The organism is Nocardiopsis potens DSM 45234 (assembly GCF_000341105.1).
Classification (GTDB): Bacteria; Actinomycetota; Actinomycetes; order Streptosporangiales; family Streptosporangiaceae; genus Nocardiopsis_A; species Nocardiopsis_A potens.
The window spans coordinates 115,344-163,202 of the sequence record NZ_ANBB01000047.1; the positions used below are offsets into that span (position 1 = coordinate 115,344).

Sequence of the window (47,859 nt, forward strand, 5' to 3'; positions counted from 1 at the left end):
GTGCCGGGCCCGCCGGAGACCTTGGCCGGGCCGCTGAAGTGCGCCCGGTAGGCCAGGTCGCGCTGCTTGGGGTGGAGGAAGACCCGCCAGGCGTTGAACTCCCCGGCCAGGACGTCCTCGACCTCCTGGTCGTCGCCGACCACGATGACCCGCTCCCGGGTGTGCCGGATCGCGGTGTCGTAGTCGTCGGCGGCGACCGCGCCGATCCGCGGCCGCCGCGGCGCCACCACCTCCTGCAGCACCCGCTGCACCGAGTGGCCCTCGGCCAGCGCGGTGAGCACCTCGTACTGGTCCTGGGGGAGCGCCGGCCGCCAGGCGCGCAGCTCGGCGGCGTCCTTGAGGGACCGGCAGAACCCGCGGATCTCCGGGTCCACGCCGAGCCGCTCCAGGTCCCGGTCGGTCACCCCGTCGAACGGCCCGCCGCCGAGCTCCGGCCCCGGGTCCCGGACGGCCGGGGCGCCCGCGGCGCCGGCGGGCGCCCCGCCGGTCCGGGGGGCGGCGGCCGCTCCGTTCACCGCGGCGGCGGGCGCCCCGGCGGGGGCGGTCCCCGCCCCGGAGTCCGCGGCGGCCGGGTGCGGCGGGGCGGGGGGCTCCGCCGACACCACCGGGGCGAGGGCGGTCGCGTTCCGCCGCTCCAGGGTGCCCATCACGCTGTTCACGTCGTGCCGCTGGTCGGACGCCCAGCTCTCCGCGTTCTCCTTGGGCAGCAGGTGCACCAGGAGGAACGTCTCGCCGGACTCGGGGGCGAGCATGACGCCGGTCCAGGTGTCGCTGAGCCGGAACGTCCTGATCCGCGGGTCCTGGCCGTGCGGCAGCGGGCGGATCCGCAGGTCGGGGTGGGCGACCAGGGCCTCCCAGGACAACTCGCGGAACTTCCGGGTGACCGCGCGGAGCCGCTCGCGCGTCGGCCCGTCGAGTTTGTCGTACTGAGGAAGACACGTCGCGTCGATGGCCAGCTGGGGCATGGGCCTCCTCAACTCCAGGCGCGCGGGCCGGCCGGCCGCGGCGGGGGAACACCGCGTATCCGGCCGCCTACGGTTCTTTTCTACCGGAAGGAGCGGACAATCCACCTGTTCGCGGCCGGAACCGGCACCCGGAGGCCCGTTCAGAACACGATGTGGGTGATGAGCGCGACGAGCGGGATGGAAACGGCCGTGCGGAGCAGGAAGAGCGCGATGCAGTCGCGCAGCCGGACCGGGACGTCCAGTTCCAGCAGCAGCGGGATGGTGGCGGAGAAGAACAGGAGCTGGGTCAGCGAGAGCACCGCGATGAAGAACTTCGCCTCCACCGCCGCGCCCGCGCCGAGCAGGGCGGGCAGGAACATTTCGCTAATCCCGACCAGGGAGGCGGGCGCCACCACCTCGGGGTCGGGGACGCCCAGCAGCGCGATCACCGGCTCCAGCGGGCGGCCCAGCCAGTCGAAGAGCGGGGTGTGCTGCGCGATGAGGATCGCCGCGGTGCCCACCGCCATGATGCTGGGCAGGATGACCAGCGCCAGCCGCACGCCCTCGGCGAAGCTGCGCGCGCATTCCCGGCCCACGCCCTCGGCGTTCCGGGCCCGCTCCAGCGCGCTGCGCAGCGCGGCGCGGAGCAGCGGCCGCTCCGGCTCCGGCTCCGGCGCGCCCTCGCCCAGGTAGTCGTCGGGGAGCCGGGACAGCGGCGGGATCCGCACCAGGAGCGCGGAGAGCAGCACCGAGAGCAGCAGCACCGAGCCGACGATGACCGGGAAGTACGGCATCAGGTCCAGGGTGGCCGCGACCACCGCGAAGAAGCCCAGGCTGACGCTGCTGAAGCAGGTGGCGATGGTGGCCGCCTCGCGGGTGGTGTACCGGCCCTCCAGGTACATCCGGTTGGTCACGTACAGGCCGATGGAGTACGACCCGACGAACGACGCCAGCGCGTCCAGCGCGCCCCGCCCGGGGACCTTGAACACCGGGCGCATCACCGGCCGGGCCAGGGTGCCGATGAACTCCAGCCCGCCGTAGGAGACCAGCAGCGACACGAAGACCGCGCCGATCGGGACGATGACCGCCACCGAGAGCACCACGCTCTCGAAGATCAGCGGGCCGACGCCTTCGTCCAGTACGGCGGCCGGGCCGACCCCGGCGACCACCATCACCGCGAGCACCGCGCCGGCCGTGCGCAGCACGGTGAAGACCGGGCCGGTGGCGAAGTGGCCGAGGAGCGCCGGCCGGCCGCCGTCCCGCCGGCGGACCGCCGCGGCGGCGAGGGTGAGCAGCGCGGCCGCGACGGTCGCGGCCGCCGCGTAGAGCCGCACCGCGGTCGGCGCCCCCTCCTTGATCAGGTTCACCAGCAGGTCGAAGGGGATGGTCCACTCGCCGCCCACCCGGATCGGGAGCAGGAAGAAGACCAGGCCGGTGAGGGTGGCGGCGGCGAACCGGGCCCCGCCGCGGCGGGTCTGCGCGCGCGCCGGCGGGGTCGGCCGGGAAGAGGGGGTCATGGAACCTCCACGGCGTGGCCGGAGGCGGACAGCCCTCCGGCCGTACGTGATGAGCTGGGGTGATGTAGGGCCCCATCTTCGAGGCCGGTTTTGCGGCGAATTGCCCGCAGTGTGGCCCAGGACACCATGTGGACACCTGAAAATTCGCTGACCTGCAAAAACAGCGAACCGTGCGTCTGAGATACCGGACAGAAGATCGGGGAGCCGCCGCCCCGGTGTCTCTGAGAGCATCGGGGGCACGATACGAGCCGGACCCCCGGCCGGTTTCCGGCGACCGGACCATGGACGGATGGAGCGCATGACGGAACGGGCCGACCCCCAGCCCGATCGGAGCCCCGCCCCGCGCACCGAGCGGAAGCGCCGTGCGCACCTCGCGGTACTGGGGGCCTGGGGGCTGCTCTCCATCGCGGCGACCGTGCTGCAGAACGCGCCGGACCTGCTGGAATGGCTGCCCAACGAGGCGATCTGGGGCCTGGTGGTCATCGGCGCCCTGGCCCAGCTGCCGTTCATCGCCCGGGACGCGTTCCGCGGCGGCCGCGCCGGAAAGGGCGCCGCCGCCGAGCCGTTCTGGCGGGAGGGCCACGGCGACAACCTGCTCCACCCCGAACCGCACTTCGTCGGCTACCGGGAGCAGCGGGAGGAGATGCGGCGGCTGCTCCGGGCGTTCCCCCGCCCCGGCTGGCGCGGCGCCCTGGACCGGGCCCGCTGGTGGCGCCGGCCCGGACCGCAGCGGCCCCCGCTGGTCGTGGTGGTGACCGGGGCGCCCGGCACCGGCAAGAGCCAGCTGGCCAACCTGGTCGCGCGGGAGACCGCCGACCGCTTCCCCGACGGGGTCCGCTGGGCCGACCTGACCAGCGGCACCAGCGCCGACGGCGAGGACGCCGGGGCCGCCGGGACCGACGGGGAGGAGGGGGCCGGCGCCCGCGGGACCTGGCAGCGCATGCTCGACGTGCTGCCCCGCAGGTTCCCCCGGCTGCGCGGCGACCGGACCGCCCCGGCCCCGGCCGCCGCCCGGCCGCGCTCGGTGCACGCCCTGCTGGAGGAGCTGCTCGGCGCCTCCGGGGACACCCCGCGCGGCCCCCGCCGGCAGCTGGAGGAGGCCTGGCGGGGCCGCACCGCGGGCCGCAGGCTGCTGCTGGTGCTGGAGAACGCCGAGGACCCCCGCCAGGTCCAGCCGCTCCTGCCGAACAGCCCGGACAGCGCGGTCCTGGTCACCGCCAAGCGCCCGTTCCACGACGCCGGGTTCGAGTCCACCGAGGTGCGCCTGGAGGGGCTCACCGAGGACGAGGGCGTCGAACTGCTGGACCGGCAGGCGCCCATCCCCGCCGGCGCCGCCGACCCCGAGCGGGAGCGCCGGGCCCGGCGGGCCGTCGCCGAGCACTGCCACGGCCTGCCGCTCGCCCTGAAGATGTGCGGCAAGCGGCTGGCCTCGCACACCGGGGAGGACACCGAGCGGCTGCTGGCCAAGCTGCGCAGCGCGCACGGCACCCCGCTGCTCGGCCCCACCGGCTTCCCCGCCTCCTTCCTGGGCGTCTTCCGGCTGTGCGGCACCGAGGCGCGCCGGCTGCTGCACCGGATGGCCGGCACCGGCATGCAGGAGGCCGCCGACTACGCCGCGGCCGCCCTGCTCGGCACCGGCAGGGAGCGCGCCGCCGAGGTCCTCGCCGAACTGGTCCAGCTGTCCCTGCTGGAACCGCTCGGCCGGGCCGACGACGGCGTCCGCCGCCACCGGATGCACCAGCTGGTCCGGGACACCATGGTGGTGCTCGGCCCGGCGGAACTGGGCGTCCCCGCCGCCGAGGCGGAGGCCGAGTGGGGGCCGGAGGCGATCGCGGCCGCCGCCCGACGGCTGGTCGAGGCCTACACCTGGACCGCCGGCGCCGCCGCCGCGGAGCTGCACGGCGACGACCCCGGGTTCCCGCCCCCGCCGCTGGCCGGCCCGCCGCCGGACCCCGCGGCCGCCGCGTTCGGCCTGGAGGCCCCCGGCAACCCGCCCGCCTGGCTGCACCGGGAGAGCGAGGTGCTGCTGGGCTGCATCTGGCTGGCCGCCGACGGCGGCCACACCGGGGCCGGGTGGCGGCTCTCCCGCGCCGTCGCCGAGATGTGCAAGGCGCTGCGCACCCACTGGGAGGAGTGGGAGCAGGCGGTCGAGGCGCAGCTCGCCCTGGCCTACGGCGGCGCCGACGCGCAGGCGCTGGCCATGGCGCTGCTGGAGGCCTCCGAGCTGTCCGGCGCCCGGGGCCGCTACCAGCAGGGGGCGGTCTACGCGCGGCGCGCCCTGCTCGTCTTCGAGCGGCTCGGCGCCGACGAGCGGTGGGCCGCGCGGGCCCACCGGGCGCTCGGCGTCTGCCTGCAGCGCTGGGGCGACCTGGGCGAGGCCCAGGAGGAGCTGGAGCGCGCCGAGGCGGTGCTGGCCGAGCACGGCGAGCGCCGGTGGCACGCCCGCGCCCTGTACGACCTGGCCCAGCTCCACGCGGACCTGGGCCGCCGGGAGAAGGCGGCCGGGCTGCTCCGCCGGGCCCGGGACGCCTTCGCCGCCGAGGGCGACACCGCCCAGCGGGACCAGGTCCGCATCATGCTGGCCGAGATCCTCGCCGACCGAGGCCGGCACCTGGACGCCTGGATCGCGCTCCAGTCGCTGCTGGAGGGGTTCCGCGGGCAGGGCAGGCACTGGTTCGCCGCGCAGTGCCTGCGGGTGCTCGGCGGGCTCGACGGCGAGCTGCTCCGCCGGCAGTGGAGCGAGTCCGAGGGCGGGGGCCGCCCCGGCCGGCGGCTCCGCCGCGCCTGGTCGGCCGCGGAGCGCACGGCCCAGCTGCGCGAGGCGATCGTGCTGATGGAGCGGATGGGCGACCTGTGGGGGGTGAACCGGACCCGGCTCACCCTGGCCCGGGTGCTGGTGCACGCCCGCGACTTCGACGGGGCCGAGCGGACCTTCCGCCGGGCCGCCGCCGGCTTCGCCGACCTGGGCCGCGGCACCGGCCACGACGGCGAGCAGGGCGACCTGCGCTGGCAGGCCCGCACCCACCACGCCGCGGCCGAGGAGATCCTCGCGGTCGTCTCCCCGGCCCGGGAGGGCGCCGACCCCACCGTCCCGCTCCGCTACGCCCGCCCGCTCCAGCAGGCCCTGGCCCACGTGCACCGGGCGCTCGACCTGTACGAGGAGCGGGGCAACACTTCCGGCCTGGCCACCGCCCGCATCCTGCTGGCCCGCATCCTCTGGGTCGACGGCGCCGACCGTGCCGAGGTCCTCGGCCACCTGGAGACCGCCGCCCGCCGCGCCTCCGACGCCGCCCTCCCCGACCTGGAGGAGGAGGCCCGCGCCCTGCACGCCCGCCTCGCCTCGGCCCACCCGGACGTGGCCCGCCTCTGGGAGATCCACTAGGCCTTCACCGGGAGGCCCGCCCGGGGCGATGATGGCGGGAGCACGGCGGGAGGGGGACCCCATGGCCGACCCGGGGCCCGGCGGACCGGCGGTGGTCTTCATGTGCGGACCGGCCGGCTCGGGCAAGACGACGGTCGCCCGGCGGCTGGAGGCCGGCGGCCACGTGCGGCTCTCGATCGACGAGGAGGCCTGGAACCGGGGGTGGCGGCGGCAGCCGCTCCCCGACGGCGTCGCCGCCGCCATCGAGGACGACCTCCGCCGCCGCCTCATCGGGCTGGTCTCGGCCGGGGCCGACGTCGTGCTGGACTACTCGTTCTGGTCCCGGCGGATGCGCGACCGCTACCGCCGGCTGCTGGCGCCCCTGGGAGTGGTCCCCGTCCTCGTCCACCTGGCGACGCCGCGCGAGACGGCGCTCGACCGGATCCGCCGCCGGGACGGGGGAGACGCGAACGCGGTGCGGCTCGGCGACGAGGTCGCGGCGGGCTACCACGACTCCTTCGAGCCGCCCGAACCCGGCGAGGGCCCGGTGGCGGTGGTGCGCCCCGGCGACGACCCCGGCGCCCTCCCGGCCGCCCTCGCGGCGGCGAGGAGGGCGGGGCCGCGGCGGTAGGGGCGGCGGCCCGCGGGCGCGACCGCCTTCCCGGCCGGGGGCGGTAGGGTCGGGGTCCCCCCGAACCGTCGTAGTGGAGGACCCGTGCGCATCGCCGGACAGGCCGGACTGGCCCTCGGAGGGGCGGTGCTGGCCGCCGCCGCGCCCACCGCCTGGGTGTACTCGCGGGCGGCCGGCCGCCGCTTCGCACCGGAGGACGTCCCGGAGCGCCCGGTGGCGGTCGTGCTCGGCGCCGCGATGTGGCCGCAGGGGCCGTCGCCGCTGCTGGCCCGCCGCCTCGACCTGGCCGCGGAACTGCACCGCGCCGGGCGGGTGCAGGCGGTCCTGGTCTCCGGCGACAACCGGGCGTGCTCGCGCAACGAGACCGACGGCATGGCCGCCTACCTGGTCGGGGCCGGGGTGCCGGAGAAGGCGGTCGCCGCCGACCCGCACGGCTACCGCACCTGGGACAGCTGCGTGCGCGCCCGCGGCGTCTACGGGGTGGACGCCGCGGTCATGGTCACCCAGGCGTTCCACCTGCCCCGCGCGGTGGCGCTGGCCCGCGCCGCGGGGATCGACGCGGTGGGCGTGGGCGACGCCAGCTCCCGGGCCAGGTCCCGCTCGACCGCCACCGGCTACCTGCGCGAGGTCGGCGCCAGCGCCAAGGCCCTGCGCGACGCGGTGCTCCGCCCCGGGCCCGCCGTGGCCGAGGAGGCCCGGCAGGAGGCCCGGGACGTCCTGGACGTCGCGCTCGGCCCCGCGGTACGGGGATAATCGCGACCATGGACGAGAACACCGGCCGGGGGCCGCTGCGCGGGTTGGACGACGTCGACTGGACCGGCCTGGTCCCGGACGAGGGGGCGAGGATCCCCGAGCTGCTGCGGACCGTCGCCGCGGGCGGCACCGGGTCGATGGACGCGGTCAGCGCCCTGTTCGACATTCTGCGCCACCCCGGCCCCGGCTACCTGGCCGCGCCGCAGGCCGCGCCGTTCCTGGCGCGGATCGCCGCCGACGAGGCGACCGGCGCCCCCGCCGAGGCGCTCAGCCTCCTGTTCGAGCTGGTGGTGCCGGTCCCGGCCGCGGTCGTCCCGGAGCCCTGGGACGGCGGCCAGTGGGCCGACGAGGTGGCCTGGGCCACGGCCTCCGACGTCGACGCGGTGCGCGACCAGTACCTCAAGTGGCGCGAGGACGCCCCCGACGAGCAGGCGTTCCGCCGGATGAGCGCCCGCTACGACGCGGTCGCCCGGGACACCGGCGCCGCGCTGCTCAAGGCCGAGCTGGACGTCCGCGAGGCGGTCCGCCCGCACGTCCCCGACCTGGTCGGCCTGCTGGAGGGGCGGGAGAACCGGAGCGGCCTCAACTCCACCGCGGAGTGGGCCGCCTCCATCCTGGCCTTCCTCCCCGAGGCCCGGGACGAGGCGGTGCCGGCGATCCTGCGCGGCCGCGGGCTGCTGGAGCCGGAGCCGGAACCGGAGACCTACTCCGCCGCCCTGCAGGCGCGCGAATCCTGGCGCAAGCCCCTCTCCGCGGAGCTGTTCGCGCTGGGCATGCTGGCCGGCCCGGCCGACGCCGACACCACCGTCGCGCTCGCCGGGCAGCTCTCCTCGGGCAACCTCTACACCGAGTTCGCGGCCGCCTCCGCGCTGGCCATGCAGCACGGCGAGCGGGTGCCGCACCAGGCCGTGGAGCGGATGCGCCGGCACGGCCGTACCCGGGTCGGCCACACCGGCCTGTTCGACGACTCCTGGCCGCACCCGGGCGAGGCCGCCCCCGTGGTCCTGGGCTACCTGGCGCTGGGCCGCTGCGGGGAGGCCGCCGCCGAGCTCCGCGCCGAGATCCTGCCCGAGGCGCTGCGCGCGGCCGGGGCGCTCGCCCCGGCGGTCGTCGGCTCCGCCCTGGAGGAGGTGCTGGGCCCCCGCTCCGCGCCGCAGGACGCCGCCGAGGCCATCGAGGCCGCCGACACCGGCGACGACGAGCGCGACCCCGGCCTGCTGCTGCGGGTGCTGTGGGCGGTCGCCGAGCTGCCCGCCTCCGCCTGGGAGGAGGCGGCCGTCGGCGAGACCGCGGCCGCCTGGGGTCTGCCCGCCGACCGGGACGGCTTCCGGGAGTACGTCGGCGTCGGCGCGGACACCGCGGACGAGGAGGAGCCGGAGGAGCAGGCCCCGGCCGCCCCCGCCGCCCCCCAGCGGGAGGAGGGCCCCGGCGGCCTCTTCGCCCGCCTCTTCGGCGGCCCCCGCTGACCCGTCCGCCCCACACGCCCCGGGCCCGACACCCACCTTGTTGAGCCCAGGGCCGCCGCTCTCCCCAGGTCCCCGGCCCCGCGCCCACCTTGTTGAGCCCAGGGCTGTTGCTTTTCCCGGCCTTGGACGCACGTCCTGTGCGGGATCGCGGGGGCGGTGGGCCGGGCAAAAGCAACAGCCCTGGGCTCAACATCGTCGTGGTCCGCGATGACGACGCGGAGCTCGACGGGGTGGGCGCGGGGCCGGGGTCGGGAAAGACGGTGTCCCTGAGCTCGACGAGGCGGGCGCGCCCGGGACGGGGCGGCTTGGGGCCGGGGCCGGAGGCGTCCCGCCCGGGGTCAGCGGGGTGCGGAGAGCGCCTCGTCGACGGTGGTCTCGCGGGGGCCGGGGAAGGTCGGGTCGGGGCGGAACGCCGCGTCCGCGGCGGCCTTGAGGCCGGCGGGGAGCTCGCGGGCGTAGCCGTAGGCGCTGTCGCCGGGGAAGTCGCCCCAGCTCGGGTCGGCGACGCCGCGGGTGTCGATGCCCGCGGCCCGGCACAGCGCCACCGCGCGCGGCAGGTGGAACTCCTGGGTGACCACGGTCGCCGCCTCCACGCCGAAGACCCGCTCGGCGCGGGCGCACGACTCCCAGGTGCTGAACCCGGCGTAGTCGGAGGCGATCTTCTTCCGCGGGACGCCCACCGCCGCCAGGTAGTCGGCCATCGCGTCGGTCTCGTTGTACTCCTCGCGGCCGTTGTCCCCGCTCACCAGGACCGCCTCGACCTTGCCCGCGTGGTACAGCTCCGCGGCCAGGTCCAGCCGGCGGGCCAGGAACGGCATCGGCCGCCCGGCGTCGTTCAGCCCCGCCCCCAGCACCAGCGCGACCGGCCGCTCCGGCGTCTCGGCCACCCCCGCGCGCAGCTCCGCCGTGGACAGCCGCAGCCAGGCCGTCGCCGCCCCCGCCGCGAGCGCGCCCAGCACCGCGGCCGCCAAAGCCGCCCGCACCGCGCGCCGCCGCACCGGTCCTCGATTCCCGTCCATACAGGGGTGGACGTGCCGTGCGGCCGCCGGGTTCCGCCGCCGCGGCCGCGGGTAGGGTCCGGTGCCATGGACGAACTTCCGGAACGGCTCCGCGCCATCGCCGACCTCCGCGTGCCCGAGATGCGGGTGGGCGCCGGGCGGCACGAGTACGACGGCACCACCGGCGACCTCTCCCCGGACGGGGTGCGCTCCGGGCTCGCCCGGGTCGGCGCCGGAGGCGCCTTCGACGACCCGCACGAGGAGGCGCACGCGCGCATCCAGGAGGAGGCGCTCCGCTACACCCTGGGCGAGCTGGAGGAGCACCGCTTCAACCCGCTGCTCCACCTCGACGAGCTCGACCTGTCCTGCTACGACCGGGACTACGCCCCGCTCCCGGAGCGGGCCGCCGCCCGGCTGCGCCACCTGGAGGCCTGGCCAGCCGCGGTGGAGGCGGCGCTCGCCGCGCTGGACCGGGTGAGCGCCCCCATCGCCGAGGCGCTGCTGCCCGCCGCGCGCGGCCTCGCCGCCGGGGTGCCCGCCGACGCCCCCGAGGACGTCCGCGCCGACGCGCTCCGCGCGCACGACCGCCTCGTCGGCCACCTGGAGAAGGCCGCCCGGGACGGCGACCCCAGCGCCCGGCTCGGCACCGGGGCGCTGCGCCGGCTGATGGGCGCCCCCGAGGGCGTCGACGTCGACCTCGACCGGCTGGCCGGGCGCGCCGACGCCGAGCGGGACCGGCTGATGGACCGGCTCGCCGAGGCCACCGGGCGCATCGCGCCGGGACGCCCGCCGCTGGAGGTCGCCCGGGAGCTGGTCCGCGACCACCCCGGCCCGGAGGGCGTGCTGGAGGCCGCCCGCACCTGGACCCGGCTGGCCACCGCGTTCACCGCCGAGCGCGGCCTGGCCCCGTTCCACGACGGGGAGCTGGAGGTGTCGGAGTCGCCGGAGTCCCAGCGCTGGGCGACCGCGATGCTCTCCTGGCCCGGCCCGGCCGAGTCGGAGAGCACCACGAACTACTACATCACCCCGCCCGACCCGGCGTGGACCGAGGCCGAGCGGGAGGAGTGGCTGGAGGTGTTCAGCGCCACCACCCTGCCCGCGATCACCGTGCACGAGGTGGCCCCGGGCCACTACTCGCACGGCCGGGCGCTGCGCCGGGCCCGGGGCCCGGTGGCCCGCACCTTCTTCTCCAGCGCGTTCATCGAGGGCTGGGCGCACTACGCGGAGGAGGTGTGCGTGGAGGAGGGCTTCGGCGCCTACGCCGAGGAGGCGCTCGGCGGCTCCGTCACCGCCGCGCACTTCGAGGCCGGCGTCTGGCTGGAGGCGCTGATCCGGGTCACCCGGCTGGCCGCCGCCATCGGCGTGCACACCGGGGAGATGACGGTCGCCGACGCGGCCGCCCGGTTCTCCGCCGACACCGCGCTGACCGGCACCGCGGCGCTCTCCGAGGCGCAGCGGGCCACCTTCGACCCCACCTACGGCCGGTACACCTGGGGCAAGCTGGAGATCCAGGCGCTGCGCGAGCGCGCCCGCCGGGAGTGGGGGGCCGGTTTCACCCTCACCCGGTTCCACGCCGCCCTGCTCTCCCTGGGTGCGCCGCCGCTCGGCCTGATCGGCGCCGCGCTGGACCGCGGCTGAGTCCTCCCTCGGGGACCCCGCGCCGACCCCGGCGCCGCCGTCCCAACGCAGCTCGAGACGGCGGCGGCGCCGAGGTCAGCGCCCCTTGGGCCGCTCGCCGACGCGCAGCCCGCGCACCGCGTCGTAGGTGGTCTCCAGGGCGGTGCGGCTGTCGGCGTAGCGCAGCTGGGCCAGCCCGACGAACAGGCAGTCGACCACGGTGAGCTGGGCCAGCCGGCTGGCGGTGGCGCCGGAGCGGTACGTGGTCTCCCTGGCGGCCGTGGTGAGCACGTGGTCGGCGCTCTCGCTGATCGGGCTGCGCGGGAAGTTGGTGATGGCGACCGCGGTCGCGCCGCGGGCGCGCGCCTCGGCCAGCGCCCGCACCGTCTCGATGGTGGCGCCGCTGTGCGAGACGCCCACCGCGACGTCGCCCTCCCGGAGCAGCGCCGCGCTGGTCAGCATGACGTGGTTGTCCGCCCAGGCGAACGAGGCCAGCCCGATCCGGTGCAGCTTCTGCTGCAGGTCGGCGCCGACGAACGCGCTGGCGCCCACCCCGTAGATGTCGATGCGGCGCGCGGCGGCCAGCGCCTCCACCACCGTCTCCAGCACGTCCACGTCCAGCTGGGCGGCGGTGTCCTCCACCGCGCGGGCGTCGGTGTAGGCGATCTTCTGCACCACGGTGACCAGGGTGTCGTCGGGGTCGATGTCGCCGACGGCGGCGCGGGTGCTCAGCCCGGCGCCGCGCGCCTGGCCCGCCTCGGTGGCCAGGGCCAGCCGCAGCTCGCGGTAGCCGGAGAAGTCGATGGTCCGGCAGAACCGGATCACCGTCGCCTCGGAGGTCGAGCAGTCCTTGGCCAGCTGGGTGATGGAGGAGGCGGCGGCGCGCTCGGGATCGTCGACGATGCGCTGGGCCACCCGCTGCTCGGCCGGCGGGAGCGAGGGCAGCAGGGCCCGGATGCGCAGCACCGTGCCGGGGGACGGGGAGGCCTCCGCGGCCCCGCCGTCGGTCGATTTCGCCGATTTCACCATCGGGGAAAGTCTCATACGGGGCGGAGGCGGAGTCAACGCGGGGGTTCCGGCGGGACCGCAAGTCGGCGCGGGGACGCCGCCGACCGGGGGCGGATTGCGCGCTCCGCACGCGGAACGGCAGGCTGGGGGCGGCAACGGGAGCCGCGGGGGGCAGCGTGGCAGAGATCTCCTTCGACGTTCTGGGGCCGCTGACCGTCCAGGAAGGCGGCACGCCCCTGGTGGTCCGGGGGGACAAGCGCCGCTCGCTGCTGGCCGCGCTGCTGCTCCGCTGCGGCCGCACGGTGCCCGGGCGCGACCTGGTCCGCGTCATGTGGGGCCCGGGGATCGAGGAGGAGCGGCGCCGCGGCGCGCTCCAGGTGCACGTGGTGCGGCTGCGCGCGGCGCTCGGCTTCGAGCACGGCGGGCGGCTGGTCACCGGCAACGACGGCGGCTACCGGGTCGAGCTCGCCGACGACCAGCTCGACCTGCTGCGGCTGCGCCGGACCACCGAGGAGGCGGGCCGGGCCGAGCGGGACGGCGACCCGCAGAGCGCGTTCCGGCTGCTCCACCGGTCGCTGCGGATGTGGAAGGGGCCGGTCGCCGCGGACGCCCGCTCGCCGGAGCTGTACGAGAGCGACGTGCGGCACGTGGAGGACGAGCTGCTCGGCACCGCCGAGCGGTGGGGCGCGCTCGGGCTGCGGCTCGGCCGCCACGACGCCGTCCTCGACCTGCTCGGTCTGATCGCGGCGCGCTTCCCGGAGCGGGAGCGGCTGATCCGGACCCAGATGGTCGCGCTGTACCGGGGCGGCCGCCAGGGCGACGCGCTGCAGCTGTTCGCCCGCACCCGCCGGCGGCTCGCCGACCGGCTCGGCGTCGACCCCGGGCCGGAGCTGCGCCGCACCTTCGAAGGCATCCTCCGCGGCGACCTGGGGGAGGGGCCCGCGGTGCCGCGGCAGCGCGCCGCACCGGCGATCGGCGGCGCGGGCCGCACCTGCCCGCCCGTCCCGGCGCAGCTCCCGGCGGACGTCCCCGGGTTCGTGGGGCGCCGGGCCGAGCTGGCCGAACTGGACGCGCGGATCGGCCCGGACGCGGACGGCCGGGCCGGCCGGGTGCTGCTCAGCGGGCCGCCCGGGGCGGGCTGCTCGGCGCTGGCGCTGCACTGGGCGCACCGGGCGGCGGAGCGGTTCCCGGACGGCAGCCTCTACGCCGACCTCGGCGGAGGACCGGATCCGCAGCAGGTCGCCGGCCGGTTCCTGCGCGCCCTCGGCGTGCCCGGCCCGCCGCCGGAGTCGCTGGAGGAGTGCTCCGCGCTGCTCCGCACCGCGCTGGCCGGGCAGCGGGTGCTGATGCTGCTGGACGGCGCCCGGGACGCCGCCGCGGTGCGCCCGCTGCTCCCCGGCGCCACCGGGTGCGGGGTGCTGGTCACCAGCGGGTACTGGCTGGGCGACCTGATCGCCCGGGACGGGGCGGCGGCGGTCGCGGTCGGCGCGCTGGCGCAGGAGGAGGCGGTGCGGCTGCTCCGCGGCCGGTTGGGGGGCGCGCGGCTGGACGCGGAGCCGGAGGGCGCGGCCCGGCTGGCGGCGGCGGTGGACGGGATGCCGCTGGCGCTGAGCATGGCCGCGGCGTGGATGTCCACCCACCCGGGCGCCGGCCTGGACGACCTGGCGGCCCGGGTGGAGGCCCGCGATGAGGAGGCCCCCGCCGAGCGGATGGCCGCCGTGCTGGGCGGCGATCCGCGTTTCCTCATCGGCGGACCGGGGGCGGACGGTTCCGGGGGAGGGGCCCGGCAGGGGTGATCGCCCCCCTCCGGACCACCCCCGCCGGGCACGGGCGTCCCGTTCGGCACGGGCGCCCGCGACCCCCGCGGGCCGGCCCGGTCCCCGGCCCTCCGGGCCGGACCCCCTGCCGTGCATCGACCCGCTTCTCCTCGGCGGTGACCGCGGCCGCGGGGAAGTACCGGCCGGAACCGTCCGAGTGCCTCCACTGTGCACGAGCCTGCTTTCAGCGTGCTGGCGGTCTGCTTTCAACCCCCGGACCTGCCCGCTTCCACCCCGATTCCGGCCGGCCCGCCACCCCGGCGAGAGACGCCCCGACCGGAACCGGCCGCCCCCCGCCCACCGCGGCCCGGCCCGCTCCGGCCGCGGGGGAGGTCCCGGTCGCGGCGGGGCACCGGTTCCGCCCCGCCGCCGGGAAGCCGACGCGGCCCCGGTCGACCCGGCCGCCGGGGCGGGCACTGGTGGCGGGGGCGGGGCGCGGCTTACTGTTCCCCCATGACTCGCGAGGTGGTGATCGGAGTGGACGCCGGCGGCACCGCGACGCGCTGCGTCGTGGTGGGCCTGGACGGCGAGCTCCTCGGGCGCGGTACCGGCGGCGGCGCCAACCAGTTCTCCAGCCCGGACCCCGCGGCGGCGCTGGAGGGGGCGGTCCGCGCGGCCGTGCGGGACGCCCGGGGCCGCACCGGCGGGCTGGCCGTGAGCTCGGCGGTGTTCGGCATGGCCGGGGCGTCGGCCGCCGGGCACGCGCGCGCGGTGGAGACCGCCCGCGGCGCCTGGCGGGCCGCGGGCCTGGACGGGGAGCCGCGGGTCAGCGACGACATCGCGGTCGCCTTCGCCTCGGGCAGCGCCGCGGCCGAAGGGGCGGTGCTCATCGCCGGGACCGGCGCCGTCGCCGCCTCGGTCCGGGACGGGGAGGTGGTCCGCCGCTGCGACGGCTACGGCTGGCTGCTCGGGGACGCCGGGTCGGCGGTGTGGATCGGGCTGGAGGGGCTGCGCGCCGCCCTGGCCGCGGTCGACGGCCGGGGCGGCCCGACCGCGCTCACCGAGCGGCTGGCCGCCGCGCTGGGCATCGCCCCCGGGGACCCGCAGGAGGTCATCCGGGTGGTTTACGCCCGCCGCCCGGCCGAGCTGGGCGCGCTCGCCCCGGAGGTCACCGCGGCGGCGGCCGCCGGCGACGCGGAGGCGGCCGGGGTCTGCGCCCGGGCCGCGGAGCGGCTGCTGGAGTCGCTGGCGGCCGCGGTGCCGGACCCGGCGCCCGGCCTGCCGGTGGTGTTCGCCGGCGGGGTGCTCGCCGCCGGCCCGGTGGCCGACCGGGTGCGCGCCGAGGTGCGGGCGCGGTTCGGGGCCGAGCCGCTGAGCGCCGCCGACGGCGCGCTGGGCGCGGCGGGGCTGGCGCTCCGCGGCGCCGGAGCACCCGCCTCCGCGCACGTCCGGCTCATCGCCGCACCGGCCTGACCTGCGATCCGCCCCGGACGGCCGCTGAGAAGCCGGTCATATCGGCCTTTTCGGGCTGGGAGGGGGCGCGCGGCGCCCCTGGAGTCGCTAGGGTCGGGCGCATGTCCGAAAAGAATGAAGAGAGCGTCGACCCGGCGGGGTCGACGACCATGTTCCGCCGCTTCGTGGCGGAGAACCAGCAGAGCGAGCCCGAGCCTCGCCGCCCGATCACGCCCTACGTCCTGGCCGGCGTCGGCGCCCTCGTCGCCATCGCCATCATCGTGGGCGTGGTCCTCACGTGGAGCTGACGGCTTCCGCGCCCCCACTTCCGCCCGCCTCGGGAGGTGGGGGCACAAACCGTTCGCCCGCACCCCGCGCTCCTGCTAAACTCATCGACGTCGCCGAGAGCGACCGGCACCATTAGCTCAATTGGCAGAGCAGCTGACTCTTAATCAGCGGGTTCGGGGTTCGAGTCCCTGATGGTGCACCCGAGAGCAAGGCCCTGGACGACCGTCCGGGGCCTTCGTCGTTTCCGCCTTCTTCCTTGCTTCCGCCGTTCCGCCCGGCCGCGCCCGCAGTGCCCGCGGCGCCTGCCGTGCTCTCCACTCCACTCCGAAGCGGTGACCCCGCCGCTCTCCGCGCGCCCCGCCGCCTCGGTCCCACCACTCCCGGCCTCCGCCGAGCCCGCTGCGCCGCCGAGGAGGCGCGGGCCGGAAGGGGGAGGCGGTTTCGCGGGCATTCTAGTATTGCTACATTGATACAAGGGCAATACAAGAAAGAGGTGTTCCATGCCCCCATGGCTCATCGTCGCCGCCGTCCTGGCCGCCGTGGCGGTGGTCGGGCTGGTCTGCGGCGGAAGGGCGTCCGAGCGGGCGGTGCGGCGCTTCGCCCGCAGCGCGCGGCTGTCCGGCGGCGCCGACGCCGAACTCGCCGACCGGCTGGGCCGCCGCACCAGGGCCGCCTGGACCGGGGCGTCCGCCGTGCTCGCGGCGGCGATCGCGATCGGGCTGCTGTTCCCCAGGACCTACCACGCCTCGGGGTGGGGGCTGGCCCTGGTCGCCGCACTCACCGCGGGATGGGCGCTCGGCCCCGCCGCCGCCGTGATCGGCCGGGCGCTGCGCGGGGCTCCGAAGGGACCCCGGCGGGTCGCCCGCGCGGTCGTACCGACCGTCGCCGACCATGTCGGCCCGGCGGAGCGGCTGGCCGCGCTCGCGGCCGCGCTGTCCCCTGCCGCGGTCACCGCCGGAGCCGCGGCGGCCGCCGCTCTCGGAGCCCCGGGAAGGGAGCTTCTTCCCTGGTGGCTCTCTGTCCTGCTCTCCGCCATCGGGCTCGGCTGCTTCGCCGCGGCGGAAGGGGCCGCGGCCCGCCTGGTCGCGGCGCCCCGCCCCGCCGAGACCGAGCAGGCGCTGCGGCGCGAGGACGCGCTGCGGGCGCAGGCGCTGCGCGGGCTGTACCGGGCGAGTGCGATCGTCCCGCTGTGCATCGCCCTGCTGCTGGTGCTCATCGCCGACCCCTGGGTCGGCGAGGCCGCTTCGGCGGTCTCCGGCCACGCCGCCTACACCGCGGCCGCGCTCCTCCTGGCGCTGTCGGCCGCGGCCTTCGCCGGCGCGGCGGCGGCCGCGCTGCCGGGGCGGCGCTTCGCCGACCGGCTGTGGCGGTCGGCCCCCGGAAGGGGCGCCGCATGATCATCTCGGTGGACCAGGGCTCGCACGTCCCCCCGTTCGAGCAGGTGCGCGAGCAGATCGGGGGGCTCATCGCGGACGGGTCCCTCGCCCCCGGGGCGCGGCTGCCGCCGGTGCGCCGGCTCGCCGCGGACCTGGGGCTGGCGCCCAACACGGTGGCCCGCGCCTACCGGGAGCTGGAGCACGCGGGGCTGGTCCGCGGCCGGGGCGCCCGCGGGACGTTCGTCCTCCCCGCCGCGGAGGAGAGGGCGGGCGGCCGGGCACCGGACCCGAGCGCGGTGCGGGCGGCGGCGCGGGAACTGGCCCGTTCGGCGCTCCGCGCCGGGCTGGGGCGCGACGAGCTGCTGGCGCTGGTCGCCGAAGAATGGGATGGGGCGAAAACGGGATAAAAGTCGGCCGCTCCGGGCTCCGCAGGGTTGTCCGCCCTCCGGGCCCGAAGCGGCCGCCGAGTCCCCGCTCCGCCCCGGCCGGTGCGGGCACCGGCCGCCGTCCTGGGCGGATTCGGGGTTCTCCCCTTCCCTCTGTCGGTGGGGGCACGGCCCCGCCCCTCGCGAGGGGCCGGGACTCCATCCCTGAACAGCCTCTCGGATCGTGGATGGAGGCCGGTTGCATTACGGTTGGATCCCTGTCGGAGCACGCGGTGCGGGCCGGATCGGACTGCGGCGCGGGCGGAAGGGGAGTGCATGCGCTTCGCGGTCCTGGGGCCGCTGGAGGTCCGCGACGAGGAGGCGGACCACCCGGTTCGGCTGTCACCCAAGCTCTCCGGCGTGCTCGCGGTGCTGCTCAGCTCCTCCGGGGCCGCGGTGCCCGAGGCCCGGCTGGTCGACGCCCTGTGGGAGGGCGCCCAGCCCCGCACCGCGCACAAGAGCCTCCAGGTGTACGTGCACCACCTCCGCCAGGCCCTCGGCCGCGCCGAGCTGATCGTCCGGGAGGGGCGCGGCTACCGGCTGGACGCCGCCGCGGCCGACGCCGGGCACTTCGCCGAACTGGACCGGAAGGGCAGGGCGGCCATCGCCGCCGGCGACCCGAGGACCGGCGCCGAGCTGCTCCGCGAGGCCCTCGGGCTGTGGCGCGGGCCGGCCTTCTCCGGGCTGGCCGACATGCCGCTGGTCCGGGAGGAGGCCGCGCGCCTGGACGAGCGCCGCTGGTCGGCCGCGGAGGAGCTGGCCCGGGCCGAACTGGACCTGGGGCGCCACGCCGAACTGGTCGCCGAGCTCACCGCGCTGGTCGCCGAACACCCCTACCGGGAGCGGCTGCGCGCCGCCCTGATGCTGGCGCTGTACCGGGCCGGCCGCTCGCCGGAGGCCCTGGAGGTCTACCGGCGCGGCCGCGAGCTGCTCGACCGGGAGCTCGGCGTGGAGCCCGGCCGGGAGCTGCGCGACCTGGAGACGGCGATCCTGCGCGGCGACGCCTCCCTGGACCCCCCGGACCCGCCGGACCCGGCCGGTCCGGAGGCCGCCGCCCCTGCCGCCCTGCCGCTGGTCCCCGCCCAGCTCCCCCCGGACATCCCCGACTTCACCGGCCGCGAGCTGGCGCTGGACCGGATCTTCGCCCTGCTGGACGGCGACCGGGAGCGCGCGGGCGCGGCGCCGGTCGTCGCGATCTCCGGGATGGGCGGCGTCGGCAAGACCTCCCTGGCGCTGCACGCGGCGCACGCGCGCGCCGCCGACCACCCCGACGGCCAGCTCTACGTCAACCTGCGCGGCGCCGAGGACGAGCCGCTGCCGCCCGCCCAGGCGCTCGCCGGGCTGCTGCACGCGCTGGGCCTGGAGGGCGCCGCGATCCCCCACTCGGTGGACGAGCGGGCCGCCCTGTACCGCACCGCCCTCGGCGGCCGGCGGGTCCTCGTGGTGCTGGACGACGCGGCCTCCGAGGCCCAGGTCCGCCCGCTGCTGCCGGGCGGCTCCGGCGCCTCCGTGCTGGTCACCTCCCGGACCCGGCTCACCGGCCTGGAAGGGGCGCACCAGGTCGCCCTGGACGTCTTCCACCCGGAGCAGGCGGTCGAGCTGCTCGGCCGGATCGCCGGCACCGAGCGGGTCGCCGCGGAACCGGACGCGGCCGCCGCCATCGCCCGGCTGTGCGGGTACGCGCCGCTGGCGGTGCGGATCGCGGGCGCCCGGCTGGCCGGCCGGCCGCAGTGGCGCCCCTCCCGCCTGGCCCGGCTGCTCGGCGACGAGAGCCGCCGCCTCGACGAACTGGCCGCCGGCGACCGCGAGGTGCGGGCCTGCTTCGCGCTCAGCCACCGCGCCCTGGGGGAGACCGCGCGCAGGGCGTTCCGGCTGCTCGGGGCGGTGGAGGTGCCGGACTTCCCGGAGTGGGTGGTGGCGGCGCTGCTCGGCGTCCCGCTGGACGAGGCGATGGAGCACACCGAGGCGCTGGTCGACGCGCAGCTGCTGACCATCGTGGAGGGGCCGTCCGGGCGGCTGCGCTACCGGATGCACGACCTGATCCGGCTCTACGCGCGCGAGCTCGGCGCCGGCGACCCGGAGCGGCCCGCCGCGGTGGGCCGCGCGCTCGGCGGCTGGCTCTGGCTGGCCGAGCAGGCCACCGAGTACATCCCGGGGCCCTGCTACGCCACCATGCACGGGACGGCCGAGCGGTGGCCGCTGCCGGCCGAGGAGGCCGCCGAGGAGCTGCGCGACCCGATGGCCTGGTTCGACGGCGAGTGGCCGGCGATGGCGGCGGCGGTCCGCCAGGCGTGCGCGCTCGGCCTGCACGAGACCGCCTGGGACCTGGCCGGCTGCCTGGAGAAGTACTTCGACGTGCGGGGCCGGTTCGACGACTGGCGGCGCACCCACGAGTGCGCCATCGCGGCCTGCCGGGCGGCCGGGAACCGGCGCGGCGAGGCGGTGCTCCGCCGCGGCCTGGCCGACCTGAACACCTGGGTCGGCCCGGGCCAGGCGGGCGCCGCGATGACCGGCATGCTGGAGCAGGCCGACCTGGTCTTCGAGATGTTCAACGAGCTCGGCGACGCCAAGGGGATGTCCGACGCGCTGGTGATGCGGACCTGGGGGCTGGTCTCCAAGGGGCGCCCGGAGGAGGCCTCCGGGTGTGCGGGGGAGGCGCTCCGCCTCGCCGAGGACGCCGACTACCTCGGCGGCCGGGCCCGCGCCTACCACGTGATGGCCATCGCCGCCTACGAGGACCAGCGGGTCGACCGCGCCGTCGACCACCTCACCGACGCCCTGGAGCTGGCCCGGCTGCTGGGCAACTCCCGGTTCGAGGCCACCGCCATGCAGTTCCTCGGCGCCGCCCAGTGCCTGTCCGGGCAGATCGAGACCGGCCGCTACCACCTGCAGCGCTCGCTGGAGATGGCCCGCGCGATGGGCGACCGCTACGGCGAGGTGTTCTCGCTGATGTACCTCACCCGGCTCTACATCGCGCTGGGCGACCCGGAGGCGCTGGCCACCGCCGAGTCCGCGGTCCGGCTCAGCCGCCGCCACGGGATGAACCACCACCTCGCCGACTCGCTGGCGCTCGCCGGCGACATCCACCTGTCCGCCGGGCGGGTCCCGGAGGCGGTCGCCGTCCTGGAGGAGTCCGTCGGCCTGTGGCGCACCCGCGGCTGGCCGTCCTTCCTCGCCGACGCCCTGGACACCCTGGCCCGCGCCTACGACGCGGCGTCCCGCCCCACCGCCGCCTCCGCCGCCCGCACCGAGGCCGCCCGCCTCCGCGGCACCGCCGCCCGCGACTGCATGTGACCCACGCACCAGCCGCCCCGTCCGATCCACTCCCTCCGGTCCGGTAAAGTTGAAGACGTCGCCGGGCGAGACCGCAGGAACCGCCCGGAACGGCGGGCACCATTAGCTCAATTGGCAGAGCAGCTGACTCTTAATCAGCGGGTTCGGGGTTCAAGTCCCTGATGGTGCACATTCGACCCCGGGTCGGAGCCGGTTCGCGCCGCCTCCGGCCCGGGGTCTTTTCGTGTCCCGGCCCCCGGCTCCGGCACTCCGCTCCGCGGACCGCGCCGCGGCGCCTCCCTTTCGAATCACCGAAGGGAGGGTTGCCGAATCCGGCCTTGTCGCCCATGGCCCCCGGTAGTTGGGTGTGACGCAGGTCATCACCAGCCCGGAGGCGAACATGGGAACCGACACCACCGCGGGGGACGCCGGCGCGGACGCGGAAGGCGCGGAAGGCGCCGCGGAGAGACCGGACCGGCGGCTCGGCAGGCGCAGCCGGCTGATCGTCGGCCTGCTGCTCGCCTTCTTCACCCTCAACTTCGCGGACAAGGCCGCGATCGGCCTGGCCGCGCCGGACATCAAGCACGACCTGGGGCTCTCGGCCGGCCAGTACGGCCTGGTGTCGAGCGCCTTCTTCTGGTTCTTCGCCGCCGGGGCGGTGCTGCTCGCGCTGACCTTCCGCCGGGTCGGGTTCCGCTGGTCGGCGGCGCTGCTCATGATCGCCTGGGTGGTCAGCATGCTCCCGCTGGTGGTGCAGACGACCTTCGCCGTCCTGGTGGTGTCGCGGATCGTGCTCGGCTTCTTCGAAGGGCCGGCGCACGCGCTGTGCCAGAGCATCGTCGCCGACCGCTTCCCACCGGAGCGCCGGGCCTTCGCCGGCGCGGTGGTGAACGCCGGCTCCTCGGTCGGCCCGCTCCTCGCCGCCCCCGCACTGACCTGGGTGATCATCACCTGGAACTGGCACGCGGCCTTCCTGGTGCTGGTCGTGGTGGGCGCTCTGTGGTGCGTCCTGTGGCTGATCGCCGTCCGGAAGGAGCCGGGGATGGGGCCCGCGCCGCGCGGACCGGCGGCGAAGGCCTCCGGACCGGCCGCCGACGACCCCAACGGCGACATCGACGTCCCGCTCACCTCGCTGCTGCGGGTCGGGAGCTTCTGGGGCCTGGCCATGCTCTCCTTCGCCGGCTACCTCATCTCCTCGCTCAAGGTCGCCTGGCTCCCGTCCTTCCTGCACGACGGCATGGGCTACCCGCAGTCCACCGTCGGCTGGCTGGTCACCGTGCCCTATGCGCTCGCGGTCGCCGTCCTGCTCACCGCCGGCCTGCTGTCGGGGCGGCTGCTCGGCCGCGGCCACTCCGCCCACCTCGCCCGCGGCTGGCTGACCTGCTGGTACCTGGTCTTCGCCGGTGTCGCCATGATCGCCTTCACCCGGCTGCCACCGGGGAACCTGCAACTGGTGCTGGTCGTGGCGGCGTTCTCGATCAACAGCGTGGCCTTCTCGATCGCGTTCGCCGGCGCCGCCGACTTCCTGCCCCGGCGCCACCGGGCCGGCTTCTTCGGGTGCATCATCGCCGCCTACAGCCTGGCCGGGATCATCGCCCCGTGGCTGCTGGGCGCCGTCGTCGACGCCGCCGACACGGTCGCGCAGGGCTACGCCGACGGATTCCTCGTGGTCGGCGCCGCCATCTGCGCCTTCGCCGTCGCCGGCGGTGCGCTGCTCGACCCCGCGCGGTCGCGGAGGGTCCTGCTGGCCGAGACCGCGCGCCGCCGGGAGGCGCACACCGCCCTGCAGGGGGCGGCCCGATGACCTTCCAGGCACCCCTCTCCGGCCTGCGCGTGCTCGACTTCGGCCAGTACATCGCCGCCCCCGGGGCGGGGCAGAACCTCGCCGACCTCGGCGCCGACGTGGTCAAGATCGAAGGGCCCGGCGGGGACCAGGCCCGGCACGTCGGCGCGTTCGGGGCGGCCATGGTGCTCGCCAACAACCGGGGCAAGCGCAGCATCGCGGTCGACCTGCGGACCCCGGACGGCGCGGCCGTCGTGCGGGACCTGCTCGGGACCGCCGACGCCGTCCTGCACAACTTCCGCCACGGCGTCGACCGCCGGCTCGGGCTCGACCCCGGGACGCTGCTGGCCGCGCACCCGCGGCTGGTCTGCGGCACGGTCACCGGCTTCGGCACCCGCGGGCCGTCGGCCACCCGGGTCGGACTCGACATCGCGGCCCAGGCCGAGTTCGGCGTGATGGAGCTGACCGGCGAACCGGACGGACCGCCGCAGCGGGTCGGGTTCGCCGTCGCGGACGTGCTGGCGGCCCAGGCGCTGACCTCGGGGGTCCTCGCCGCCCTGCTCGCGCGGGAGCGGACCGGGCGCGGCACGCACGTGGAGACCTCGCTGATGGAGGCGATGGTGCACGCCCAGTCCTCCACCTGGGTGGAGCGCCAGCTCAGCGGCACCGAACCGAGCAGGCGCGGCAACGGCCAGGCGCTCGCCGCACCAGCGGCCGACCTGGTCCGCACCGGCGACGGCGGCTGGATCGTGCTCTCCGCCTACCTGCCCGCGAAGTTCCGGGCCCTGTGCGAGGCGATCGGCCGCCCCGAGCTCCCCGACGACCCGCGCTTCGCCACCAACGACGCCCGGGTGCGCAACCGGCCGGCGCTGCTCGGCGCCCTGCAGGACGCGCTCGGCCGGCGCACCCGCCCCGACGCCCTGCGGCTGCTCCGCGAGGCGGGCGTCGTCAGCGGTGCGGTGCGGCGCTTCGCCGAGCTGGCCGACGACGCCGACCTCGCCGCGTCCGGGCTGCTCGTCGCCGCCGGGCGGGGCGGCCGGACGGCCTACACCGCCCCCGGCGCCCCCTTCTCCCTCGGCGGCGAACGCCATGCGCGCGACCGGCCGGCGCCGGCCGCGGGCGAGCACACCCGGGAGCTGCTCGCCGAACTCGGCCGCGCCCCGGCCGAGATCCGCGGACTCCTCCGCAGCGGCGCGGTGTCCGCCGCCGAAGCCGACACCGGCCCCGCCGCCGCACCCACCGACTGAGAGGCCCCACCGTGATCGACCCCAGTGTCCTTTCGCTGCCCTTCGAGGAGTACCTGGCCCGCGTCGCGGCGCTCACCGACGACCTGCTGATCCCGTCCGAGGCGGAGATGGTGCGCACCGGCGAGGTGCCGCCCGAGGTCATGGACGCGCTGGCGGCCAACGGCCTGTTCGCCGTCTCGATCCCCCGCGAGTACGGCGGCCTCGGCTGGTCGATGAGCCGGCAGACCGCACTGACCATGGAGTTCACCCGCGCCTCGTGCGTCTACCGCTCCCGGTTCTCCACCGTGATCGGGCTGTGCTCGCAGGGGATCCTCGACCACGGCACCGACCGGCAGCGCAGGGAGCTGCTGCCCCGGATGGCCGCCGGCGAACTGGTGACCGCCTTCGCGCTCACCGAGCCGGAGGCCGGGTCGGACGCGGGCGCCCTGGAGACCACCGCCGTCCCGGCCGGCGGGGGATGGGTCCTCAACGGCCGCAAGCGCTACATCACCAACGCCCACTGGGCGGACCTGCTGGTCGTCTTCGCGCGCAGCGACGCCGGATCGTCCGGGACCGACGGCGTCTCGGCCTTCCTGGTCGAGCGGACGGCCCCGGGCGTGACCACCCGGATCCCCGAGCTGATGAACGGCCACGCCGAGGGGCCGGTCGCCGAGATCGACCTCGACGACGTCGCCGTCGGCGGCGACGCGCTGGTCGGCGGCGAGCCGGGCCGCGGTTTCGCGATGGCCCTGCGCGGCATCAACCACGCCCGGCTGCACGTCGCGGCGACCTGCATCGGCCAGGCCACGCGGATGCTGGAGGAGACCGCGCGGCACGTCAACGAGCGGAGCCAGTTCGGCGCCCCGCTCGCCGAACTCGGGGCGGTCCAGGCCGAACTGGGGCGCTGCTTCAGCGAACTGGAGGCCGGTCGCGCGCTGACCCTGGAGGCCGCGCGCGCCTTCGACGGGGGCGAGGTGCCGCGGCACCGGATCGCCGCGGCGAAGCTCTACTGCTCCGAGATGGCGAGCCGGGTGGGGGACCGCTGCGTCCAGCTGCTGGGCGGGGCCGGCATCGTCGGCTCCCACCCGGTCCCGCGGATGTGGCGCGACGTGCGGGCGCTGCGGATCTACGAGGGCTCCTCGCCGATCCACGAGCGCAACCTCGGCCGCGCGGTGACCCGGCGGGTCGCCCGCGACGGCGTGCTCCCCGACACCTACCGGGCGACCCGGCCGAACACGGCCCTGCGATACTGATCCGGTCATGGACCTCCGCCAGCTCGAGCACTTCGTCGCGGTCGTGGAGCGCGGCGGGCTGAGCCGCGCCGCGGAGCACCTCTTCATGTCCCAGCCGGCGCTGTCGCAGTCGATCCGGGCCCTGGAGCGCGAGCTCGACGTGGCCCTCTTCCACCGGACCGGCCGCCGGCTCGCCCCCACCACCCCCGGCGAGCTGCTGCTTCCGCACGCCAAGCGGGTGCTGGAGGACGTCGTCGCGCTCCGCGACGCCATGGGGAGGGTGCGCACCCTGGAGGAGGGCGCGATCAGCGTCCTGTGCGTCCCGGAGATGTCGGCCGAAGCGGTCGCGGCGTGGACCAGCAGGTTCGTCGCACAGCACCCCAGGGTCCGGCTCGACATCGCCGACGTCTCCTCGCAGGCGGAGATGCTCGACGCCGTGGTCGGCGGCCGGGTCGAGCTCGGCTTCGCGCTGCGCCCGGCCGAGCGCCCCGACATCGTGTTCGTCCCGCTCGGCGTGCAGCGGCTGCTCCTGGTCAGGCCCGGGAAGGGGCGGGCCGCCGGGGAGCCCGGCGCGGAGCCGGGGGAGGGGCGCCGCGGAGTGCTGCCGCTCTCCGACATCGGCGACCTCCCCCTGGTCACCCGGCACCGGGGCGACAACGAGGCCGAGCCCGACCCGGTCCTCGCGGCGCTGCGGGAGCACGGCGCCGACGTCGCGATCGGCGCCACCGTGCCCAGCCGCACCGCGCAGCTGAACTTCGTGCTCGGCTCGGGGTTCCAGGCCTTCCTGCCGCTCCGCCTGGCCCTGGCCGCGCACGACGCGGGCGCCGAGCTGATCGAGACCTCGCCCACGCTGGAGGCGGAGTTCGGCATCGTGCACCGGGCCGGCCCGCTGGCACCCGCCTCGGAGCGGCTGATCGCCGAGGTCGGCGCTGCGCTCAGCGCCTGGTTCGACGACCTCGACGCGCGCCTCGCCGCAGGGATGAGCCTGGTCGAGGCGGCGCTCGCCGGCCACGCCGACGGGATCTGAGGCGGCCCCGCCGGGCCGCCGCCGGATCCGCGCCGGCGGCGGTCGCGGGGCCGCGCTCGGCACGCGGTCCCCGGGGCCTCCCAGGGCCGCAGGACGGGGCCGCGTCAGCGGCCGGCCTTCTGCAGGCAGGCGATGTAGGCGTCCATGAAGTGGTCGGTGATCCCATCGGCGTCGGGGTGGAAGGCGGCCGCGTCCAGGGCGTAGCCCTTGGCCTTGTCCGCGAGCCCTCCCAGCAGGCCGGGCTTCTCGGAGCGGAGGCGGCCGTCGGCGTCGAAGTAGCGCTCCTCGGCCACGTGCGAGTACAGCGGGGGCGGCGGCACCTGCGGGACGACGTCGTTGTTGTTGACGAAGCGGTGGGTGCGCCCCCGCAGGGCGCCGTCGTAGGCGGCGGCCAGCTCGCGGTCGCAGGTGCGCGGCTGGCCGAAGGTGTAGACGCCGTCGGCGAGCAGCTCCGGGTCGGCGAGGCGGATGCGCGCGGCGGCGAGCATGGCCAGCGCCCCGCCCAGGCTGTGGCCGGTGAACCACAGCGTCTGGTCGTTGTCGCGCATCTCCTCGATCGCCGCCAGCATCCGGGGGTAGATCGCCTCCAGGGCGGTGTCGAACCCCCAGTGCACCATGCCCTTGCCGGAGGAGTGCGCCACCATGGGCGCCTTGGCGTCGGAGAGCCAGTCCATGATCTGGGCGGGCTCGGTGCCGCGGAAGGCCGCGATGACCATGTCGTCGCTGGCCATGACGTAGGCCTGGGTGTGGTCCAGGGCGAAGGGCGGCGCGAAGTCGGCCTCGAAGAAGCGGAACCGGTCGAACCCCCATTCGGCCGCCTGCGCGCGGGCCGCGTCCTCGTCGGCGTAGGCGAGTTTGGCCGCGTGGGCCAGGCAGAGCGCGTGCGGCAGCTCGTGCCCGGTGGCGGTGTGGTCGAAATCCACGGTCGTCATTTCCAGAATCCCCCGAATTCGGCGAAGAGTGTGAACGGCGTACGCAAGACGGGCGCGGTGGGCGCGGCGGGCGCCGTTCCGGTCGGGGTGGTTTCCCTCTCCGAGGCGGTGAAACGCCGCCGCACTCGAAATCGGTTTCCCGGGGCGACCGGAAAACGCGGCCCGCGCCCCCCGGGGCGGGCCCGGCGGGCCGCTCTGAACTGACGGTAAGTGCCCGCCTCCCCGCGGCGCCGTGCAGTTCCCGCCTGCGGATCACCGCTCATTCACGCGGCGCAGAAGAGGCGGTCGCATTCACGGCCGAGGGATCCCCTGTTTCGGTCGAGGTATGGTGCCCGCCCTGAAACAGGAAAGAGAATCAATGGAGAAATGCTCTGATTTTTCATTTCCTCTGGTTCGGAGAGCGGCCGGATCGGCGGGTCCGGCCCGGGCCCCCGATGGCGCGCTCACCGGAGGGCGCACGGGGACGGCGTTCGAGCGGCCGCGGACCCTCGCCGAGGTGCCCGCGGCGGGCGATCGGGGAAACGCGTCCCCTCTGGCACACTTCCGGAATGGACGACATCGCGGAGATCGAGCGCCGTGCCCGGGACGGGGACCCGAGGTCGGCGTACCGGCTGGGACTGGCCTACAACCGGCGCAAAGACCTCGACCAGGCCGAACTGTGGCTGGCCCAGGCGGCGCACCTCGGGGAGCGGAAGGCCGGCACGGACCTCGGCCGGGTGCTGCTCCGCCGGAAGGGCGCGGCGGAGGCCGAAGGCTGGTTCCGGTGGGCCGCCGACGCCGGCGACCCGTGGGGGATGATCGAGCTCGCCCGGGTCTGCCGGAAGGCCGGCCGGACCGACGAGGCGGAGCAGCGCCTCCGCGCGGCCTACGACGCCGGAGAGCCCACCGGCGCCCACCTGCTCGGCGTGCTCAGCGCGGAGCGGAAGCGGGACGGCGACGCCGAGCACTGGCACCGGGCCGCGGTCGGGATGTGGCACACCGACTCCCTGCTGGACCTGGGGCGGATCGCGGAGCGGGGGAAGCGCCTGGACGAGGCGGAGGCGTTCTACCGCTGGGCCGCCGGGGCCGGGGTCTCCGGGGCCGGACGGGAGCTGGGGCTCTTCCTCTGCGAGGTGCGGAACCGGCCGGAGGACGGTGCGGAGCTGCTGCGCACCGCCGCCGAGGCCGGGGACCGGCGGGCGGCCAAGGCGCTCGGTGCCCTGCGGGAGAAGGACGGGCGGTACGAGGAGGCCGAGCGGTGGTACCGCCGCGCCGCCGAGGCGGGGGCCGACGGGGCCGCGCTGGAACTGGGCCGGTTCCTCTTCGCCCGGAGCCGGTTCGAGGAGGCGGAGCCGTGGCTGCGCAAGGCGGCCGGCACCGGGAACGCCAAGGCGCTGTACATCCTCGGCGGGCTCCTCGACGAGAAGCTGGGCCGGCCGGACGAGGCGGAGGAGGCCTACCGCGCCGCCGCCGAGGCCCGGTTCCCCGGCGCGATGCGCCGCTACGCCGTGGTCTACAAGAGGAACGGCGACCTGGAGGGGGCGATCCGCCTGATGCACACCGCCCTGGAGCAGGGGGACGAGCAGGCGCCGCTCTACCTGGCCACGCTCTACAACGAGGCCGGCCGCCGCGAGGAGGCCGATCAGTGGTACCGCCACTCGCTCGAGCGGGGCGTTCCGCGCACCAAGCAGTTCTACGGACGCTTTCTGCACGTCCGCGGCCGCCTCGACGAGGCCGAGCGGCAGCTCCGGGCGGCCGTCGAGGAGGGCGATCTGAAGGCGGAGCCGTACCTGCGCGGGGTACTGGAGGACCAGGAGCGGGAGGCCCGGGAACGGGCGGCGCAGGAGCAGGCGCCCCGGGAGCCGATGCACCAGGAGCCGGCGCCCCCGGAGCGGAAGGCCCGCGGCTGGAAGGTCTGGGGACGGAAGGGCTGAGCCCGCCGCCGGCCCCGGCGCTGATCGTGACGTTCCGGGCCCGTCCCGGCGCTCCGGCGGGCCCGGAACGGCACGATCACCGGGGAGGGTCAGGCCCCGCGCGGGGCGTACATGATGATCGCGACGCCGACCAGGCAGATCAGCGCGCCGATCACGTCGAAGCGGTCCGGGCGGAACCCGTCCATCGCCATACCCCAGGCCAGCGAGCCGGCGATGAAGACGCCGCCGTAGGCGGCCAGCACCCGGCCGAAGTGCGCCTCCGGCTGGAAGGCGGCGGCGAAGCCGTACAGGCCCAGGGCGACCACCCCGGCGCCGATCCACAGCAGGCCGCGCTGCTCGCGCACGCCCTGCCAGACCAGCCAGGCCCCGCCGATCTCGAACAGGGCGGCGATGGCGAACAGCAGGACCGACTTCACCGAGAGCATGTGCGGGTCTTTCCGGAAGGCAGCGGAGGGACGATCGGCTCGGTGCCCGGCCCGGGCACGCCGAACACCTCGTCGAGGATAGGGCGGGCCTCCTCCGGGGCGGTCACCCGGAGGCCCGCCCCGGTCCGGTCCAGCTCCAGGGCGAAGGAGAAGAACGAGCAGCAGCGCACCTCGGCGGCGGCCAGCTCGGCGGCCTCGGCGGCCCGGTCGGTCGGCAGGGCGGCGCGGAAGCCGCCGGGCGCCTCCTCGCGCGGGGCGCCGCGCAGCAGCTCCCGCCAGCGGCCGGCGCGCTCCCGCGCCGCACCGTCGTTCAGCGCGCAGACCGCGGCGAGCACCGCCGAGGACGCCCCCGGAGGAGCGGTGAGGGCGGGCCGCTCCGGGACGGCCACCGGGGCCTCCGGCGGGGCCGGGGCGGGCTCTGCCGTGGCCGGGGTCGGCTCCGCCGAGCCCGCGGAGTGCCGCCGCCCCAGGTCGAGCAGGTCGCATTCGGGGCCGCACGGCCCGTCCCGGCCGGGCAGCGCGTCCAGGTGCGCCAGCGCGCCGCGCAGCACCCCGGTGAAGGCGGCCAGCTCCTCGGCGCGGGCCCGCGCGGCGACCAGCCGTGCCGCGACCCGCGGCCGCAACGACGCTCTGACCTGCGCGCACGCGCCCTCCTGCCAGACCCGCAGCAGTTCGCCGATCTCGTCCAGCTCCAGGCCGAGCCGCTTGCCCGCGGCGATGAACGCCAACCGCTCCAGGGCGCCCCGGTCGTAGAGCCGGTATCCGGCGGAGGAGCGGCGGGCCGGCAGCAGTCCGCGCTCCCCGTAGTAGCGCAGCGTGGAGGGCGGAACCCCGGACCTCTCCGCCAGCTGCGCGATCCGCATCTCCTCCATGCCCCGACGGTAGACCTTCGACCCGGCTCGAAGGTCAAGCCGCCGACCGGCCGCTCCCCACGGAGCGAAGGTTCAAGCAGCCTGCAACGGCGGAGGTAGGGCTGGGGCGCAGGCCTCACCTGTGCGCGGCGCCTCACGGGGCGGGGGTTCAAGCGGGCGGCGATGGCGGGAGGGGGGACCGGCTGGTCGGTCGGGTGCGGCGCCTCACGGGGGTGGAGGTTCAGGCAGGCGGCGACGGCGAGGGTAGGGGCGGGGCGAGCGCCTTACCCGGGTGCGGCGCCTCGCGGAGCGAAGGTTCAAGCGGGCGGCGACGGTGGGCGGGGGGACCGGCTGGTCGGTCGGGCGCGGCGCCTCACGGGGCGAGGGTTCAAGCGGGCGGCGACGGTGGGCGGGGGGACCGGCTGGTCGGTCGGGCGCGGCGCCTCACGGGGCGAGGGTTCAAGCGGGCGGCGACGGTGGGCGGGGGGACCGGCTGGTCGGTCGGGCGCGGCGCCTCACGGGGCGAGGGTTCAAGCGGGCGGCGAGGGCGGGAAGGGGCCGGGCGCCGTGTTCACCGGCCCGGCCCGTGCCAACCAGGGTGGTCATAACCCATATGCCGGGTTTGCGGTGGAGATCGGGCGGGAGGGGGCGCCCTGCGCACCTCTGCGGCACCCCGATTACATCTACCGGCGAGTAGTAAGCCTTGAGGCCCCCACCACCCCTTCGCCGATTACCCAGAGTGGCCAAAGCAGGGCCTCTCAGGGGGATAAAAGCGGCATTCCGTCCTCGTGTCGCCCCTCTCTGGGTTCCGGCCCCCGCATCCCGGTCTTGCGGGCAGCCCCAACCCCCGAACACCGGCCCGACCAGGGCCATTCCGGCCTGCCGGGGGCCGATCCGGGCCGGGATGCGCGCCCGGGAATCACCGGGGTGCTCTCGCGGTGCGCAGGGCGCCCCACTCCACCATCACCGTGCGTATTCACCCAGGTCAGGGTGGGGGTGGTGGTTTCCGGGTGGCCAGCCTCGGAGTCGGGCGCGACGCGGGCGCGGCGATCCCGCCCCCGGCTGTCCCGGCCCGCTCTGCCGCGCCCGACCGACCAGCCGGTTCCCACCGCTGCCTTCGCTGCCTGCTTGAACCCCCGGCCCCGCGAGATGCCGCGCCCGGGTGAGATGCTCGCCCCGCCCCCACCGCTGCCGTCGCCGTTTGCTTGGACCTCCGCCCCGTGGGGCGCCGCGCCGGACCGACCAGCCGGTCCCCCTCCCTCCGTCGCTGCCCGTTTGAAGCTTCGCTCCGTGGAGTGCCGCGCCCGGCTGGGGCGCCCGACTCTGTCCCTTCCTTCGCCGTCGCCGCCTGCTTGGACCTTCGCCCCGTGGGGCGCCGCGCTGAACCGACCGGCCGGTCCCCCTCCCACTGTCGCTGCCTGCTTGAAGCTTCGCTCCGCGAGGTGCCGCGCCCGGATGGGGGCGATGTCGTGCGCCGAGGTCGACACGCTCATCGCGTTCCTCAGCACGGTCGTGCTGTGGATCGCCCCGGGAGCGGTGGCGGTGGCCGCCGGCACCGACAGTGCCCCGCCTACAGGGCCGTCTCCGACCGGCTGGGCGGCGCGGGGGCGCGGCCGGGGGTCAGCCGGACGGGTGCAGCCGGTAGAGGTGGTGCACCATGCCGATCTCCGCGACGTTCTTGGCCAGCTCGATGTTGAGCCAGCCGGCGACGGCGGACAGCGGCAGCCCCTCGCCCCAGGGCAGGCCCGCGGTCCGGTCGGCGGAGTCCAGGTCGGCGTCGGAGAGGGCGAGCAGGCCGGCGCGCCACTCCTCCTTCAACCCGTGCAGCCGCTCGGCGGCCGCCGCGGCCCCGCCCGGCCAGGTGATCTCCTCCCGGTCGGGCGCGCCGCCGTGCAGGCAGTGCCCGATCGTGGTGGTCCACCAGTAGTCCATGTGCCAGGTCAGCCAGCCGATGGTGAGGGCCGGCACCGGGTCGGGCTCCGGGACCTGCCAGTCCGGCCGCCAGCGCCCCTCGGCGTCCGGGCGGACGGTCCAGGCGCCCGGGGCCGGCTCCCACAGGCAGGCCGCATCGTCGATGTCGGCGAAGTGGTGTTCGAACAGGGCCCAGGCGATGTCGAGCTGCCCGGTCAGCAGCTCCGCTCTCACAGTGCTCACCGGCGGAGTCTCGCAGCGCGCCCCGGATCGGGCAACGTGTTTTCCCAGTTCGTCAGGGGCACCGCCGGAGGGACGGGAGAATGGGGCGGGGCGGTACCGCGCCGGGGAGGCGGCGCGGGGCGCCGCACCGCGCGCATCCGAGGCACAGGGGGAGCGACGTGGAGTTCCAGAAGAGGCGCGGGCCGATCTTCGGGATCGGCCTGCTGGCGGCAGGGCTCGGCGGGCTGGGGACGGTGCTGCTGGTGGGCTGGTTCCTCGCCGACGGGCGGCTGCCGCTCTGGCTGTTCGCGGCGCCGGTGGCCCTGGTGGCCGGCATGGCCGTGGTCGTCTACGGGATGCTGCCGTTCCGGCTGCGGATCGACGCCAACGGCATCACCACCCGCAACCCGCCGGAGGGCCTGGACACCTTCGTCCCCTGGACGCACATCGCCGCGGTGACCGTGGAGCGCAGGCCCGGGGACGGCGAGGAGACCGCCCCCTACGTGGTGCTCTGGCCGGCGCCCGGCGCCGACCTGGGGGCCGAGCCGGGCTTCCACCGCGGCGGGCGCCCCGCCCACCTGCTCGGCCGGACCGACGAGATCACCGGGCCGGAGGACCGCATCCTCGCCGCCGTCGCCGAGTTCGGCGGCGGCCGCGGCCCGGGCGCGGAACCGGTGCGGCGGCAGGCCCCGCACCCGCCGCATCCGCCGCAGGCTCCTCCGCAGCCCTATCCCGGGCAGGCGCCCTACCCAGGGCAGGCCCCTCCGCCCGACCCCTACCGGCGGCCGGGGCCGCCCCAGGGGCACCCGCAGCGGCCCTACCCCGGGCAGCACGGTCCGCAGTGGCCGGGACCGGCGGGACACCGCCCGCCGCAGGCACCGCCGGGGCAGGGGCCCTACCCGCCGCAGAGCCCTCCGCCCGGCCCTCCGCAGCACGGAGGCCGCCCGCCGTACCAGCCGCCCGGTTTCTAGCCCGCCGGAACCGCCGGGTGCGCTCCAGAGCGCGATGATCTTGACGTTGCGGGCCTATCAGAGCGCTCTGATAGGCCCGCAACGTCAAGATCATCGTGGCGGAAGGGGCGGGAGAAGGGGCCGTCCGTGCCGGGCGGTCAGTTCCGGGCCGTGCTCCGCGGCGGTGCCGGGTCGCCGGCGGGGCCGTCCGGGGCGGCGTCCGCGGTGGGCAGGGTGATCTTCATGGTCAGGCCGCCGCCCGAGGTGGTCTCCGGCTCCAGGGTGCCGCCCATGGCCTCGGTCAGGCCGCGGGAGAGCGCCAGGCCCAGCCCCAGACCGGTGGTGTTGTCGCTGTCGCCGAGGCGCTGGAACGGGACGAAGAGCCGGTCCCGCTCCGCCTCGGGGACGCCCGGGCCGTGGTCGGCGACCCGCAGCTCCACCGTGTCGTCGCCCTCGGCCGCGGTGATCCGCGGCGGGCTGCCGTCCGGGCTGAACCGCAGCGCGTTGCGGACCACGTTGACCAGGACCCGCTCCAGCAGGCCGGCGTCGGCGCGCACGGTCGGCAGGCCCGCGGGCAGCTCCACCCGGACGCCGCGCCCCTCCGCGCCGAACTCCCCGAGCACGTAGGGCAGGCTGTCGGCGAGGTCCAGCTCGACCGGGGAGACGCCGAGCACCCCGGACTGCAGCCGGCTCATGTCGAGCAGGTCGCCGACCAGCCGGGTGAGCAGGTCCAGCGACTCGTCCGCGGTGGCCAGCAGCTCCTCCCGGTCCTCCGCGGAGAAGCGCACCTCCCGGCTGCGCAGGCTGGTCACCGAGGCCTTGGCCGAGGCGAGCGGGGTGCGCAGGTCGTGGCTGACCGCCGCGAGCAGCGCGGACCGCATCCGGTCGGCCTCGGCCAGCGGTTTCGCGGTCGCCGCCTCGGCGGCCAGCCGCTCCTGGCGCAGGGCGAGCGCGGCCTGGGCCGCGAACGCCTCGACGATGCGCCGGTCGCCGGCCTCCAGCGGGCGCCCGCGCAGCACCAGGCTGAGCGAGTCGTCCACGGGCACCTCGGCGTCGCCCTCGCCCGGCGCGCCGCAGACCGGGCGGCCGACGGACGCCGCCACCGCCCACGCCTGCGGGTCCTGCCGCAGGTCGGGCCGTTTCGGGGCGCCCGGCCGCCGCTCCAGCAGGGCGACCGAGTCCAGGCCGAAGCCCTCCCGGAGCCGCTCCAGCAGCGCCTGCAGCGGGCTGTCCCCGCGCAGCACGCTGCCCGCGACGGCGGCCAGCGTCTGCGCCTCGGCGCTCGCCCGCGCCGCCTCCCGGGTGCGCCGCGCCGCCCGGTCCACCACCACGCTCACCGAGACCGCCACCACCAGGAAGACCAGCAGGGACAGGGTGTTCAACCCGGTGTCGACGAAGAGCGAGTGGTAGGGCCGGGTGTAGAGGAAGTTGAGCAGCAGGAAGCCGCCGACGGCGGCCGACACGGCCGGCCGCATCCCGCCGACCAGCGCGGTCCCGGTGACCGCGCCCAGCACCAGCAGGACGCCGGCGGCCAGCGAGCTCTCGTCGTGCGGCATCTCCAGGGTGAACAGCGCGGCCGGCAGTACCGTCAGCGCCAGCGCGAACCCGGCCAGCCGGCGGCGGCGGGAGACCGCCTCTCCGGCGCCGGGCCGCGGCTTGCGGCCGACCTCCTCGTGCGTGACCAGGTGCACGTCGATCGGCCCGGACATGGCGGCGGTGGTGACGCCGACCCCGGGCGAGAACAGGTGAGCGATCCGCTTGCGCCGGCTCGCGCCCAGCACCAGCTGGGTGGCGTTGACGCCGCGCGCGAACTCGATCAGCGCGGTGGGCACGTCGTTGCCGAGCACCTGGTGGTAGCTGCCGCCCAGGTCCTCCACCAGCCCCCGCTGCTCGGCGAGCAGCCGCGGGTCCGCGCCGACCAGGCCGTCGCCCCGGGTGACGTGCACCGCCATCAGGTCGGCGCTCTTGGCGCGGGCGGCGATCCGGGCGGCCCGCCGGATCAGCGACCGCCCCTCCGGCCCGCCGGTCAGCGCGACGACCACCCGCTCCCGGGCCTCCCAGGGCGTGACCACCTCGTGCTCGGCGCGGTACCGGTCGAGCTGGTCGTCGACCTTGTCGGCCAGCCAGAGCAGGGCCAGCTCGCGCAGCGCGGTGAGGTTGCCGACCCGGAAGTAGTTGCCCAGCGCGGCGCCGACCTTCTCCTGCCGGTAGACGTTGCCGTGCGCCATCCGGCGGCGCAGCGCCTCGGGGGCCATGTCGACCAGCTCCACCTGGTCGGCCTGGCGGACCCAGGAGTCGGGCACCGTCTCGCGCTGGGGGACGCCGGTGATCTCCTCCACCACGTCGTTGAGCGACTCCAGGTGCTGGATGTTGAGCGTGGACAGCACGGTGACGCCGGCCTCCAGCAGGGCGTCGATGTCCTGCCAGCGCTTGGCGCTGCCGGAGCCGGGGACGTTGGTGTGCGCCAGCTCGTCCACCAGGACCACCTGGGGCCTGCGGGCGAGCACCGCCTCCAGGTCCATCTCCTCGAAGGCGCCGCCGCGGTAGCGGACGGTCCGTCTGGGGACGGCCTCCAGGTCGCCGACGGCCTCGGCGGTCCGGGGGCGGCCGTGCGTCTCCACCACGCCGATGACCACGTCCGCACCGCGCTCGCGGCGGCGGTGCGCCTCGTTCAGCATCGCGTAGGTCTTGCCGACCCCCGGTGCCGCGCCGAGGTAGATGCGCAGTTGCCCGCGTGGCATTGCGGACCCCCTTTCCGCGCCCATTCTTCCTGCTCGGGGCGGGGGCGCATGGCGATAAGGCGCTAATAAGCCGCTAAATCGGCGTTATCGGGCGCTAAGAGAGCGCTGTGATGCCCGGCCGCCCTTCCGGCCGGGGCCAGAGTCTCCTCCGGCACCCCGCGGGTGCCCCGAACGATGGAGAGCCGCCGGACCGAGCGCCGGCGGCCGGAAGGAGACCGACGAGATGGCCGACATCGTGCTCGTGCTGACCGCCGGCGTGTTCTTCGCCCTGTGCGTGTTCTACGTCCGCGGCTGCGAGCGGATCGTCGACGGCGGGACCGCCGCCGGCGGCGCAGCCGGCACCGAACCCCGGGAGTCCGGGGTGAGCCCGTCATGAGCTGGGAGAACGCACTGGCGTTGCTGATCGCCGCCCCCGTGGCCTGCTACCTGGCCCACGCCCTGCTGCACCCGGAGAGGTTCTGATGTCGATCGAGGGCTGGCTCCAGTTCCTCCTGCTGGTCGCGGTGGTGCTCGCCACGGCGCCGCCGCTCGGGCGCTACATCGCCCGGGTCTACGGCGACGAGCGCACCGCCCCGGGCGACCGGGTGCTGCTGCCGGTGGAGCGGGCGGTCTACCGGATCTGCCGGGTCGACCCCGACCGGGAGCAGCACTGGACCGGGTACGCCCTGGCGGTGCTGGCGTTCACCGCGGTGTCCTTCGGGTTCCTCTACGCCCTGCTGCGGCTGCAGGGGGCGCTCCCGCTCAACCCGCTGGACCTGCCCGGGGTCGAGCCGAGGATCGCGTTCAACACCGCGGTCAGCTTCGCCACCAACACCAACTGGCAGACCTACGCCGGCGAGGCGGTGATGAGCCCGCTCTCCCAGATGGCCGGGCTCGGAGTGCAGAACTTCGTGTCCGCCGCGGCGGGCATGGCGGTGATGGCCGCGTTCATCCGCGGCCTGGCCCGGCGCGGTACGGCCACCCTGGGCAACTTCTGGGTCGACCTGGTCCGGGGCACCCTGCGCATCCTGCTGCCGATGTCCTTCCTGATGGCGCTCTTCCTGGTCGGCCAGGGCACGGTGCAGAACTTCGCGGGCAAGACCGTGGTGACCACGGTGGAGGGCGCCGAGCAGCTCATCCCGGGCGGCGCGGCGGCGAGCCAGATCGCGATCAAGCAGCTGGGCACCAACGGCGGCGGGTTCTTCGACGCCAACTCGGCGCACCCGTTCGAGAACGCCACCGCGCTCGGCAACTTCGTCGAGACCTGGTCCATCCTGGTCATCCCGTTCGCCCTGGCGTTCGCCTTCGGCCACCTGGTCAACGACCGGCGCCAGGGCCGCGCGGCCTTCGGGATCATGATCGGCGTCTGGGCGGCGATGAGCATCGCCGCGATGGTCCTGGAATCGGCCGGGAACCCGCTGCTCACCGCGCTGGGGGTGGACCAGTCCGCCTCCGCGCTGCAGTCCGGCGGATCGATGGAGGGCAAGGAGGTCCGGTTCGGACCGGCCGCCTCCGGGCTGTGGGCGGCGAGCACCACCGGCACCTCCAACGGCTCGGTCAACGCCATGCACGACAGCTTCACCCCGCTCGGCGGCGGCACCGCCCTGCTGCACATGCTGTTCGGCGAGGTCAGCCCCGGCGGCGTGGGCGTCGGCCTGAACGGCCTGCTGATCATGGCGATCCTCGCCGTGTTCATCGCCGGGCTGATGGTCGGGCGGACCCCGGAGTACCTGGGCAAGAAGATCGGCGCGACCGAGATCAAGCTGGTCATGCTCTACCTGCTGGCGATGCCCGCGGTGGTGCTCGGCTTCTCCGCCGTCTCCGCGGTCTCCGACGGGGCCCTCTCCTCGCTCGGCAACGGCGGCCCGCACGGCCTGAGCGAGATCCTCTACGCCTACGCCTCGACCGCCAACAACAACGGCTCGGCCTTCGGCGGCCTGGACTCCACCACCTGGTGGTACGCGGTCACCGCCGGGCCGGCCATGCTCGCCGGCCGGTTCTTCCTGATCATCCCGGTGCTGGCGGTCGCGGGCGCGCTGGGCCGTAAGAAGCCCGCCCCCGCCTCGGCCGGCACCCTGCCCACCCACACGCCGCTCTTCGGCGGCATGGTCGTCGGCGTCGTGGTGATCACCGCCGGCCTCACCTTCTTCCCGGCCCTGGCGCTCGGCCCCGTCGTCGAGCACCTCTCCCTCTGAGAGCTGACACCCATGAAAGACGACCTGACCCAGGCCTCCCCGAAGCCGTCCGGCTCGGTGCGGACCCAGGAACCCCCCGACGCGGCCCAGGGCGCGGCACCGGCGCCCGCCCCCGCCGAAGGCGGCCGCGACCGGAACCCGCCGCCCCGGCGGTCCCTGTTCGACGGCCCGATCGTGCGCCGCGCCCTGGCCGACGCGGTGAAGAAGCTGCACCCGCGGGTGCAGCTGCGCAACCCCGTCATGTTCACGGTGCTGGTCGGCAGCGCGCTGACCACCGTGCTCCTCCTCGCCGGGCTTCCCGACGGCTCCCTCACGGAGAACCTCTTCGGCGCCCTGGTGGCCCTGGTCCTCTGGTCCACCGTGCTGTTCGCCAACTTCGCCGAGGCGATGGCGGAGGGGCGGGGCAAGGCCCAGGCGGCCGCGCTGCGCACGGCGCGCGCCGCGGCGACGGCCAGGCGCCGGCGCGGCGGGACCCTGGAAGAGGTGCCCGCCACCGAACTGCGGGTCGGCGACGAGTGCGTGGTGTCCGCGGGCGAGGTCGTCCCCGGCGACGGCGACGTGGTCGAGGGCATCGCCAGCGTGGACGAGTCCGCCATCACCGGCGAGTCCGCGCCGGTGATCCGCGAGTCCGGCGGCGACCGGTCCGCGGTGACCGGCGGCACCACCGTGCTCTCCGACTCGATCACCGTCCGGATCACCGCCGCGCCCGGCTCCACCTTCCTGGACCGGATGATCGCGCTGGTCGAAGGGGCCGACCGGAAGAAGACCCCGAACGAGATCGCGCTGGACATCCTGCTCGCCGGGATGGCGCTGATCTTCCTCGGCGCCGTGGCGGCCCTGCAGCCCTTCGCGATCTACTCCGGCGCCGAGCAGAACGTCATCGTGCTGATCGCGCTGCTGGTCTGCCTCATCCCGACCACCATCGGCGCGCTGCTCTCGGCGATCGGCATCGCCGGGATGGACCGCATGGTGCAGCGGAACGTGCTCGCCAAGTCCGGCCGCGCGGTCGAGGCATCCGGAGACGTCGACACGCTGCTGCTGGACAAGACCGGGACCATCACCCTGGGCGACCGTCAGGCCTCCGACCTGATCCCGCTCCCCGGGGTGTCCGCCGAGCGGCTCGCGGCCGCCGCGCACCGCTCCAGCCTGGCCGACGAGACGCCCGAGGGCCGCTCCATCGTCGACCACACCGAGCTGCGGTACGGCATCGCCCCGGACCCCGCCCCGGGCGGCTCCGGGGAGCTCGTCCCGTTCACCGCGCAGACCCGGATGAGCGGGGTGGACGGCGGCGGCCGGCGCATCCGCAAGGGCGCGGTGGACGCGGTGCGCCGCTGGGTCTCCGAGTCCGGCGGCACGGTCCCCGCCGAACTGGACGAGCTCGCCTCGGCCATCGCCGGCGCCGGCGGCACCCCGCTGGCGGTCGCCGAGGCCGAAGGGGGCGCCGCGCCCCGGGTGCTCGGCGTGGTCCACCTCGCCGACGTGGTGAAGCCCGGCATCCGGGAGCGCTTCGACCGGCTGCGCGCGATGGGCATCCGCACCGTCATGGTCACCGGCGACAACCCGCGGACCGCCGAGGCCATCGCGGACGAGGCCGGGGTGGACGAGTTCCTCGCCGAGGCCAGGCCGGAGGACAAGCTCGCGCTGATCCGCACCAAGCAGGCCGAGGGCGCCCTGGTCGCGATGGCCGGCGACGGCACCAACGACGCCCCGGCGCTGGCCCAGGCCGACGTCGGGGTGGCGATGAACACCGGCACCCAGGCGGCCAAAGAGGCCGGGAACATGGTCGACCTCGACTCCGACCCGACCAAGCTGATCGAGGTGGTGGAGGTCGGCAAGCAGCTGCTCATCACCCGCGGCGCGCTGACCACCTTCTCCATCGCCAACGACGTGGCCAAGTACTTCGCCGTCATCCCGGCGATGTTCTCCGGGGTGCTGCCGGCGCTGGACGGGCTGAACATCATGGGCCTGGCCTCGGCCGAGTCCGCGATCCTGTCCGCGGTGGTCTTCAACGCGCTGGTGATCGTCGCCCTGGTGCCGCTCTCGCTGCGCGGCGTCCGGTTCCGCGCCGAGAGCGCCGCCCGGCTGCTCCGCCGCAACCTGCTCGTCTACGGCCTGGGCGGGCTGATCACCCCGTTCATCGCGATCAAGCTCATCGACCTGCTCATCTCCTCGCTGGGAGTGTTCTGACATGCTCCGCCACCTGCTCGCCGCCGCCGGAATGCTGGCGGTCCTCACCGCGATCACCGGCGCCGCCTACCCCCTGGCGGTGACCGGCGCCGCCCAGGCCCTGTTCCCGGAGCGGGCGAACGGCTCCATCGTCGAACGGGACGGCGAACCGGTCGGTTCGGAACTGCTCGCCCAGTCCTTCACCGGGCCCGGATACTTCCACCCGCGCCCCTCGGCCGTGGACTACGACGCCGCGGACAGCGGCGGGAGCAACCTCGGCCCCTCCAGCCCGGAGCTGCTGGACGGCGTCGAGGAGCGGGCCGAGACCTACCGGGAGGAGAACGGCCTGGCCGCCGGCGCCGAGGTGCCGGTGGACGCGGTCACCGCCTCCGGCTCCGGCCTCGACCCGCACATCTCGCCGGCCAACGCCCGGATCCAGGCCGACCGGGTCGCGCAGGCGCGCGGGCTGGACCGCGCCGAGGTGCTGGAGCTGGTCGAGCAGGCCACCGACGGGCGGGCGCTGGGCGTCCTCGGAGAGGAGGGCGTCAACGTGCTGAAACTCAACCTGGCCCTGGACGAGGCGGCCGGCTGACCGCGCCGGCCGGGCCGGGGGCGGCGGGCCGGCCGCCCCCGGCCCGGCGCATAGCATCGATGACCGACGAGAGGCCCGGCGCCCGCACCGCCCGCGGGCCCGGCCGCCGGAACGGAACGGACAGATGGAATCGGCACCCAGGGTGCTGGTCGTCGACGACGACCCGCGCATCCGCAAGACGTTCGACGTGAACCTGCGGGCCCGCGGCTACGCCGCGGACTTCGCCGGCACCGGGGAGCAGGCGCTCCAGCTGGCCGCGGGCCGCCACCCCGACGCCGTCCTGCTCGACCTCGGGCTGCCCGGGATGGACGGGCTGGACGTGGTCCGCGGGCTGCGCGGCTGGTCGGACGTGCCGATCGTGGTGCTGACCGGCCGGGACACCGAGGCGATGAAGGTCGAGGCGCTCGACCTCGGCGCCGATGACTACATCACCAAGCCGTTCGCGATGGACGAGCTGTTCGCCCGGCTCCGCGCGGCGATGCGGCGCGCCGCCCCGCCGGAGGAGGACCCGGTGGTGGAGACCGCCCACTTCACCGTGGACCTGCCCGCCAAGCGGGTGCTCCGGGACGGCGAGCGGGTCCGGCTCACCCCCCGCCAGTGGCACATCGTGGAGACCCTGGTCCGCAACGCCGACCGGCTGGTCACCCACGAGCGGCTGCTCCAGGAGGTGTGGGGCCCCTCGTACGGGCGGGAGACCAACTACCTGCGGGTCTTCATGTCGCAGATCCGCGCCCGGCTGGAGCCCGAGCCGCACCGCCCGCGCTACTTCATCACCGAGCCCGGCATGGGCTTCCGCTTCGTCCCCGGCGAGGGGGCGCCGCGGCGCTGACCGCGCCCGGTCACCCCTCCAAAGCGATGATCTCGACGTTGGGGCCCTGGCGACGCGCGTCGCCAGGGCCCCAACGTCGAGATCATCGGGGGCGGGTCAGCCTTCCCGGCCCTCCTCGCCCTTCTCCTTGCCGCCGGCGCCCCACCAGGAGAACGCGGCGCCGAAGGTCACGCCGAGGGCGATGCCCATGCCGATGTTGTCCATGGCCGTCCCGAGGGCCGCCCCGAGAGCGATCCCGACCCCCATCCCGAGGGCGAGGTTCGGCTTCTTCTCCATGTGTCCTCCTGCTCTCCGCGCCGCGGTCCCCTCCTTGGACTCTGCCCGGTCGCAAGGGGTTCCACCCGGTACGGGCGGTGCGGACCCTACCGGCGGGGAGAAGCGGGGACGGGTCTGCCTTCCTTGCTTGCGGAGGGAGGCGGCCGCGGCCGTGGAGCGGTGGGCGCACGCCCCCGGCCGGTCCGGTCCGGTCAGGAACCGGGCGCGGTGCGGCAGCGCACCAGGTTGAGGACGGTCATCCGCAGCACGGCGGTACCGTCCTGGTTCACCACCTCCACCCCGGTGCGCAGCAGCCCGCGGTCCGGCTTGGAGCGGGACCGCCGGTTCTCCAGCACCTCCACCCGGACCCGCAGCACGTCGCCCGGCCGCACCGGAGCGGTCCAGCGGAGCTCGTCCACCCCGGGGCCGCCCAGGCTGGACGCGGGCGAGAGGTAGTGCTCGGCGTACATCCGCATCATCAGCGACGCGGTGTGCCAGCCGCTGGCGATCAGCCCGCCGAAGGGGCCGCCCGCCGCTGCGCCGGGGTCGGTGTGGAACGGCTGCGGGTCGAAGCGCCGGCCGAACTCGAGGACCTCCGCCTCCTCGACCGCGGCCCCGCCGAACTCGTCCCGCGCGCCGACCGGGTAGTCCTCCAGGTAGCGCTCCGCGGAGGGGACGGTGAACTCCGCGCTCCGGGCGTCCGCTCCCGCCTGCTGGGCCATCGCTGCTCCTCGGTAGGGGGTGGGGCGACCAGCCTGCCATGCGCCGGCGGGGCGGGGCAGGGGGAACGGTGCGGGCGGGGCGGCGCGCGCCGCCCCGCCCGCACCCGGACCGGCTACAGGAAGTTCACCTTCGAGGAGTCCAGCTCGTAGCGGGCCGGCGAGATGCGCAGCGTGCCGGCGCCGACGGCGCCGCTCAGCTCGGGGTCGGCGGCCAGCTCGTCGGCGATGTGCCGGGCGTTGGCGGTGACGCAGGCGTCGATGAAGGCGTCGGTGCCGTCGTCGGGCACCGACTCGATCCCGGGGAGGATCTGCTTCACCATGTAGCCGAGGTACCCGTCGGGCATCGGTGCGCCCCGGTGCACCTCCACGGCGGCGGTGACCGCGCCGCAGGAGGAGTGCCCGAGCACCACGACCAGCGGGATGTGCAGGTGGTGTGCGCCGTAGACGACGCTGGCCATCACCGAGGAGTCCGGCACCTCGCCGACGGAGCGGACGCCGAACAGGTCGCCCAGCCCGCGGTCGAACACCAGCTCGGCGGGGACGCGCGAGTCGGCGCAGCCGATCACCAGGGCGAACGGGTTCTGCCCGGCGACCAGCTCCTGTCTGCGCGCCCTGCTCTCGTTGGGGTGGGTCTGCGAGTAGGTCCGCCAGCGCTCGTTGCCCTCCTTGAGCAGCCGCAGCGCCTCGTCGGGACCGGCCGCCCCGCCGGCCGCGGTGTCGGCCCAGGCCGGAGCCGCGCCCAGGCCGCCGCTGAACAGCAGCCCTGCTCCGCCGGCCAGTGACGCGGCCAGAGCGCTCCGACGTGAGATCGCCATGGGGGAACCTGCCTTCCAACACGGGACCGCCCGCCCATCGGCCGAGCGGGCGAATGGCGTTGGAAATCTAGGTCGAAAGCCCCGAAGGCGACATTCAGTTCTTTCTTCGGGTGCGGAATAAAACCGCTCTTACAGTCTGTAAGCGGGATTCAGGGCCGCGATCGGGAGGCGCTCCCGAATCGGGCGCCCTCCGCATCCGCGCGGATGCATTCGGTGAGAACAGAGATGAAATCGGTGCCCGTGTTCACCATTCCGTCACTATCGGCCACGTCTCCGGTTCTCTCGGTCACGGTCTCCTGGTGTGGAATCGACCGGTCTGGCCGCATGCGGTCACGGCGTTCCCCGGCGACCAGTGCCGTTCCGACCGGATTCCGCGCCGCGGGCGGAGTATGGCCCGATTCGGATGAGGGAAAAGAAGCAGTCCGATTTCCGTGCACTTCGGGCATGCGGCGCGGCCGCGCCCGCCGGAGGAGGAGCGGGAGAGGACGGCGGGGAAGAACGGCCGGGGCTACCGCTCCGGCGGCTCCCGGTGCGGGATGCGCGCCCGGACCGACCAGCCGCGGCCGCCGTCGCCGGGGCCGTAGGCCAGCTCCCCGCCCAGCGCCTCGACCCGCTCGGCCATCCCGGGCAGCCCGGAGCCGGACCCCTCGGAGGGGCGGTCGGCGGCGGACGCGCCCGCGCCGTCGTCGGCGACCGCGACCAGCAGCGCGTCGTCCTCCGCGGCCACCTCCACCCGCAGTGACGCGGCACCGGAGTGGCGCAGGGCGTTGGTGACCGCCTCCTGCACCACCCGGTAGGCGGTGAGCGCGGCGGCGGGGCGCAGCACCTCGGTGTCCCCGCGCACCTCCAGCGCCGCGTCGATGCCGGCGGCCCGGGCCGAGGCGACCAGGTCGTCCAGCCCGCTCAGACCGGGCGGCGGCTCCGGCTCCCGCCCGCCCGGGGAGGCGCGCAGCACCCGGATGGTGCTGCGCAGGTCCCGCATCGCCTCCCGGTTGGCCGCGCGCACCTGCCCGATCGCCTCCTTGGCCTGCTCCGGGTCGCCGTCGATGCTGTGCGCGGCCACGCCCGCGTGGATGCCGATCACGGTCACCGTGTGGGCGAGGACGTCGTGCAGGTCGCGGGCGGTGCGCAGCCGTTCGGCCGCGGTGCGCTGGCGGCGCTCGCGCTCGGCCGCCTCCAGCCGCCGCGCGGTCTCCTCGCGCAGCGCCCGCCGGCTGCGGACCAGCTCGGCGAGGAGCGGCAGCAGGGCGAGGATCGCGCCGTGCTCCGCCATGTCGGCCGCGGCCTCGACCGGGGTCTCCGGGCCGGTGCCGAGCACCCGGGCCGGCAGTTCGAGGACGACCAGGGCGCCCGCGGTGCCCAGCGCCCACCACCGGTGCCCGGCGAGGGCGGTGGTGAACAGCTGCACGCCGACCGCGGGCGCGGGGGAGAAGCCCGGCACGTCCAGCGCCATCACCGCGGCGTAGCCGACGGCGGCGCCGACCAGCGCGGTGCGCGGCGCGTGCCGGGCGATCGCCGCGCAGGCGCCGACCGCCGCGAGGGCACCGACGGTCACCCCGTCGAGCGGCCGGGACGGCCGGTCCCCGGAGGCGGCCGCGGCGAGCAGCATCAGCGCCGTCACCCCGACCGCCAGCGAGACGTCGATGAGCGGTCCGCGCCATTCTCGGCTGATCACGCCGACAGCGTAGTGACCCGGGCAGGCCGGCGGGGACGCGGCGTCCTTTCCGGCCCGCCGTATCCGGAGGCCCAGCGGCCCCTCCGGCTCCGCCATGGGCGGCCCTTTACCCGGGCAGGCGTAGTGTGAGGGGCATCCGGAGACGAAGACATCCCCATCCATGAGGAACGCCCGCCACGCCGGTGCGACGGAAGGGGATCCCGTACCGCTCCCATCCCGCCCCGCAGGGCACGTGCCGTGGCCCGCCGCGCCCCGTCTCCGAGCCGACCGCCCGGCCCGTCCAGGGCGCGCAGGCGGTGACCGATCCCCCGCCCTTCGAACGGTCCGGGGAAGCGCGTGCCGCGCGCGGCCCCGGAAGAACAGGAACGAGCGCTCCATGCGCACCTCTGCACCGCACCTGCCCGTGCTCGCCGATTCGCCCCCTTCGGCCCCCCGCCTCCTCCTGCAGTCCGTGGCCTCCAGGGACACCCTGCTCGACGGCGGCTGGTGGCCACGCTCCAACGACCCGGTCGCCGAACTGCCCGGTCTCATCCTCGCCCTGGACCGGTACCGGGGGACCGTCCACCACATCATGCTGGGGGCCACCGGATGGAGGACCCGGCCCGGACTCCTGGAGGTCGCCGGCCGGGCGATCCGGTTGGCCTGGTTCACCACCATGCCCTCCGACCTGCTCACCGCGGTCGGCACCAACGGCGGCCGCATCGACCTCCTGGTCGTCCCGCCGGGGGTGAGCATGCCGACGGCCTGGGCCGCCATCGGCCTGGCCGCCCAGCGGGGCAACAACGTGTACGCGTCCGACCTCATCACCGCCGCCGGGCGCCTGATCGAGGCGTCCGACATCGCCCAGGAGCGCGTCCGGAAGTCCGGCGGCGGACGGCTGGCCCCGGCGGAGCCCCGGCTCATCACTCCCCGCTGACCCCGTGTCGGCGTCTCCCCAGGGGTGCCCCCGCCGTCCGGAGCGGGAAGACCGGTGGTGCGGGAGGGGGACGCCATGGTGGAGGAGAACCGGAAGAGCGGGACGGAGGGCGTGGAGGTCCGCGGACTGCACCGGGACGAGCTGCCCGAGGCGGTCGCGGTGCTCGCGCGCGGCATGCGGGACAACCCGCTGCACGTCGCGGCGTACGGGGAGGACCCGCACCGGCGGTGGCTGAGCCACGGGCGGCTGGTCGCGGGACTGTTCTCGCTCTCGCCGGACCTGGAGTTCCTGTGCGCGGCGCGCGGCGGCGCCATCCTCGCCGTCACCGCGATCGCCCCGCCGGGGACCTGCCGGATGAGCCCGGGGAGGCGGCTGCGCATGCTGCCGCACCTGTCCCGGCTCGGCCCCGCGGCGGCGCTGCGGGTGCTCTCCTGGGCCGCGGCCTGGGGCGCCCGCGACCCGGACGAGCCGCACGTGCACCTGGGCCCGCTGGCGGTCGACGCGGACCTGCAGGGGCGGGGCATCGGCTCGCTGCTCATGCGGGAGCACTGCGCCCGGCTGGACCAGGACGGAACGACCGGCTACCTGGAGACCGACAAGGGCGTCAACGTGCGGTTCTACGAGCGGTTCGGCTACGAGGTCACCGAGGAGGCCCCGGTGCTCGGGGTGCCGAACTGGTTCATGGCCCGCCGCCCCGGAGCGCGGTGAAAGAACGTCCGCTGAGAGGCCACCGGGCATGCGGTCGACTCCGCCGGCTTCGCCGACTCTGTCGACTCCGCCGATCCCGGCAGTCTCCAAGCCGGGCACCCTGATCGAACGCAGCGCCCCACAGGGTTGAGGTTCAAGCGGGCAGCGAGGGCGGGGAGGAGACCGGCCGGCCGATCGGTCCGGCGCGGCGCCCCGCGGAGCGGAGGTGCAAACAGGCAGCGACGGCAAAGGAAGCGGCGGGGCTGGGCGCCTCAGCCGAGTGCGGCCTCTCACGGGGCCGGGGTTCAGGCGGGCGGCGACGGCGGGAGGGGGAGCGGCCGGTCGGTCGGGTGCAGCGCATCGCGGAGCGAAGGTCAAGACGGGCGGCGACGGCGAAGGTAGGGGCGGGGCCGGGCGCCTCACCCGGGCGCGGCGCTCCACGTGGCGGGGGTTCAAACCGGCAGCGAGGGCGGGAGGGGGAGCGGCCGGTCGGTCGGGTGCAGCGCATCGCGGAGCGAAGGTCAAAACGGGCGGCGACGGCGAAGGTAGGGGCGGGGCCGGGCGCCTCACCCGGGCGCGGCGCCTCACGGGGCGGGGGTTCAAGCAGGCGGCGAGGGCGGGAGAGGGGCGGGCGCCGCGTTCACCGGCCAGGCCCGGCGCGTGCCCCCGCCAGGGGGTGGCCTTATCCCCTATGCCGGGTTCGCGGCAGGGAACAAGCGGGGGTGGGGGCGCCCTGCGCACCGCGAGAGCACCCCGATTACATCTACCAGCGAGTAGTAAGCCCCGAAGCCCCCACCACCCCCTCCCCGATTACCCAGAGTGGCCAAGGCGGGGCCTCTCGGGAGGGCAAATACGACATCTCACCCCTGCGCCATCCCTCCCCGGTTTCCGGCCCCCTGCTTTGCGGCCTTCCGGGCCGCTCGAACCCCCCAACACCGGCCCGACCGGG

General features: G+C 76.0%; 38 protein-coding genes and 2 tRNA genes (1 of these 40 cut by a window edge). 27 read left to right on the top strand and 13 right to left on the bottom strand.

Annotated elements, in window-relative coordinates; translation table 11 throughout:
• On the bottom strand, positions 1 to 965 hold the 5' portion of the coding sequence (locus tag D459_RS0119835) for a 3'-5' exonuclease (RefSeq protein ID WP_017594748.1). It extends 1,303 nt beyond the left edge of the window; only the first 965 of its 2,268 coding nucleotides appear in the window; the start codon lies at positions 963 to 965; its stop codon lies beyond the left edge, outside the window.
• Positions 966 to 1,105: 140 nt separating this feature from the next.
• The gene (locus D459_RS0119840) at positions 1,106 to 2,461 is read right to left on the bottom strand and encodes a YjiH family protein (protein WP_017594749.1); all 1,356 of its coding nucleotides are present in this window, start codon (positions 2,459 to 2,461) and stop codon (positions 1,106 to 1,108) included.
• A 289-nt stretch (positions 2,462 to 2,750) separates the two neighbouring features.
• Between D459_RS0119840 and D459_RS37385 the strand changes: the two genes are divergently transcribed.
• From D459_RS37385 to D459_RS0119860, 4 genes are all read left to right on the top strand, one after another.
• A complete protein-coding gene (locus D459_RS37385; RefSeq protein ID WP_152523048.1) occupies positions 2,751 to 5,843 on the top strand; it encodes an NB-ARC domain-containing protein in 3,093 nt (1,030 codons plus the stop codon).
• A gap of 61 nt (positions 5,844 to 5,904) precedes the next feature.
• The gene (locus D459_RS32215; RefSeq protein WP_017594750.1) at positions 5,905 to 6,453 is read left to right on the top strand and encodes an AAA family ATPase; all 549 of its coding nucleotides are present in this window, start codon (positions 5,905 to 5,907) and stop codon (positions 6,451 to 6,453) included.
• 84 nt (positions 6,454 to 6,537) lie between these two features.
• Entirely contained in the window at positions 6,538 to 7,206 is a 669-nt protein-coding gene (locus D459_RS0119855; protein ID WP_017594751.1) for a SanA/YdcF family protein, read from the top strand.
• Between the two features lie 8 nt (positions 7,207 to 7,214).
• Positions 7,215 to 8,672, top strand: a complete 1,458-nt coding sequence (locus tag D459_RS0119860) for a hypothetical protein (RefSeq protein ID WP_017594752.1) — start codon at positions 7,215 to 7,217, stop codon at positions 8,670 to 8,672.
• Between the two features lie 338 nt (positions 8,673 to 9,010).
• Here the strand turns inward: D459_RS0119860 and D459_RS0119865 are convergent, their stop codons facing one another.
• Positions 9,011 to 9,691 (bottom strand): SanA/YdcF family protein, encoded by a 681-nt coding sequence (locus tag D459_RS0119865; RefSeq protein WP_026120572.1) that lies wholly within the window; start codon positions 9,689 to 9,691, stop codon positions 9,011 to 9,013.
• 66 nt (positions 9,692 to 9,757) lie between these two features.
• On the opposite strand from D459_RS0119865, the gene D459_RS0119870 reads away from it, so the two are divergent.
• Positions 9,758 to 11,308, top strand: a complete 1,551-nt coding sequence (locus tag D459_RS0119870) for a DUF885 family protein (protein ID WP_017594754.1) — start codon at positions 9,758 to 9,760, stop codon at positions 11,306 to 11,308.
• A 75-nt stretch (positions 11,309 to 11,383) separates the two neighbouring features.
• Here D459_RS0119870 and D459_RS0119875 read toward each other — a convergent pair whose 3' ends face one another.
• On the bottom strand, positions 11,384 to 12,316 hold the full coding sequence (locus D459_RS0119875) for a MurR/RpiR family transcriptional regulator (RefSeq protein ID WP_017594755.1): 933 nt from the start codon (positions 12,314 to 12,316) through the stop codon (positions 11,384 to 11,386).
• Positions 12,317 to 12,471: 155 nt separating this feature from the next.
• Here D459_RS0119875 and D459_RS37390 point away from each other — a divergent pair, with 155 nt between their 5' ends.
• From D459_RS37390 to D459_RS32225, 12 genes are all read left to right on the top strand, one after another.
• Positions 12,472 to 14,091: an AfsR/SARP family transcriptional regulator gene (locus D459_RS37390; RefSeq protein ID WP_051065488.1), complete on the top strand. Its 1,620-nt coding sequence runs from the start codon at positions 12,472 to 12,474 to the stop codon at positions 14,089 to 14,091.
• 474 nt (positions 14,092 to 14,565) lie between these two features.
• Positions 14,566 to 15,525 carry an N-acetylglucosamine kinase gene (locus D459_RS0119885; protein ID WP_040710557.1) on the top strand — a complete coding sequence of 320 codons (960 nt, stop codon included), beginning with the start codon at positions 14,566 to 14,568 and terminating at the stop codon, positions 15,523 to 15,525.
• Between the two features lie 101 nt (positions 15,526 to 15,626).
• Positions 15,627 to 15,812, top strand: a complete 186-nt coding sequence (locus tag D459_RS0119890; RefSeq protein WP_017594757.1) for an AbrB/MazE/SpoVT family DNA-binding domain-containing protein — start codon at positions 15,627 to 15,629, stop codon at positions 15,810 to 15,812.
• A gap of 106 nt (positions 15,813 to 15,918) precedes the next feature.
• A tRNA-Lys gene (locus D459_RS0119895) sits at positions 15,919 to 15,991 on the top strand.
• Between the two features lie 301 nt (positions 15,992 to 16,292).
• Complete coding sequence (locus D459_RS0119900) at positions 16,293 to 17,189, top strand: hypothetical protein (RefSeq protein ID WP_017594758.1); 897 nt, start codon at positions 16,293 to 16,295, stop codon at positions 17,187 to 17,189.
• A complete protein-coding gene (locus D459_RS0119905; RefSeq protein ID WP_026120573.1) occupies positions 17,186 to 17,575 on the top strand; it encodes a GntR family transcriptional regulator in 390 nt (129 codons plus the stop codon). Before D459_RS0119900 ends, D459_RS0119905 begins: the two co-directional genes overlap by 4 nt.
• 294 nt (positions 17,576 to 17,869) lie before the next feature.
• Entirely contained in the window at positions 17,870 to 20,887 is a 3,018-nt protein-coding gene (locus D459_RS0119910) for an AfsR/SARP family transcriptional regulator (RefSeq protein WP_017594760.1), read from the top strand.
• A gap of 96 nt (positions 20,888 to 20,983) precedes the next feature.
• A tRNA-Lys gene (locus D459_RS0119915) sits at positions 20,984 to 21,056 on the top strand.
• 210 nt (positions 21,057 to 21,266) lie between these two features.
• Complete coding sequence (locus tag D459_RS0119920; protein ID WP_081620636.1) at positions 21,267 to 22,670, top strand: MFS transporter; 1,404 nt, start codon at positions 21,267 to 21,269, stop codon at positions 22,668 to 22,670.
• Complete coding sequence (locus D459_RS0119925) at positions 22,667 to 23,896, top strand: CaiB/BaiF CoA transferase family protein (protein ID WP_017594762.1); 1,230 nt, start codon at positions 22,667 to 22,669, stop codon at positions 23,894 to 23,896. Before D459_RS0119920 ends, D459_RS0119925 begins: the two co-directional genes overlap by 4 nt.
• Before the next feature lie 11 nt (positions 23,897 to 23,907).
• Positions 23,908 to 25,128 (top strand): acyl-CoA dehydrogenase family protein, encoded by a 1,221-nt coding sequence (locus tag D459_RS0119930; RefSeq protein ID WP_017594763.1) that lies wholly within the window; start codon positions 23,908 to 23,910, stop codon positions 25,126 to 25,128.
• Positions 25,129 to 25,135: 7 nt separating this feature from the next.
• A complete protein-coding gene (locus tag D459_RS32225) occupies positions 25,136 to 26,134 on the top strand; it encodes a LysR family transcriptional regulator (protein WP_017594764.1) in 999 nt (332 codons plus the stop codon).
• Between the two features lie 104 nt (positions 26,135 to 26,238).
• Here D459_RS32225 and D459_RS0119940 read toward each other — a convergent pair whose 3' ends face one another.
• Positions 26,239 to 27,066: a lipase family protein gene (locus tag D459_RS0119940; RefSeq protein WP_020380265.1), complete on the bottom strand. Its 828-nt coding sequence runs from the start codon at positions 27,064 to 27,066 to the stop codon at positions 26,239 to 26,241.
• Positions 27,067 to 27,614: 548 nt separating this feature from the next.
• Between D459_RS0119940 and D459_RS0119945 the strand changes: the two genes are divergently transcribed.
• Positions 27,615 to 28,979 carry a tetratricopeptide repeat protein gene (locus tag D459_RS0119945; protein WP_017594766.1) on the top strand — a complete coding sequence of 455 codons (1,365 nt, stop codon included), beginning with the start codon at positions 27,615 to 27,617 and terminating at the stop codon, positions 28,977 to 28,979.
• Positions 28,980 to 29,068: 89 nt separating this feature from the next.
• Here the strand turns inward: D459_RS0119945 and D459_RS0119950 are convergent, their stop codons facing one another.
• The 3 genes from D459_RS0119950 to D459_RS0119960 all read right to left on the bottom strand — a co-directional run bounded on the left by D459_RS0119950 (position 29,069) and on the right by D459_RS0119960 (position 32,409).
• Entirely contained in the window at positions 29,069 to 29,404 is a 336-nt protein-coding gene (locus D459_RS0119950; protein WP_017594767.1) for a YnfA family protein, read from the bottom strand.
• A complete protein-coding gene (locus D459_RS32230; RefSeq protein WP_017594768.1) occupies positions 29,392 to 30,276 on the bottom strand; it encodes a MerR family transcriptional regulator in 885 nt (294 codons plus the stop codon). The genes D459_RS0119950 and D459_RS32230 overlap by 13 nt, the downstream gene beginning before the upstream one ends.
• A gap of 1,599 nt (positions 30,277 to 31,875) precedes the next feature.
• Complete coding sequence (locus D459_RS0119960) at positions 31,876 to 32,409, bottom strand: DinB family protein (RefSeq protein ID WP_026120574.1); 534 nt, start codon at positions 32,407 to 32,409, stop codon at positions 31,876 to 31,878.
• A 158-nt stretch (positions 32,410 to 32,567) separates the two neighbouring features.
• Between D459_RS0119960 and D459_RS36400 the strand changes: the two genes are divergently transcribed.
• Entirely contained in the window at positions 32,568 to 33,359 is a 792-nt protein-coding gene (locus tag D459_RS36400) for a hypothetical protein (RefSeq protein ID WP_017594770.1), read from the top strand.
• Between the two features lie 137 nt (positions 33,360 to 33,496).
• On the opposite strand, the gene D459_RS0119970 is transcribed toward D459_RS36400, so the two are convergent.
• On the bottom strand, positions 33,497 to 36,079 hold the full coding sequence (locus D459_RS0119970) for a sensor histidine kinase (RefSeq protein WP_017594771.1): 2,583 nt from the start codon (positions 36,077 to 36,079) through the stop codon (positions 33,497 to 33,499).
• Between the two features lie 223 nt (positions 36,080 to 36,302).
• On the opposite strand from D459_RS0119970, the gene D459_RS36190 reads away from it, so the two are divergent.
• The 6 genes from D459_RS36190 to D459_RS0120000 all read left to right on the top strand — a co-directional run bounded on the left by D459_RS36190 (position 36,303) and on the right by D459_RS0120000 (position 41,840).
• Positions 36,303 to 36,455 (top strand): hypothetical protein, encoded by a 153-nt coding sequence (locus D459_RS36190; RefSeq protein ID WP_017594772.1) that lies wholly within the window; start codon positions 36,303 to 36,305, stop codon positions 36,453 to 36,455.
• The gene (locus tag D459_RS34555) at positions 36,452 to 36,541 is read left to right on the top strand and encodes a potassium-transporting ATPase subunit F (RefSeq protein WP_017594773.1); all 90 of its coding nucleotides are present in this window, start codon (positions 36,452 to 36,454) and stop codon (positions 36,539 to 36,541) included. Before D459_RS36190 ends, D459_RS34555 begins: the two co-directional genes overlap by 4 nt.
• Positions 36,541 to 38,253 (top strand): potassium-transporting ATPase subunit KdpA, encoded by a 1,713-nt coding sequence (kdpA, locus tag D459_RS0119985; RefSeq protein WP_017594774.1) that lies wholly within the window; start codon positions 36,541 to 36,543, stop codon positions 38,251 to 38,253. Before D459_RS34555 ends, kdpA begins: the two co-directional genes overlap by 1 nt.
• Positions 38,254 to 38,265: 12 nt before the next feature.
• Positions 38,266 to 40,440: a potassium-transporting ATPase subunit KdpB gene (kdpB, locus tag D459_RS0119990; RefSeq protein WP_017594775.1), complete on the top strand. Its 2,175-nt coding sequence runs from the start codon at positions 38,266 to 38,268 to the stop codon at positions 40,438 to 40,440.
• A 1-nt stretch (position 40,441) separates the two neighbouring features.
• Positions 40,442 to 41,011: a potassium-transporting ATPase subunit KdpC gene (kdpC, locus tag D459_RS0119995; RefSeq protein ID WP_017594776.1), complete on the top strand. Its 570-nt coding sequence runs from the start codon at positions 40,442 to 40,444 to the stop codon at positions 41,009 to 41,011.
• Positions 41,012 to 41,135: 124 nt separating this feature from the next.
• On the top strand, positions 41,136 to 41,840 hold the full coding sequence (locus D459_RS0120000; RefSeq protein ID WP_020380266.1) for a response regulator: 705 nt from the start codon (positions 41,136 to 41,138) through the stop codon (positions 41,838 to 41,840).
• 96 nt (positions 41,841 to 41,936) lie between these two features.
• Here D459_RS0120000 and D459_RS0120005 read toward each other — a convergent pair whose 3' ends face one another.
• The 4 genes from D459_RS0120005 to D459_RS35900 form a co-directional block, all read right to left on the bottom strand.
• The gene (locus D459_RS0120005) at positions 41,937 to 42,116 is read right to left on the bottom strand and encodes a hypothetical protein (RefSeq protein WP_017594778.1); all 180 of its coding nucleotides are present in this window, start codon (positions 42,114 to 42,116) and stop codon (positions 41,937 to 41,939) included.
• A 191-nt stretch (positions 42,117 to 42,307) separates the two neighbouring features.
• Positions 42,308 to 42,817 carry a MaoC family dehydratase gene (locus D459_RS0120010; RefSeq protein WP_017594779.1) on the bottom strand — a complete coding sequence of 170 codons (510 nt, stop codon included), beginning with the start codon at positions 42,815 to 42,817 and terminating at the stop codon, positions 42,308 to 42,310.
• Positions 42,818 to 42,930: 113 nt separating this feature from the next.
• Positions 42,931 to 43,632: a carbonic anhydrase gene (locus D459_RS0120015; RefSeq protein WP_017594780.1), complete on the bottom strand. Its 702-nt coding sequence runs from the start codon at positions 43,630 to 43,632 to the stop codon at positions 42,931 to 42,933.
• Positions 43,633 to 44,140: 508 nt separating this feature from the next.
• Positions 44,141 to 45,307 carry a sensor histidine kinase gene (locus D459_RS35900; protein ID WP_161634170.1) on the bottom strand — a complete coding sequence of 389 codons (1,167 nt, stop codon included), beginning with the start codon at positions 45,305 to 45,307 and terminating at the stop codon, positions 44,141 to 44,143.
• 376 nt (positions 45,308 to 45,683) lie between these two features.
• Between D459_RS35900 and D459_RS35905 the strand changes: the two genes are divergently transcribed.
• Both D459_RS35905 and D459_RS33805 read left to right on the top strand, forming a co-directional pair.
• Positions 45,684 to 46,223 (top strand): DUF5994 family protein, encoded by a 540-nt coding sequence (locus D459_RS35905; protein ID WP_017594782.1) that lies wholly within the window; start codon positions 45,684 to 45,686, stop codon positions 46,221 to 46,223.
• 75 nt (positions 46,224 to 46,298) lie between these two features.
• The gene (locus D459_RS33805) at positions 46,299 to 46,931 is read left to right on the top strand and encodes a GNAT family N-acetyltransferase (protein WP_152523050.1); all 633 of its coding nucleotides are present in this window, start codon (positions 46,299 to 46,301) and stop codon (positions 46,929 to 46,931) included.
• Positions 46,932 to 47,859 lie beyond the last annotated feature (928 nt).

Excerpts from the sequence above, each read along its gene's own strand:
- D459_RS0119875 (WP_017594755.1), bottom strand. The coding sequence starts at position 12,316 with ATGGTGAAATCGGCGAAATCGACCGACGGCGGGGCCGCGGAGGCCTCC.
- D459_RS0119920 (WP_081620636.1), top strand. The coding sequence starts at position 21,267 with ATGGGAACCGACACCACCGCGGGGGACGCCGGCGCGGACGCGGAAGGC.
- D459_RS36190 (WP_017594772.1), top strand. The coding sequence starts at position 36,303 with ATGGCCGACATCGTGCTCGTGCTGACCGCCGGCGTGTTCTTCGCCCTG.
- D459_RS0119945 (WP_017594766.1), top strand. The coding sequence starts at position 27,615 with ATGGACGACATCGCGGAGATCGAGCGCCGTGCCCGGGACGGGGACCCG.
- D459_RS0119890 (WP_017594757.1), top strand. The coding sequence starts at position 15,627 with ATGTCCGAAAAGAATGAAGAGAGCGTCGACCCGGCGGGGTCGACGACC.
- D459_RS0119940 (WP_020380265.1), bottom strand. The coding sequence starts at position 27,066 with ATGACGACCGTGGATTTCGACCACACCGCCACCGGGCACGAGCTGCCG.
- D459_RS0119910 (WP_017594760.1), top strand. The coding sequence starts at position 17,870 with ATGCGCTTCGCGGTCCTGGGGCCGCTGGAGGTCCGCGACGAGGAGGCG.
- D459_RS0120000 (WP_020380266.1), top strand. The coding sequence starts at position 41,136 with ATGGAATCGGCACCCAGGGTGCTGGTCGTCGACGACGACCCGCGCATC.
- kdpB (WP_017594775.1), top strand. The coding sequence starts at position 38,266 with ATGAAAGACGACCTGACCCAGGCCTCCCCGAAGCCGTCCGGCTCGGTG.
- D459_RS33805 (WP_152523050.1), top strand. The coding sequence starts at position 46,299 with ATGGTGGAGGAGAACCGGAAGAGCGGGACGGAGGGCGTGGAGGTCCGC.
- D459_RS0119865 (WP_026120572.1), bottom strand. The coding sequence starts at position 9,691 with ATGGACGGGAATCGAGGACCGGTGCGGCGGCGCGCGGTGCGGGCGGCT.
- D459_RS34555 (WP_017594773.1), top strand. The coding sequence starts at position 36,452 with ATGAGCTGGGAGAACGCACTGGCGTTGCTGATCGCCGCCCCCGTGGCC.
- D459_RS32230 (WP_017594768.1), bottom strand. The coding sequence starts at position 30,276 with ATGGAGGAGATGCGGATCGCGCAGCTGGCGGAGAGGTCCGGGGTTCCG.
- D459_RS0120005 (WP_017594778.1), bottom strand. The coding sequence starts at position 42,116 with ATGGAGAAGAAGCCGAACCTCGCCCTCGGGATGGGGGTCGGGATCGCT.
- D459_RS0120015 (WP_017594780.1), bottom strand. The coding sequence starts at position 43,632 with ATGGCGATCTCACGTCGGAGCGCTCTGGCCGCGTCACTGGCCGGCGGA.
- D459_RS0120010 (WP_017594779.1), bottom strand. The coding sequence starts at position 42,817 with ATGGCCCAGCAGGCGGGAGCGGACGCCCGGAGCGCGGAGTTCACCGTC.
- D459_RS37385 (WP_152523048.1), top strand. The coding sequence starts at position 2,751 with ATGGAGCGCATGACGGAACGGGCCGACCCCCAGCCCGATCGGAGCCCC.
- D459_RS0119840 (WP_017594749.1), bottom strand. The coding sequence starts at position 2,461 with ATGACCCCCTCTTCCCGGCCGACCCCGCCGGCGCGCGCGCAGACCCGC.
- kdpC (WP_017594776.1), top strand. The coding sequence starts at position 40,442 with ATGCTCCGCCACCTGCTCGCCGCCGCCGGAATGCTGGCGGTCCTCACC.
- D459_RS0119885 (WP_040710557.1), top strand. The coding sequence starts at position 14,566 with ATGACTCGCGAGGTGGTGATCGGAGTGGACGCCGGCGGCACCGCGACG.
- D459_RS0119925 (WP_017594762.1), top strand. The coding sequence starts at position 22,667 with ATGACCTTCCAGGCACCCCTCTCCGGCCTGCGCGTGCTCGACTTCGGC.
- D459_RS32215 (WP_017594750.1), top strand. The coding sequence starts at position 5,905 with ATGGCCGACCCGGGGCCCGGCGGACCGGCGGTGGTCTTCATGTGCGGA.
- D459_RS32225 (WP_017594764.1), top strand. The coding sequence starts at position 25,136 with ATGGACCTCCGCCAGCTCGAGCACTTCGTCGCGGTCGTGGAGCGCGGC.
- D459_RS0119905 (WP_026120573.1), top strand. The coding sequence starts at position 17,186 with ATGATCATCTCGGTGGACCAGGGCTCGCACGTCCCCCCGTTCGAGCAG.
- D459_RS0119900 (WP_017594758.1), top strand. The coding sequence starts at position 16,293 with ATGCCCCCATGGCTCATCGTCGCCGCCGTCCTGGCCGCCGTGGCGGTG.
- D459_RS0119950 (WP_017594767.1), bottom strand. The coding sequence starts at position 29,404 with ATGCTCTCGGTGAAGTCGGTCCTGCTGTTCGCCATCGCCGCCCTGTTC.
- D459_RS0119860 (WP_017594752.1), top strand. The coding sequence starts at position 7,215 with ATGGACGAGAACACCGGCCGGGGGCCGCTGCGCGGGTTGGACGACGTC.
- D459_RS0119870 (WP_017594754.1), top strand. The coding sequence starts at position 9,758 with ATGGACGAACTTCCGGAACGGCTCCGCGCCATCGCCGACCTCCGCGTG.
- D459_RS0119970 (WP_017594771.1), bottom strand. The coding sequence starts at position 36,079 with ATGCCACGCGGGCAACTGCGCATCTACCTCGGCGCGGCACCGGGGGTC.
- D459_RS35905 (WP_017594782.1), top strand. The coding sequence starts at position 45,684 with ATGCGCACCTCTGCACCGCACCTGCCCGTGCTCGCCGATTCGCCCCCT.
- kdpA (WP_017594774.1), top strand. The coding sequence starts at position 36,541 with ATGTCGATCGAGGGCTGGCTCCAGTTCCTCCTGCTGGTCGCGGTGGTG.